The 44,589-nt window shown below is 46.4% G+C and carries 33 protein-coding genes; 6 read left to right on the forward strand and 27 right to left on the reverse strand.

The window, feature by feature from the left end; all coding sequences use genetic code 11:
• Nucleotides 1-135: 135 nt before the first annotated feature.
• The 19 genes from Q0P86_RS09760 to Q0P86_RS09850 all read right to left on the reverse strand — a co-directional run bounded on the left by Q0P86_RS09760 (nt 136) and on the right by Q0P86_RS09850 (nt 24,625).
• Nucleotides 136-288 (reverse strand): hypothetical protein, encoded by a 153-nt coding sequence (locus Q0P86_RS09760; protein WP_291023175.1) that lies wholly within the window; start codon nt 286-288, stop codon nt 136-138.
• Nucleotides 289-630: 342 nt separating this feature from the next.
• On the reverse strand, nt 631-3,291 hold the full coding sequence (gene secD / locus Q0P86_RS09765) for a protein translocase subunit SecD (RefSeq protein ID WP_295039098.1): 2,661 nt from the start codon (nt 3,289-3,291) through the stop codon (nt 631-633).
• A 392-nt stretch (nt 3,292-3,683) separates the two neighbouring features.
• A complete protein-coding gene (locus Q0P86_RS09770; protein WP_295039100.1) occupies nt 3,684-4,943 on the reverse strand; it encodes a glycoside hydrolase family 13 protein in 1,260 nt (419 codons plus the stop codon).
• A gap of 71 nt (nt 4,944-5,014) precedes the next feature.
• Nucleotides 5,015-6,988: a 4-alpha-glucanotransferase gene (locus tag Q0P86_RS09775; RefSeq protein WP_295039102.1), complete on the reverse strand. Its 1,974-nt coding sequence runs from the start codon at nt 6,986-6,988 to the stop codon at nt 5,015-5,017.
• A 381-nt stretch (nt 6,989-7,369) separates the two neighbouring features.
• Nucleotides 7,370-10,435 carry an efflux RND transporter permease subunit gene (locus Q0P86_RS09780; RefSeq protein WP_295039104.1) on the reverse strand — a complete coding sequence of 1,022 codons (3,066 nt, stop codon included), beginning with the start codon at nt 10,433-10,435 and terminating at the stop codon, nt 7,370-7,372.
• 7 nt (nt 10,436-10,442) lie between these two features.
• Nucleotides 10,443-11,534 carry an efflux RND transporter periplasmic adaptor subunit gene (locus Q0P86_RS09785; RefSeq protein ID WP_295039107.1) on the reverse strand — a complete coding sequence of 364 codons (1,092 nt, stop codon included), beginning with the start codon at nt 11,532-11,534 and terminating at the stop codon, nt 10,443-10,445.
• Nucleotides 11,535-11,888: 354 nt separating this feature from the next.
• Entirely contained in the window at nt 11,889-12,878 is a 990-nt protein-coding gene (locus Q0P86_RS09790; protein WP_295039152.1) for an FISUMP domain-containing protein, read from the reverse strand.
• 8 nt (nt 12,879-12,886) lie between these two features.
• Nucleotides 12,887-14,002, reverse strand: a complete 1,116-nt coding sequence (locus Q0P86_RS09795; RefSeq protein ID WP_295039109.1) for an FISUMP domain-containing protein — start codon at nt 14,000-14,002, stop codon at nt 12,887-12,889.
• Nucleotides 14,003-14,015: 13 nt separating this feature from the next.
• Complete coding sequence (locus Q0P86_RS09800) at nt 14,016-17,111, reverse strand: S8 family serine peptidase (RefSeq protein ID WP_295039112.1); 3,096 nt, start codon at nt 17,109-17,111, stop codon at nt 14,016-14,018.
• The gene (locus Q0P86_RS09805) at nt 17,104-17,550 is read right to left on the reverse strand and encodes a hypothetical protein (protein ID WP_295039114.1); all 447 of its coding nucleotides are present in this window, start codon (nt 17,548-17,550) and stop codon (nt 17,104-17,106) included. Before Q0P86_RS09805 ends, Q0P86_RS09800 begins: the two co-directional genes overlap by 8 nt.
• Nucleotides 17,551-17,561: 11 nt before the next feature.
• Nucleotides 17,562-18,521 carry an FISUMP domain-containing protein gene (locus Q0P86_RS09810; RefSeq protein ID WP_295039116.1) on the reverse strand — a complete coding sequence of 320 codons (960 nt, stop codon included), beginning with the start codon at nt 18,519-18,521 and terminating at the stop codon, nt 17,562-17,564.
• Nucleotides 18,522-18,523: 2 nt separating this feature from the next.
• Nucleotides 18,524-18,961: a hypothetical protein gene (locus Q0P86_RS09815; RefSeq protein WP_295039119.1), complete on the reverse strand. Its 438-nt coding sequence runs from the start codon at nt 18,959-18,961 to the stop codon at nt 18,524-18,526.
• Between the two features lie 116 nt (nt 18,962-19,077).
• Nucleotides 19,078-19,788 (reverse strand): hypothetical protein, encoded by a 711-nt coding sequence (locus tag Q0P86_RS09820; RefSeq protein WP_072977504.1) that lies wholly within the window; start codon nt 19,786-19,788, stop codon nt 19,078-19,080.
• Nucleotides 19,788-21,299, reverse strand: coding sequence for a hypothetical protein (locus Q0P86_RS09825; RefSeq protein ID WP_295039122.1), 1,512 nt, complete (start codon nt 21,297-21,299; stop codon nt 19,788-19,790). The genes Q0P86_RS09820 and Q0P86_RS09825 overlap by 1 nt, the downstream gene beginning before the upstream one ends.
• Before the next feature lie 95 nt (nt 21,300-21,394).
• Nucleotides 21,395-21,844 (reverse strand): 50S ribosomal protein L9, encoded by a 450-nt coding sequence (rplI, locus tag Q0P86_RS09830; RefSeq protein WP_072977508.1) that lies wholly within the window; start codon nt 21,842-21,844, stop codon nt 21,395-21,397.
• A 14-nt stretch (nt 21,845-21,858) separates the two neighbouring features.
• Complete coding sequence (rpsR, locus tag Q0P86_RS09835; RefSeq protein WP_072977510.1) at nt 21,859-22,110, reverse strand: 30S ribosomal protein S18; 252 nt, start codon at nt 22,108-22,110, stop codon at nt 21,859-21,861.
• Nucleotides 22,110-22,481: a 30S ribosomal protein S6 gene (gene rpsF / locus Q0P86_RS09840; RefSeq protein WP_072977512.1), complete on the reverse strand. Its 372-nt coding sequence runs from the start codon at nt 22,479-22,481 to the stop codon at nt 22,110-22,112. The genes rpsR and rpsF overlap by 1 nt, the downstream gene beginning before the upstream one ends.
• Before the next feature lie 137 nt (nt 22,482-22,618).
• Nucleotides 22,619-23,458, reverse strand: a complete 840-nt coding sequence (locus tag Q0P86_RS09845) for a hypothetical protein (RefSeq protein ID WP_295039125.1) — start codon at nt 23,456-23,458, stop codon at nt 22,619-22,621.
• Between the two features lie 225 nt (nt 23,459-23,683).
• Complete coding sequence (locus Q0P86_RS09850) at nt 23,684-24,625, reverse strand: aldolase catalytic domain-containing protein (RefSeq protein WP_290991477.1); 942 nt, start codon at nt 24,623-24,625, stop codon at nt 23,684-23,686.
• Nucleotides 24,626-25,273: 648 nt separating this feature from the next.
• On the opposite strand from Q0P86_RS09850, the gene Q0P86_RS09855 reads away from it, so the two are divergent.
• Both Q0P86_RS09855 and Q0P86_RS09860 read left to right on the forward strand, forming a co-directional pair.
• Nucleotides 25,274-26,434, forward strand: a complete 1,161-nt coding sequence (locus Q0P86_RS09855; protein WP_295039127.1) for a PLP-dependent aspartate aminotransferase family protein — start codon at nt 25,274-25,276, stop codon at nt 26,432-26,434.
• 1 nt (nt 26,435) lies between these two features.
• Nucleotides 26,436-27,347, forward strand: a complete 912-nt coding sequence (locus tag Q0P86_RS09860; protein WP_294112249.1) for a PLP-dependent cysteine synthase family protein — start codon at nt 26,436-26,438, stop codon at nt 27,345-27,347.
• Nucleotides 27,348-27,488: 141 nt separating this feature from the next.
• On the opposite strand, the gene Q0P86_RS09865 is transcribed toward Q0P86_RS09860, so the two are convergent.
• The 8 genes from Q0P86_RS09865 to Q0P86_RS09900 all read right to left on the reverse strand — a co-directional run bounded on the left by Q0P86_RS09865 (nt 27,489) and on the right by Q0P86_RS09900 (nt 37,628).
• On the reverse strand, nt 27,489-28,220 hold the full coding sequence (locus Q0P86_RS09865) for a hypothetical protein (protein WP_295039130.1): 732 nt from the start codon (nt 28,218-28,220) through the stop codon (nt 27,489-27,491).
• Between the two features lie 170 nt (nt 28,221-28,390).
• A complete protein-coding gene (locus Q0P86_RS09870; RefSeq protein WP_295039132.1) occupies nt 28,391-31,645 on the reverse strand; it encodes a type I restriction endonuclease subunit R in 3,255 nt (1,084 codons plus the stop codon).
• 2 nt (nt 31,646-31,647) lie between these two features.
• On the reverse strand, nt 31,648-32,058 hold the full coding sequence (locus Q0P86_RS09875) for a hypothetical protein (RefSeq protein ID WP_295039133.1): 411 nt from the start codon (nt 32,056-32,058) through the stop codon (nt 31,648-31,650).
• Complete coding sequence (locus tag Q0P86_RS09880; protein WP_295039135.1) at nt 32,051-32,569, reverse strand: hypothetical protein; 519 nt, start codon at nt 32,567-32,569, stop codon at nt 32,051-32,053. Before Q0P86_RS09880 ends, Q0P86_RS09875 begins: the two co-directional genes overlap by 8 nt.
• Nucleotides 32,556-33,275 (reverse strand): TIGR04255 family protein, encoded by a 720-nt coding sequence (locus Q0P86_RS09885; protein ID WP_295039136.1) that lies wholly within the window; start codon nt 33,273-33,275, stop codon nt 32,556-32,558. The genes Q0P86_RS09880 and Q0P86_RS09885 overlap by 14 nt, the downstream gene beginning before the upstream one ends.
• Before the next feature lie 136 nt (nt 33,276-33,411).
• Complete coding sequence (locus tag Q0P86_RS09890) at nt 33,412-34,638, reverse strand: restriction endonuclease subunit S (protein WP_295039138.1); 1,227 nt, start codon at nt 34,636-34,638, stop codon at nt 33,412-33,414.
• 179 nt (nt 34,639-34,817) lie between these two features.
• Nucleotides 34,818-36,557, reverse strand: a complete 1,740-nt coding sequence (locus tag Q0P86_RS09895; protein WP_295039140.1) for a class I SAM-dependent DNA methyltransferase — start codon at nt 36,555-36,557, stop codon at nt 34,818-34,820.
• A gap of 225 nt (nt 36,558-36,782) precedes the next feature.
• A complete protein-coding gene (locus tag Q0P86_RS09900; RefSeq protein WP_295039142.1) occupies nt 36,783-37,628 on the reverse strand; it encodes a metallophosphoesterase in 846 nt (281 codons plus the stop codon).
• Nucleotides 37,629-37,991: 363 nt separating this feature from the next.
• Between Q0P86_RS09900 and Q0P86_RS09905 the strand changes: the two genes are divergently transcribed.
• From Q0P86_RS09905 to Q0P86_RS09920, 4 genes are read left to right on the forward strand one after another with little or no spacing between them, the layout of a single operon-like run.
• On the forward strand, nt 37,992-39,395 hold the full coding sequence (locus tag Q0P86_RS09905) for a Wadjet anti-phage system protein JetA family protein (RefSeq protein ID WP_295039144.1): 1,404 nt from the start codon (nt 37,992-37,994) through the stop codon (nt 39,393-39,395).
• On the forward strand, nt 39,382-40,035 hold the full coding sequence (locus Q0P86_RS09910; protein WP_295039146.1) for a DUF4194 domain-containing protein: 654 nt from the start codon (nt 39,382-39,384) through the stop codon (nt 40,033-40,035). Before Q0P86_RS09905 ends, Q0P86_RS09910 begins: the two co-directional genes overlap by 14 nt.
• A 2-nt stretch (nt 40,036-40,037) precedes the next feature.
• The gene (locus Q0P86_RS09915; protein WP_295039148.1) at nt 40,038-43,280 is read left to right on the forward strand and encodes an SbcC/MukB-like Walker B domain-containing protein; all 3,243 of its coding nucleotides are present in this window, start codon (nt 40,038-40,040) and stop codon (nt 43,278-43,280) included.
• Nucleotides 43,277-44,515, forward strand: coding sequence for a Wadjet anti-phage system protein JetD domain-containing protein (locus tag Q0P86_RS09920; RefSeq protein ID WP_295039150.1), 1,239 nt, complete (start codon nt 43,277-43,279; stop codon nt 44,513-44,515). Before Q0P86_RS09915 ends, Q0P86_RS09920 begins: the two co-directional genes overlap by 4 nt.
• Nucleotides 44,516-44,589 lie beyond the last annotated feature (74 nt).

The following is a 44,589-nucleotide window of genomic DNA, read 5'->3' on the forward strand; positions in this document are numbered from 1 at the left end:
GAAAGTCGCTGCACTGAAAGTGCAGGGTTTTAACCATTTTTTGGACAATAAAATCGTTTAAATCCTTATCGCCGCAATCAAAATTTTTCACTTTGTTATTCGGATTCAACCGAACGAATGTCAAACTCTGCTCATCTATACATTGTCGAACCACGGATCCACCCCTCCATTTGCAGCTTCGCGGGCACGCTTTTCAGCCATGCCGATTTCATAAGCCTTTTTCATGAATTCGTAATCCTTCAAACGCTGTTCACGTTCTTCCGGTGTTTCCGGTTCAGGATTTTGCATACGCTCAAGAAACCGACGAGCATCTTCGCCGAAAAGTATAGGTGTTTCCCTTATAGGTCTAGCCATATAACATCCTTTGTTATATATCGTTCATATACCAACTTGGGGTGGGCATAGCCACTTTTCTGGACCCGGCAACACACCTAATGGGGGTGGTATTTTTAATATAGATTCTTGCAAAATCAAAAACAAGGGGTCGAGCTGTTCACCGTTCATTTAGCAACTTACAGTTGACAAAACTTTCATTTCCATGGGAATAAAAAAAGCCCCGGTTCTTCACCGAGGCAACTTTTTAATCATCGGTCACTTCGACAAGCTCAGTGACCTTGACAATAGTCTAAATTACACACCCTTCTTGAAGCGCTTGCTCCACCACAGAACAATCGGAGAGCAGATGCACACAGAAGAGTAGGTACCGATAAGGATACCGAAGCACTGGACCAAGCCGAAGTCGCGGATGGAAGAACCACCCATCACGGCGAGGATCACGCACACGAACAAGGTCGTGAGAGAGGTCACCATGGTACGGCTGAAGCACTGGTTCATAGACTTGTTGATGGTTTCGGCGAAGTTGCTGGAACCATACACGGCAGTGTTTTCACGAATACGGTCGAAGTTCACGATAGTGTCGTTCACAGAGTAACCGATCATTGTGAGGAGCGAGGCAATCAAGGCGCCGTCGAACGAAAGACCAAAGGCGGAGATGAAGCCGAGCGTAATCACGGTATCGTGTACCAGGCCGAGCACGGCAGCGACTCCGAAGCCGAGACCGAACTTGCCGAAGCGGAACCACACGTAAATCAGAATGCCGAGCCATGCGAGAATCACAGAAAGGATTGCGTTGAAGCGGAGTTCCTTACCGATGGTCGGACCCACATTGTCCTTAGCGACGATTTCGCACTTCTGACCGGCCTTTTCGAAGGCCTGAGCCATCTTGAGTTCGAACTGGGCGTCATCAGAGGCGCGCATGCTAATCTGGTAAGAGTTAGCAGAAGTACCACCGAGCGTACGAACCTTCGTGCCAGAAATACCGGCAGCAGACAAAGCCTTGCTCAAGTCCTTTTCATGCTTGTCGCTATCCTGGTACTGCACTGTATAAACCTGCCCACCAGTGAAGTCGATGCTGAAGTCGAAGCCCTTGACAGCGATGAAGGCGATGGATGCCACAATGAGGATCATGGAAACAAGACCGAAACGACGGCGGTTCGGAATGATCTGGAGGTTAGCTTCGTTGATAGCCTTGAAGCCAGAACCAATCGAAAGCGTGGTACGATCAGCCTTGGCAAGACGCCAGTCAAGAATAGAGCGAGTCACCGTGATTGCGCAGAACAAGGAGGTCAAGATACCGATCGTAAGAGTAAGACCGAAACCCTTCACAGAACCCGTACCAATCTTATAAAGGATAAGGCCGGTAAGCACGGTGGTCAAGTTGGAGTCCAAGATGGCACCGAAGGCGCGTTCGTAACCCTTGGCCACGGCAGCGCGGGCGGTCAGGCCGTTCTTGAGTTCTTCACGGATACGTTCGTAAATAATCACGTTGGCGTCGAGAGACATACCGACCACGAGGATGAAACCTGCGATACCCGGCAAGGTCAACGTAGCGTTAAACACAGACATCACGGCGGCGGTCACCAAGGTGTTGATCACCATACCGAAGCTTGCAATCAAACCACCGAGGCGGTAGTAGGCAACCATGAACACCAAGCAGAGGATAAGGCCAATAGCACCGGAACCGAAGCCCTGCACAATGTTTTCTTCACCGAGGGTTGCACCCACGCTGCGGCTTTCAATAATCTTCATCGGGGCCTTGAGGGCACCGGCGCGGAGCACCACGGAGAGGCGGTTAGCTTCGGCCATGTCGTCGAGACCCGTAATCTGGGCTTCGCCGTTCGGGATACGGTCGCGGATCACCGGAGCAGAAATCACCTGGTTGTCGAGCACGATAGCCATCTGCTTGCCGATGTTGGCGGCAGTCACGGCAGAGAACTTCTTGGGACCGATGCCACCGAACTTGAGGCTCACGGCCACTTCACCGGCGCTCACACCGTCAGACACGCGGTAGGGGCGAGCGTCAACCACATCGTCACCGGCCATTTCGGCGCGGCGCTTGAGCAAGTAAAGACGCTTGGCCTTGATCTTGGAATCACGCTGCACCGGTTCGAGACCGCTGCCGAAAGCGAAAGCGACATCGCGCGGAATCAGTTTCTGCACACCGTCAGTAGCAAGGAGTTTCTTGACCTTTTCGACATTTTCTTCGGCTATAAAGCCACCGTTACCAAAACTCAGGTAGTAAGCGGAAAGGGCAACGCCGACCTCAGATGCCGGTTGAGCCTTGACTGCGGCAGAATCCTTGGCGGAATCGGTAGCAGCGACTTCAGCGGCAGGAGCCTTACCGAGCAATTCGTCATCGGAAAGGGTCTTGGTAGCTTCCTTAGGAAGCGTATCCTTGGCGGAATCAGCCTTGGCGACCGTAGAATCCTTGGCGGTGGAATCCGTAGCGGCGGAATCAGCCACGATGTCGGTCGTCTGGCGGGTCAGGTACTGGTCAATGAGGCCAACCACCTGCGTAAACTTTTCGGCTTCGGCCAAGATCTTGAATTCGAGCTTAGCGGTCGAACCCACGAGAGCCTTTGCAGTGGAGTCATCCACGCCTGCCAGTTCAACCACGATTCGGTCGTCGCCGGACGGGGAAATCTGCGGTTCAGAAAGACCGTACTGGTCAACGCGGTTACGAATGATTTCGAGGGACTGTTCCTGAATGTCCTTGATATCGTCGCCCTTGACGTTCGACTTGTCGATTTCGAGCGTAATGGCCGTACCGCCGGCAAGGTCCAAGCCGAAGTTGATGGATTTTGCGCCCACCTTCGGATTTTCCTTGAGGAAGGTCTGCTTTTCTTCGCCCTTCTTGGTGTGAACCTGGATAGAAGGCCATACCGTGTAGGCAGACAAAACAATGACGAGGAGAATTATCAGTTCTCGCATGCCGAATTTTTTCTTGTTCATTTGTAATCCCTATAAGGCATTATTCACTAAGTTTTGCGCGCAAAGATAGAAATTTTAGTGGCCAGTGATTAGTGGTTGGTGGTTAGGAAAGGCGGGATAAACGGCTTTGGTAAAGTTTTGGGGTTAGATTGCCGGGATAAACGGCGTTTTTCAAAAAAAGGGGGAAGTCTCCCCCTGCTTGCAGCCTTGCCCTTCTGTCATTCTGGAGCGAAGCGACGGAATCCAGGGCAAGTCTTCCATCACCCCTTCGCCTAGGGGCTTTGCCCCTAACACCCCAACGGCTCCAGAAGTCAAGCTCGTCTCGCGGACAAATCACGGCCTTCGGCCTTTACTGTCCGCTCAACGACTTGTCTTCTTCCGCCTTTGATCGTTTCTATCGGCATCGGCCTTATTTATACAATGTTGAACTTGTATTCAGTGCCGTCTTGCAGCACGACGAGAGTCATCGTCTTTTTGCCGAGGGAACGTTCAATGGCAAAGCCGTTGTCGGCCACGCGAATTTCAAGAGAACCTTCGCGGAGCACCGCATTCTTATTGCGGAGCTCAATCATCTGCTTGATAAAATCGTACAGCGGTTCAGCCTGCAACTCGGCCAATTTGCTCCACGGGACGCTACGGCGGTTGTCAGGATCCTTGCCGCCCTTCATCGAAAGTTCTTCGCCGTAATAAATACACGGCGCCCCCGGCAAGAAAAACAGAATCGCATAAGCAAGTTCGATTCGCTTTTCGCTTGCGCAAGGTTGCGACATCAGGCGCGTGGTATCGTGGCTCCCGAGCAAGTTCATGGGAATGTCGCCGCGGCCTTCGGGGAATGCGTTCTGCAAGCGCTCGCCGAATTCCTTGATCGAAATCGGATTCTCGTCGAACAGGAACTGCATCGTCGCCTTGCGGAACACGTAATTCATCACGCCGTCGAACTGGTCGCCTTTTAGCCAGCGAATTGGGTCATCCCAAATCTCGCCCACAATGTAGGCTTCCGGATTCACCGCCTTCACGCGGCGGCGGAATTCTTGCCAAAAGCTATCGTCGTCAATTTCATTCGGAACATCCAAGCGCCAGCCGTCAATGCCGCGCTTCATCCAGTACTCGCCTACGCTAAAAAGGTATTCGCGCACATCGGGGCAGTCCGTATTGAATTTCGGGAGCGCCGGAAAATTCCACCAGCATTCGTAATTGGGCTTATCGGTATAGGCGTTCAGCGGCCAGCCCTTCACATGGAACCAGTCCACATACGGAGAATGCTCGCCCAGCTCCATCAGGCTATTGAACTGGAAGAATCCGCGAGAGCAATGGTTGAACACGCCATCCAAAATTACACGGAGCTTTAATTTGTGTGCCTTCTTGACCAAACGGTCAAAATCCTCAAGCGTGCCGAGCACCGGGTCAATCTCGAAGTAGTCCACCGTGTGGTAGCGATGGTTCGAATTGCTCTTGAAAATCGGGCACAAGTAAATGGCATTGACACCGAGGCCCGCAATGTATTCCAGCTTGTCCTCGATACCTGCGAGGTTTCCGCCGAACATATTTTCACGGCTAGGCTTACTCCCCCACGCGACAAACTTGCCTACGGCATGATAACGCTCCGATCGGCAGAACCGGTCGGGGAATATCTGGTAGAAGATTGCGTCTTTAACCCAAGCAGGAGCAAACATAACTAGAACTTTGAGCTTTGAACTTAGAGCTTAGACACAATCTCTAAGTTCTACCAACTAAGCTCTATCAACTAAATCTTCCACATGGGGCGGCGCTTGCGGACATCCACGAGCATGCGGATATCGGAGCTAAGCGATGTGTAATCCATCAGTTCGTCCACCGAGCAAGGCATACGATAGCACCAGTTAGTACCGCCCACCGTTCCTGGGACATTCACGCGTTCCGATTCCGGAGACCCCTTGGAAAGGCTTGCCGACAGCGCCAGGTAATCCTGCAACGGCAGAATACAGAACAAGCTATTGGCCGAATAGACATGCGTCAAGATCTGGCGCACGACAGACGGGGTAATTTCTTCGGGGGCCTTTCCCGGCAAATGGGCATGAGACCAATACAGGTCGCGGTCGAAATCCTTCTCGTACCAAAGTCCACGGAGCGTCGAGGAATCGTGACAGCTCGTAGCACACACGGACATACGCGGATATTCACCCATTTCGTAGTACGGAGAATACGGGGCATTCCAGTTGCGTGCCCAGCGTTCGATACGCAACGAAAGAATGTTCAACTTATGCAGCACTGAAGGAACGCAAGGAGGCACGGCTCCGAGATCTTCGGCGCAAACAAGCATATCGGTTTCCTGAGAAAGGACCGTCAAAAGCTTCGTCGCATTTGCGTCCCACAAGTCGTTCTGGGAATTTTCGTTTTCCTTAATCAGGTTACGCAGTTTTTCCTGTTCGTAATCAGGCAAAGTGAAGAGTACCGGTGCATTGTACCAGTACCAGTACGGGTAGAACGTATTTTCGTCGCCCGACGGAACAAATACGCGGTTCCAATAAACCTTCAGCAGTTTGTCCTTGACTTCCTGCGGCTCGTTCATTCCAAGTATTGCCTTTTCGGAAGAGTATTCCGGCTTCAGGATAAGGCGGTCTGGGTGACCTTCGAGCTGGGTAAAGCATACCGGAGCCAGACGGTCGGTATCGTTTCCCAAGAATTCACGAAGTTGGTCGTAGCCGTAATTCGGACGACGCAGATATTCAAGCGTTTCACGGATAAAGCCCGCGGAGCTGAGCTTTTCCCAAGTGAGCGGCACGCACGGGTTAAAGTAGCCCAAAATACCAGTGACCTCTTGCTGCGGAATCGACCAAATGCGGAAGAATCCGAGCACGTGATCAATGCGATAGGCGTGATAGAACTTGCTGGCCTGCGCGAGGCGGCTACGCCACCATGCAAAATCATCCTTCTCGATAACATCCCAATGGTAAGTCGGGAAACCCCAGTTCTGGCCGCTGTAGCTGAACATGTCAGGAGGAGCGCCTGCACGATCATCCAGAGAGAAGTACTTACGGTCCGCCCATACATCGGCGCTATCTTCGTTAATCAAAATGGGAATGTCGCCCTTCAGGCGGAGGCCCATCTTCGAAATCTCTTCAATCACGGCGCTGAACTGCTTTTCGGCTTCGAACTGCATCCAGGCCTGGAACAGGTTATCCTTCTCGAACTTTTTCCAAAGCTTTTCGATATCCTTGGCCGACGGATCGCGGAATTCGGGCCAATCTTTCCAGCTGGCTTCGCCGTTCATCGCCTTCAGAGTACAATAGACGCAATAAGGCTTTGACCACGGATTATCGTCAATCCAGCGCTGAAGCAGCTTGTCCTTTTTGAGTTCGCTATAACGATTATCAAAGATCTTGCGGAGAACAAAACGCTTCCAAGAAGAGATATGGTAATAGTCAATCTTTCCCAACTTGTCAAATTCGTACTTCGCCGTGCGAATCTCATCTTCGACATCTGCAGAGCCTTCGACCGTCTGTACATTGATGAACACCGGATTCAATGCAAAAGCACTACGGGCACTGTACGGGCTAGATTCCGCCCCAGTGTCATTTACCGGCAACAGCTGGATGATATTGAAATCGCAGAACTTTGCCCAACGGGCAAACGGAATCAAATCCAGGAACTCACCGATGCCGATACTCTGCTTGCTATAGAGGCTAAAGAGAGGAACGGCTACGCCACTTTGAAAATAAGAAATGTCACCATATCGCATGCTGCAAATTTAACAAAGTGCGTAAGCATCCGTAAACCGAAAAAAGTGAACTTCTTTCTGTTTTCTTTTTATATTTTGCTATAATTTTATTAAATTAAAATTATGAGCTACGAATGCAGACATTTGCGGAATACCTTCTGCAACAAACGCAAAAAAGAATGCGACCCGGGCGCCCCCGGATGCGTTCTGCGCGGACGATTCGTATTCCCCTTCAGCGAGTCCGCTAACGCACCTGTAAAAGGTGAAAAAAATTCCTCAAAAAAATAGTCACAAGGCGCAAGCGGTCTTCGTGAGCGACAAAGCCCCAAGCGTTAAGCTGGGACGGTCGCGAGAGCGAGCGCTTCGGGTACGAACGCGGCTGATTAGGCGCGAGCGGTCTTGTTAAGCCATCTTACTTGCGTCGGTGCTCTTCATTGCGTCAAGCCTGACCTTCCCCGCAAAGAAGCTGTAAGCGGCAGGCACAATAAAGAGAGTCATGAACGTTGCAAAAGTGAGTCCACCGGCGATGGCGATTCCCATCGCGATGCGGCTCGGGGAGCCGGTCAGAATGAGCGGCACCGCGCCCAATACCGTCGAAAGGCTCGTCATCAAAATTGGGCGGAAGCGGCGTTCCGCCGCCATCCGAGCCGCCTCTAGCTTGCTACAGCCGGTACTCGCCGCAATCTGGTTCGCAAATTCCACAATCAGAATACCGTTCTTCGTCACAAGCGCAATCAGCAGAATCAGCGCAATTTCACTGAAGATGTTGAGAGTCTGGCCGGTAACGAACAGACAAACGAGAGCCCCTGCCAAGGCCAGCGGAACCGTAAAAAATATCACAAAGGGTGCGCGGAAACTTTCGAACTGCCCTGCAAGTACCAGGAACACAAGCGCAAGCGCAAGCAGGAACACGATGTAAAGACCGCTGGAACTTTCCTCGAATTCTTTCGATGAGCCGGTTAGGGTGGTACTCACACTTGGATAATCCTTAAGCAGCCCCTTTGCAATGCGGCGCATTTCTTCTATGCCGTCCCCAATCGTCTTGCCGGGCACAAGGCCCGCCTGAATCGTTGCGGCCGAAAAGCGGTTGTAGCGCGGCAGCGACGGCGAAGCGGACTTTTCAACATACGTGATGAAATTTTCAAGACTCACAAGTTCACCCTTCGCATTCTTGACCGAGAGCATCGATATATTCTCGGGCATGCTACGGTACTGATAACCCACCGCTCCGATGATATCGTACTGACGTCCGTCCTTGTAGTATTCCCCGTAAGTCTGGTCGCTTATGGCTAACTGAACTGCCTGCGCGATATCGTTCACCGAAACGCCTTCCTCGTTCGCCTTGTCACGCAAAATCTCGATATGCAATTCGGGTTTCGTGAATCTCAAATTCGTATTCACCACGCTGAACACCGGGCTCTTGCTCGCCTCTTCCTCGAACTTGGGCACCAACGTACGCAAAATCTCGATACTCGGGGCCTGCAACACAAACTGCACCGGAAGCCCGCCGCGCTGCGTGCTGATGCTCTGCGGCTCAAATACCATCACGCGAAGATCGGGATATTCGTTACCGAGCACCTGAATTGCATGCGCAATCTCACTCTGCGGGCGGCGCGCATCCTTGTCCTTGTTAAGAGTAATGCGAATCATGGAACTACCTGCACTACGCGCACCCGACTGGACCTCCATGTACTCGCTCGTATCCATAATGGCAGTCATTTCTTCCACGAATGCGTCAGCCATACGCTTGGTGCGGGTCAACGATACTCCTTCGGGCATCGATGTGTTCACCATGATGGCACTGGAATCTTCGGTCGGCGCCATTTCGCTACTCATGTTGTTGAAGCAGTAATAAGCCGCAAACAATAGGGCCGCCACTACCGGGAACATCAAAAAACGGAACTTGAGGAAGAGTCCGAGCAAGAACGCATACCCCTTGTTCAGTCCTTCAAATAAGGGTTCTGTCACCTTGAAGAAAAATCCCTTTTTCTGGCGCTTTAGAAACTTGGAACAGAGCATCGGCGAAAGCGTGAGCGCACAGAGCGTCGAAAGAAACACCGTCCCAATCATCACCGCGACAAATTCGCGGAACAAGAGTCCCGTAGTGCCGCCCAAAGCAAGCACAGGCACAAACACAGCCATGAGCACCACGGATGTCGCAATCACCGCGAAAAAGATTTCGTTCGTCCCCGCGACCGCAGCCTGCTTGGGCGTCATGCCGTTTTCAATCCTATGGTAGATGTTTTCGACAATCACAATGGCATCATCAACAACAAGTCCTATTGCCAAGACCATCGCCAAAAGCGTCAATACGTTGATGCTAAATCCGCATAGGTAAAGAACAAAAAAGCTTCCGATTACCGAGACTGGCACCACCACCATCGGAATCAGTGTCGTGCGGCCTTCACGCAAGAAAGCAAAGATAATCGCAATAACCAAAATGAACGCGATAAAGATGGTCTCTACCACTTCCTTGATGGAGGCACGGATATTTACAGACGTATCACGACCGTACAGAAGCTGCACTCCCTCGGGAAGTTCGCGGCGGATATCTTCAACTCGCTTGTAGAACTCGTCGGCGATTTCCACATGGTTCGAGCCGGGTTGCGCCACTATTGCAACGGAAATCGTATTCTTGCCGTTGCGTTTGAAGCCCGTGCGCGTGTCCTTGGGTTCGTAGTGGATATCGGCCACATCGGATATGTGAATCACAGTGCCATCATCGGCAGTCTTCACAGCAATGTTCTTAAATTCAACAGGGTCAACCACACGTCCAAGAGTGCGGATGGAAAGGGTCGTTTCGCTCCCCTCGATAGTGCCCGAGGGCAGTTCAAGGTTGCCACGGCTAAGGGCTGCAGACAATTCGGCACCCGAAACCCCCAAAGCCTGCAAGCGAATGGGGTCTATCCAAAGGCGAACTGTCGGCTGTTTCTCGCCCCATAGCATTACTTCAGAAACACCGGAAATTGTCTGCAGGCGTTCCTTCACCTGGTTACGTGCAATTTCGGACACTTCCATAGCATCATGGGTGTCGCTCACGAGACTTGCTATCAGAATCGGGTCGGAATCACTATCGGACTTGTAAATTGTCGGTTCATCCACATCGTCAGGGAGCTTACGGCGCACACGGCTCACGCGGTCGCGAATTTCGTTGGCGGCCGCTTCCAGGTCCATGCCCGTTTCAAACTCGATACTGATGTAAGAGTACCCGTCACTACTAGTGGACGTGAGAGCCTTGATGCCTGACGCGCTATTGATGGAAGCTTCCAAGATTTCGGTAACTTCGGCTTCAACCACGGCGGCATTTGCGCCCGGATACGAAGTACGCACCTGAATAATCGGATAATCGACATTGGGGTATTCGCGGATGCCGAGGCCTGAGGCTCCAAAAGCGCCGAGAAGGAGGATTACGAGCGCCATTACGCTCATGAGCACCGGGCGACGTACGGAAAGGTTCGCGACACTCATCGGTTACCTACTCCACTTCGTAGTCGGTGTTGTGGCGAATTTCACGGATTCGCACAGCAGAACCTTCACGAATGCTGATAAGTCCCGAAGTAATCACGGTATCACCTTCATCGAGTCCTTCCGTCACATCAACGGCAATTGGCGTGCGGAGTCCGGTTCGCACATGCTTAATCTTGGCCTTGCCGCCGGTCGCCACAAACACGTAGGCGCCATCCTTATCTAGAGTAAATGCTTCTGCAGGAACCGGGATGCTTTTAGCATTTCCCACCGGCATGGTCATGTTCACCTTCGCGTAAGAGCCTGCCAGAAGTTCACCGTTTGCGTTATCAATTTCAACAAGGACCTGGCGCGTGCGGCTGCTTTCCGAAAGCGAAGCTTCCAAGGCCTTCACCTTGCCAGATTTTGCCACGTCACGCTCTTCGTCCTTAACGTCAACCGCGTCGCCCACCTTAAGCGTGGTGGCATAACGCTGCGGGAGAGCGAATTTCGCCTTCAACTTTTTCACTTCGCTGAGAGTTGCAATCGACGTGCCTGTCGTAAGCCAGGCGCCCACAGAAACATTCACAAAGCCGAGCTTGCCTGCAAACGGGGCACGCACTTCGGTCTTCGCGATTTGCGCCTTAATGAGTTCTACAGAAGCTTCTGCGGACTTGAGCGAAGCCTCCGCCGCTTCCATGTCCGCCTGAGTGGCACCGTCCTTCTCGTAGAGCCCCTTCGCGCGGTCGTACTTCTGCTGGGCCAGTTGCTGGTTCGACTCCGCCTGCTTGAGCTGCGCCTTCAGTTCGGAATCGTCAATTTTAGCGAGAAGCGCACCCTTCTGTACCGAGGCGCCGTCCTTTGCATAAAGGTTCATGAGCCTGCCCGAAGTAGCAGCCGTCAGCTGCACGCTGTTCAGCGGTTCGAGCGTCGCCATTGCAGAAAACGTCTTGCCCGATTCATGGGCTTCGGCAATGTAACCTTCTACCGCGATTTCACGAGCGGGCCTGCCACCTTTGCCACCAGGGCCACCCTTACCAGGCGCCCCTACACCGGGAGCGGAATCGTTACCGCCACAGGCCGTCAAATACAAGAAAATAAACAACAAAACAAAGAACTTCATATAATTTAGATGCTTTTCAAAACCTTTTGGTTGCTAAATATACCTATTTTACTTTATATATTCACATTTACCACTTTCATGTACAAGTTCAATTATGAAATAATGTGGTTCTACAACACTTTCATTATGTTGATAAGACCAGTACTAAGAAGAATTCCACGCACACTGAAAACCCTCTTTATCTATACGGAAATGAATTTCAACCGAATCACCCGACAACAATATTCCACCCAATTCCATTCCGTGCGATGGCGTTCACTTAGCAATAATACAGAAGGAACTGATGCAAAAACTACATTTGCACACAACAACAAAAAAAATACAAGAATGGATTGTTTAGTCATAACCAAGCTCCTACCATTCATCTCTTTCATAATCCTGAATACAACGAACACGGTTCTTTGTAAATCTAGGTTTCGAACTTTCATAAACACTCCCGCCAATAGTAGTAAAAACAACACTATTCGCATATTCATTCCAAGGCCCTTCAGACTCCCAATATTCCACCGTTCTACTGTTTAAGTCAAAAAAAAGTGGACTCAAATCCGGCTGCACACTATCAAACAAGTCAACTTCATTCGACCGTTTAGCCAACATGGTAGAACGATATCCACCCAAAGCAGCAAAAACAAATTCACTCCACTCATCACTATTTGGCAAATGCCACCCCGCAGGGCAAACACCTCGCACAATCCAGTACCAAAAGAAATTTGCTGTATCCGGCTCAGGATAATCACATATCACTCCATAACCACAGCCATTGCCATCTTCACTAAACAATCCTGCGCTATCCATAGCAGCACTCCAAATATACAGACGACCATTCTTTCCACAATTTTCAGGATCGTCATTCTGACACCAACTAGAAGAATCCAGTTCCGCCGTCGGCTGCAAGTAGGCATAGTTCAAATTCTGAATCATCCAGGTCCGATCAATACTTTCAACATACACCGTCTTATAAACCTGTCCATCGCGTTCATCAGTCATTTCGCCGTAAACAACCACCAAAACGGAAGATGAGGAGGACTCTGGGCACCAGAATGAAGAAGGTTCTGCCCAGCATTTACTTGACGAAGAACTAGCCCCAAACCCTTCACTAGAAGAAGACTGCTCCAACTGCGAAATTGAAGACGATGATTCCACGGGCAACATTTCCGCCGACGAGATATGCGCATCATCCGAAGACATTTCTGGCACAACATTATGTACAGAACTCGAAGATTCCTCTAATGCACTGCTTTCGGAGCCCGCAGAATACGGAGCCACGTCATGACTAGACGCGACATCGTTACCGCATCCCGCAAACAGAAGCAAAAAAAGGATTATAAAACACACAGGCTTCATCAAAACGATTATTCCTCATTCATTTCTTCGTCCTTTACACAACGGACAGAATATGCAATATTTTTTTTCCCAAATGTTCGAGGGTCATAATACCCCGTAAGAGCGCTTCTTTGAGGGAAATTAACAACCGACGCATTAAAATTATCATTCTCTTTAGAGAACCAAAATGACGCCGTGTAAGATTCAAACTCATCTCTTATGGGATTATATAGGCCTGCAGGCATGACATCAAAACCAGATCCTCCTTTCCAATATATCTCCCAAGAATCCGTACACCAATCGGAAGATAGTAAAAGGTCCGGATTCAATCTTCTGGATGTATAAAAAGATATTCTTGAATTATCTTGTTCAAAAGTATAAAGGCCACAAGGAACAGACTCATAAGCAAGCAAGAAAGGTACCCCAAATTCATCTGCCGTGGGAATATGCCAATTAGGAGGACATACACCTTGAACAAAATCCTCTTTGGGACATTTATACCATTCATTTTCATCTGAATAATATCCGCAGCCTTTGGTATCTTCACTAAACAAGCCTGCACTATCCATCACCGCAGACCAAAGGTAAAGCCTTCCATATTTCGCGCAACTATCAGGTTCGTTTATATAACACCAACTTGAAGAATCCAATTCTGCCGTTGGTTGTAAATAAGCATAATTCAAATTTTCAGCCATCCATGTAGCCCTGCCATCAATTGTTATCGTCTTATACGTTTGTCCATCGCGTTCATCGGTCATTTCACCATAAACAATCATCATACTAGATGACGATTCCTCGCACATCCTACACATAGCCTCATTATGATACATCAACATACAATAGGACTGCTGCATCGAAGAGGAACTTAATTCAATTTCTCCACTGGATGAAATAATCAAGGAAACTGATGAAGATTCCCCTGTTGACGAGGTGTGTTGCAAACTTGAGGACGATTCCTCTATAACAACCTCGGAACTTGAATAAGCAACAGGTTCGGCTGAATCCGAAGACACCACGAACGGATTAATTTCTGGACTGCTGGAATACGAAACATCGCCGGGGCTTGGCTTAGCCTCGTTCACGGACTCGTTGCCGCACCCTGCAAGCATGCACAATGCTACTATCAACAGAATTAACTTGTTCATGACAATCTCCTATCTAATGACCACCCGTAAATTCAAAAGGCATTTTCAATATAGGATATGGAATAGACTGGATTTGAGTTACACCAAAGCCCCAGCCCTGAATGCCATCATTATCACTATCAAGCACAACCTTCAGGTTCGTAGACTTTACCTTTAATTTCTTTCCAGCAAGCGAATCTGCCACATATTTTCCAAGCAACGATTCACTTGCATCATAAAGAGATATCGTATCCCCAGTCCCAACAAAGGTACTTTCGGCAAAAGTAACATAGTTGGCAGAGTTTCCATCAAATGGATATTCACACACATAACGACTTTGGGGCAAATAGTTATGCTCCGTTTGGCATTGAGATTTTTTGAGTTCAAAATCAGACACTAAAGAAGCGATTTGCGCGGTCTCCGTTTCATTATTCCCGTAGCTAATTCGTGTTCCGCGAACGACAACCTGCCAAGTTCCATTCTCAGGATTTTCCACATCGACAACTTCGACATTGTTCAAATGGTCAAAACATAATGAATCCAACAAATTCGAGGAATTACAATTGTTGTAGGCATCACGAACGTCCTGCATTCTTATTTTCTCAAGACCAGATGAAAAATCATCAATAAAATTCCCTCTTGTATCAATGAAATCCGTCGGCAGCGGGTCCAGTCTCCACGGATAATAATATCTTCCAGATGGACTGACAAGATACATATCCAAATCGTTTATTAATTTTGATTCTAAAAAATGCCGTCGGCCAACAACTTTTCTTTTCTCATCAGGAGCATCGTCCCAAACAAGGGTAGCCCTCATTTTTTCAGGACTTCCATTCACATAAACATTCCATCTTTTTTCCATTCCATTGGCAATTTCAAATTCCTTAAATCGGGAAAACTCCTTTGTCTTTGCTTTATAATTTTCAATGGTATTCAAAGTTGCTGCGGCATCAATCTTTCCCCAACCAGTCGCAAAGTCGGGGCCTTTACCATAGGGCGTAAAATAACCACTATTATTATGATGCGCAAACGTAATATCAGGATTCCATTCGAAATGGGCGTTCTCGGAATCCTCCATATCAATTGCAGAATGAATGATGAGTGACTTGACCGTAGAATTTCGCATAGACATTTTATCCAAGGGTTCGCCCGTGCACTTTTTGAATTTTTGATACATCAAGGCCGCCAAACCCGACACCTGGGGTGCCGACTCAGAAGTGCCACCATCACTTAAATACGCATACCCACAACTATCCCCCTGACATGAATATGGAGTAACAATTCCTTTTACAAGACTAAAATCAAGGCGTATAAAGTACGCCGCAAGGGTATCTGGCAACTGATTCAAACTCACACGAGTTGTTGCAAAATTCGTATCCACATTCCAAATCGTATTAATAAATTCAAACCAAGTTTCTTGCTTTTGCGGGTCATAAAACGAGGATTCATGAGTTCCAAAGAAGACACTTCCGTACATTATATCTAATATGGGTCCTTTAGCAATCTTCATCCGAATTTCAAGTTCATCCGTGGACAAAACATTTATCCGATTATCAAATTTCCATCCATTATAAAGAGCCGCAAAATTAGGTTCGTTAGCACCCAACAGAAATAAGCTATCATTAGTCACATTTGGGTTGTTGATTGCCCCTCGATATGAAGAATGAAGATTTGCAGAATCAAGGTTTAATCGATTACTGTTAAAATCTAGCACCATATATGGCACTGAATATCCCGCACGGAATAATTTTACATAATCAATTAAAATTTCAAATGGGTTCTCTTGATTAACGAGTATTTCACTTGTCGCTCCAGGAGCCATCACATCCGGCTTTATCCGACCATCCCAAGTGGGCCCCATGCCCGAAGTATAAAATCGTACACCTTCTTTACTGGTAATATTTCCAACAGTAATCGCATTCTTTGAATTCGCCAAAACAGAGTGGAACCCCTTTTGCACATCTTGAGTAATTTTTCCATCAAACCCACCACTATTAGAGGCTGCATATACAACCGTTTTCGTAAGCGAATCACCCTCTACACAACTAGAAGAATTCATTATATTACATCCTTTTTTCCAATTTTCAAAAATAGCCTTATCAATGTAGTGAGCATAAATTCCATAGACACCATTATTAAAAGTATCATCAATATGCGAATGATTGACAACATGCCCTATTTGCCAATAAGGATTCATTTCCCCTGAAAAAAAATGGACTTTCGGGGCTATTCCACGATAACTACGATTTTCTGATTTATCTCCATTTCCACCAATAATTCCAGCCACACCAGTTCCATGCCACTCAACATCTTCTTTTATTTCATTTATTACAGAGTCAAAAGTCATATATCCAAAGTATTCATCTTCTCTAATAAATCTTTTTTTCATAATTCCGCTAGAATCCATTTCCTGGAAATCCGGATGATTAAAATCAACACCTACATCATAAACTCCCACAACAATTCCCTCGCCCATATAATCTACGCCATTAAGCCATTTCGTTGTTGTGGAATCATTCATCGCAGATAAAAATGCAGCTGTGTTTTGAAAGTCAGATAAGTTTATCGCAACTCTTGCTCCATTATTCAAAGGCGAACCTTTTTTTCGAATCGAAATATAATAGACATCATATTTGTTCTCAATGCATTGAATTGAATCTATATGCATTTTAACAAGTACATCATTTCTTGCATACTCAATATTCTCGCCACCGCAAGTTTGTACAATTCCAATACAATTTGCAATATCCACATCTGGCCAACATCCCACAATCAAAGGCAGGGTATCATTCGTAGAATTTTCTGACACATCCAAAGACAAACGTGTCGTATCATTTACAGGTATCGCATTATAAAATCCATACAAAACACTATCCAAATACGCCTTGCGAACATCTGAATCCGATTTAAAAAGAATCAAGTCCTTGCCAAGATGTCTCCCCACTTCATATCTTACTATTCCGCTCTGGTCCAAAATTTCTCGTTCCTTGAAGGAAAGCGGAAAATCCTTGAATAACCAGAACCGCCCTGCAGGTACAATTCCCGAAGCATCTCCAGAATACCGTTCAACAACCATATTGACGCCTCTTTCGCTCCACAAAACGACATCCGCATTGACCACTTTAATCATCGTAAACCGGCATAAAGTAATTACGTTCAACCACATTCTCGTTATGCTGATAAGACCAATCCTGACTAGAATTCAATTCAACCAAATATTCATCTCTATATATTCGGAAATGAATCTCAACAGAATCCCCCAAATATAGCATTGCGTTCACTTTTAGTTTTACAATGGAAGTTTCGTCTAACGAAGTAATACTTGCAACAACAGGATAAAGCCATGTTGAGTAATCAACAGTTGCAGAAAGCAATTCTCCCTTTGCATAATAACGAATTTCGGGATTAAATATGATATCAGACGACGTATTTTTTAAGGTTAATCGATATTCTATCCAATTCCACTCTGTACGATAACGTTCACTCATCAGTTGAACTGATGGAATAGTGGCAAAAGCAATTTTTGTACAAAACAAAAAGAAGAATACAATATATTTACGTTTTTTCAAAACATACCTTTTTATTCAACGTTTTTTTCATCTTTTACACAACGAACTGCGTAATACTCTTTCTTAGATGCATTAATCAAATCTCTCACTTCAGATTCTAATACCACGCGATATCCATAATTATCAACAATTCCATATGCAAAATTTTCTTCCTCAGCAAGCCAAAAAACAGTTTCCTTTATTCGCAATTGTTCTTCACAAAACACATCATCACAAATCTCATTTTCTTCAAAAAAAACATCATCACAAGCCCAAAACATGTCTATAGAAGTTCGCGCAGGAATCAACTTACGATAATCACTGTATGTAGGAAGACGCCATCCTTCTGGACAAACTCCCCGAATATTTCCCTTACTATCGCATTTTACCCATTCATCTGCTGTTTCATAATAACCGCATCCCCTCGTTTTATCCGAAAAAATGGCTGCACTATCCATCATCGCGGACCATAGATAAAGTCGTCCATACTCGTCACATCCTGTTGACCAATTACCAAGGCACCGACTCGAAGAATCCAAGTCTGCGGTCGGTTGCAGATAAGCATAGTTCAAATTTTTTGCCATCCAAGTAACTTCACCACCTATAGTCACAGTTCTATATGTTTGCCCATCCCGTTCGTCAACCATTTCATCACAAACGATTGTAATTCTAGACGAGGAAGACGAGCTATATAAATAGCAGGCAGGTCCGGTACAACTTTGCGGCATCGAAGAAGAACTCCATTCCGTATTCTCACTGGATGAAGATTCCTCCGCCGACGAGGAGACTTGCAAACTTGAGGACGATTCCTCTAAAACAATTTCGGAACTTGAATAAGCAACAGGTTCAGCTGAATCCGAGGAATCAACGAACGGATCTATTTCTGGACTGCTGGAATATGAAACTCCACCGGGGCTAGGCTTAGCCTCGTTCACGGACTCGTTGCCGCATCCGGCAAGAAGAAGCAATATTGCAAAGAGCAAGTGCATCATTTCTACTTCACCTTGTTTATGCTCTGCAACTTTATCCCGCCAAACTCAATGTCATGATCCTGCTTGTAAATAACAAATATAGGCTCCTTATTATTGGAAGCAGACAAAGCAAGGGATCCTGCAAGAGTCAAAGACAACGGACTTGCATTAAATTCATCCTCTATCAAGAATAATTTCAAATAGGGGCTGTATGTTGCACTACCTGGATAAGTATAAGTTCTCAACTCACTCGTCATCAAAATACTACAAGTTGTATCCGTCCCTAGATTAAAGAACATTACGTTTTTTCCATTACTCACATCAAAGCCCAAACCGCAAACATAACCTATTTGCGTACACGAGCCCGCAGGCATACCTAGATCGTTTTGCGTATAACAAGTCTCTGTCGAAAAAACAGACGAGACGCAAATTGCGGCAATAAAGAGTATAATCTTTTTCATTTTAAACTTTTCCCTTCTTTTGAACAAATATCATTGCCGCTCCCTGCAATTTATCCCACCGGATTCAACCGAGGCGCAAGACCACCACTCCCTGAATTCCGAAATCTGAAATTTCTCTAGAATTTCACATTCATGATCAAACCGCTGCCGTCCTCGTAGAATTCAGGCACGAACTCCATGCGTTCGGTAAAGGACTTTGAAGAAGTGGCACGGTAGACGCGGATGGTATTCAGCATCGAGACCACGCGGTTCAGGAGAAGCGCTCCGACCGACACCTGGAAAACGATGCGGCTCACGCGGTAATGACGCAGGCGGCTCTTGTATTCGTCGATATGTTCGGTCGTCTCGGGATTGTCGCTGGAGCCCCAATCCCACTGGATGCTGGCATTGAGGTCTTCGTCGATTTTCTTGCCGGCGCGCAGCTGCGCCTGGTTGTAGTCCTCGTCCATGTCGGGTGAGGAATTTTGCCCCGCGACACCCCCACGGCTGCGGTAATCGCCAACCGTATTGAGCATGTCCACATCCCGGCTATTCGAAGTGAGCCCCGCATGACGCACCGCATAATTGTGCGCCGAGGTTATGTAGCGTTCACCGATGGCATACGAACCGATGGCGGTAAACCAGAGGGCAATGTCCGTCCACACGAAAGGCCGCACGAACTGCCGTTCGCCCAGGTAAAGTTCACCCATACCCGGCAACAGGGCCGAGGCGCCCATGCCCAGGTACCACTTTTTCTCGGAATTCTTGCTCACGCTTTCATCAACCGAAACCACCACCTGCGAAAAGGCGGTCGCCACGGCAAACAGGAGCACTACAAGGAACTTCATCAGAATCCCCAACTTGCCTGCACGTTCACGCCGAAGCCGTCCACAAAGGACACTCCGCTATCGAAATGCAAATGATCGTACCAAGACAGGTCTTCTTCGTAGAGTGTCTTGTTATGCGCGTTCGCCGTAAACAGGGCGTCCACGGCCGAAACGATATGGTTCAGAATCAGGCCTCCAAAGAACCACGCCTGCATGTCGGCATAATCGTTCGCCTTGCTGCGCAGCGAACGGTATTCCTTCTGGCGAGCGGACTTGCCCAGACCCACCGTCGCAGAATTCGGATCTTCCAGATCGAGTGCCGTCGCAACAGCAGGATCTTCGACATCGTCCCAACCCAGCACATACGCATTGTCGGCAATCAGCTGGTAGACTTCAGAAGCATTATCCATCTTAACCGTCTTCATTTCTTCGCCAAGGCTTTTCGGGTCCGCCACAAAATCATTCACGTAGTCCACGTCATTGTGATACAGCTTGTCGCGATCATAGCAGCCGTGGCGTGTCGCATCGCCGAAAATGCCTTCGCAGAACGACTCGCGGGAGCCCAGGTAACGACGACGGAATTCCGATTCGTAGTTCAGGCCATCGGCATTGTACAGGTCGCGCATTTCGCTTTCATAGCGACCGATGGAGTAATGTTTCTTTGCATAATTCTTGTACTTGTCCACCTGATTGTCGTACTTGTACACCGAGTAATAATACCAGCTCCCCCACAGGGCTGCTTCGAGCGCCAGGTAGACCACCCCACGGGCATACGTGAACGTGGACCCGCCCACATAAAGCTGGCCCGAACCCGGAATCACAAGCGAGAGGAACATCGCCTTGCGCGGACTCTTGTAACGGCCCCTCATCTCGTCGATGCCGTTCACCTTGGAGACCTTGACGGGGCCAAGCAACTCGCGGCGGCTCATGCTGCTGGAGGAGGGCACTTCTGCGACAACCGAGGAACTGGAAAGGGCGGCAAGCGAATCGCGCTTTTTGGCCTCTTCAATCGCCGCATTGATAGCGGCTTGCTTCTGGGCTGCATAATCTACGACCGCCGAATCGGCTGTCGAGGCCGAATCAACCACCGCAGAATCGGAAACCGCAGCCAGAGCCGTATCGGCACCGGCGACAGAGGAATCGGGTTCCGCGCCGCTCGACAGCCCTTCGGTAGACTCAGGGACATTTGCGCTGCTAGACGCGGGCACTTCGGCAGGTACAGCGACCTGAACGCTGCTGGAGCTTGCGACCTTCGCGCTACTTGAAACAGGCCCTTCGGCAGGCTCAGGGACCTTTGCACTACTGGAGCTAGCGGCTTTAGCGCTGCTGGAAACTGGCGCCGGTGCTGCAGGGGCGACCGCGGCACTTGAAACCGGAGCGGGGGCAACACTACTGGAAGACGCAACCGCGGCAGAGGACTGCTCGGCAGCCTCGGCTTCCGCCTCGAATTCCGCAAAAAGGTCACGCGGCTGAGCAAAGGACTGCACCGCCAAAAGACTTGCCACACAGGCTATAAAAGAAAACTTGCGCATACAACGATAAAATAGAAAAAACACTAAAAAAGAACCGCCCCCGAAGGAGCGGTCCGAAAGATTTCTAGTGATTTAGAAAGGGTTTAAGCAGAAACTTAAGCCTTCTCTGCAACCACCCAAACCTTGACCTGAGCTTCAACGTCGCTGAAGACCTTGATCGTCACGGTGTAAACACCGAGCTGCTTGATCGGTTCTTCGAGAGCAACCTGAGCACGGGTAACCTTAACGCCCTGCTTGGTGATGGCGTCAGCGATGTCGGCAGCGGTCACAGAACCGTACAGACGTTCGCCTTCCACAACGCGGCGTTCGAGGTTGACAGAAACCTGAGAAAGCTTGGCAGCCACGTCACCAGCGGCAGCGAGTTCCTTCTGGAACTGGGCTTCGACAGCAGCGCGGTTGTTTTCGATTTCGAGCTTGGCTTCCTTAGTTGCGCGAACAGCGAGCTTACGCGGGAAGAGGTAGTTACGGGCATAGCCGTCCTTAACCTTCACGACGTCAAGCATCTTGCCCAAGTGGGGAACGTTGGCCTTAAGAATAATTTCCATAGTCTAGTTCCTCCTTAGCGCAGACTGTCCGAAACGAACGGGAGAATAGCCATCTGACGGGCACGCTTGATAGCTTCGTTCAGCATACGCTGATACTTGGCGGAGGTGCCAGAAATGCGGCGAGGAATGATCTTACCACGTTCAGAGATGAAGCGACGAAGAGTCTTTTCGTCCTTGTAGTCAATGAACTTGATGTTGTTTTCCGTGAACCAGCAAGTCTTCTTGCGGCGGATACGCGGAGCCTGCTTCTTATCTTCAAAAGCCATTATTCAGCCTCCCCTTCTTCTGCGTCAACCGGGATGATTTCTTCGGTGGACTGGGTCTGAGTTTGGTCGTAAACAATTTCGCTCATCGGATAATCAGCGAGAGTCATCCAGCGGAGAACGTTTTCGTTCAGCTTGAGAGCGGCTTCCACAGAGGCGACCGTAGCGGCTTCAGCCTTGTAGTAGAAGATCACGTAAAAGCCATGCTGGCGCTTCTTGATGGAGTAGGCGAGCTTGCGCTTGCCCCAATCGTCGCGGCGGAGGATTTCGCCGTTGCCTTTGGTGATGTTGGCGGCGATAGTCTCGATTTCGGCCTTGATAGCGTCGTCAGAGATCATAGCGTCGATGATCACCATCGTTTCGTATTGTCTCATATAATGAGTCCCTTTGGTCTATCGCCCGGAAAACCGACATTGGCCCCGGGAGGGTTCCGATAAAAATCGGTGCACCAAATATAGAAAATCAGGAAAAAATGTCAAACTGCGGGAGGCAGTCCGCCCCAAAACAGCCCCTACGCCCCGAGCTGGAGTCCCAAGAAAAAGGTGTTCGACCACCCCTCGACACCCCCGTGGACATATCTTTGCCCACCCACTTCAAAAGAAATCCATGTAGAACGGAGCACACCTTTCGCCCAGGGCCACACTTCCAGCAGGTTGAAAGCCACCCCCGGCACAAGGCTCAACATCACGTCCTTCGAAAAATTGTACTCGATCTGGACTAGCCCCGTTACCGCGAACAGCCTAGACACGTTATAGCCGCCCCCTAGGCCAAGCCCGATAGAAAAACCGTCCATAGCGAACAGCTTTCCGCAGTTCGTCTCCGTTTTAGAGGAATCGCCTGTTTCTTCAAGATCTTCGTCATCCGTCTGCTGCCACCAGAAACGGGCACGCGTTTTTTTTGAATCCGCCTCTTCCCGGTCCACCACCTGCTTGCGGAATTCCGAAATGCTCGTATTTTCTAGACCCAGGAACGGAGCCGCAAAAAATGCAAAATCATCGTAGGCATTGTGGAAACGCACGTTAATCCGGTAGCGCTGGTACATCACCATCTTGTCGCGGTCAAGGTCGCCGCCAAAAAAGCGAACCTCGAAACTCCCACTCACCAAGTCCGAATAGAAATACTCCAGCTGGCCCTGCCACGTTCCCATGCAGTCACATTCGTCAATCGGGCTGAAGACACCTGCCGCAAGTCCGATCGAAAGCCCCGCCCCCATATAGGCGGACTGCGACGGGAGAGCAATTGACTCACGCTTTGGGACCGCCACCGAATCGCCGCTCGCCGAAGACTCCCCCGCGAGCGAATACGACGGGAGCAAAAGGACAAAGGCGATGAAAATAAAAAGATGCTGCACGAGAAACAAACTAGAAAAAAAAGAAGGGGGAAGTTTCCCCCTCGCTCGCACGACGCACGCTAGTCGCTCGCTACCCCTTCGCCTAGGGCTCCGCCCTAAAACCCGGATAGCGTTAGTCGTTGGCAATTCACCTTATTAATCGTGGCCCTTGATTTTCAAATCAAGGGTACGACTCGTCGCCTCGGTCATAGGAACAAGCTAGCTTGTTCCTGCGACACTCGCCTCTTAGTCGTTCATCATATGATTATAGAACTTGCGGTAGTTGTCGCGATCCTCGGTTTTGCGGACGGCGATAGCATCCTGCGGGTGGCGGTTCAGCATACCCGTAATCATCTGCGGGATGATGTAACCCCATTCGTACTTTTCCTTGAGCGGGAGGAAAAGTTCCTGGTAGGCATCGAGCACCGGACGCAGGTCGTACTTCGGGTTCTTGAGGAAACCGAGGAGCAACTCGGTGGTGCAGTTACCTGCGCCACGGCCCATGCCAGACACGGAACCGTCGAGGAAATCCACATGGTTAATAATTGCCTGGATCGTGTTGCTGAAGGCAAGCTGCTGGTTGTTGTGGCCATGGAAACCGAACTTCTTGTTCTTCACGATTCCCTTGTAACGAGTCAGTTCCTTGTCAATGTCTTCCTGGTAGAAGGCCCCGAAGCTGTCGACGAGGTAAAGCACGTCGGCCTTGCATTCTTCGTTCACCTGGTGCAGGGCTTCGTCGAGTTCCGGACCACGGTCACGGCTCACGGCCATGATGTTGAGGGTTGTTTCGTAACCCATGTCGTGGAAGGCATTCACCATCTCGATACCCTTGTCGATGTTCTTCACGTAGCTTGCCACGCGGAACATCTGGTACGGGCTTTCGCTGGCGGGCTTCACGGCGTCCATGTTCACGCGGCCCACGTCAGCCATCACGGCCATCTTGATGTTGGAATCGATGCCGTCTTTCACCTTCCACAGGAGATCGTCGTCGCAGAACTTCCACGGACCGTAATCCTTGGGGTCGAAGAGTTCCGGAGAATTCTTGTAACCCATTTCCATATAGTCCACGCCGGCGGCAGAAAGGAGTGTATAGAGGCGACGCACAAATTCAAGAGAGAAGTCGTGCTTGTTGACGAGACCGCCATCGCGGATGGTGCAGTCGAGGACCTTGATGCTTTCGTAGTACATAGTGGTTATGAAGTCGCTTCGCTTTGAGGCATGAGCGTCGCCGCTAGCGGCTTGTGGTTAAGGTTAATTGTTTCGCAGGCAAAGATAGGTTATGCAAAGGCATCAGTCAAGAAAAAAAGTTAACACATCTCAAAAAAACTAATTTTTAACGCAAATTTTGCGTAACTAGTTAAAAATTCAATCAAAAATAGGGTAAAATAAGGAACCTGGCACAGCAAGAATTGGTCGCTACGGCAAATTCTAGAGCTTTAGAGAACTAATTTCGGGTCAACCCGAGGCAATTTCGCCCACCACGTCAAAACCTACCACTCTATTTTTAACGCAAATTTCGCGTAAATAATTAAAACAACATATTATAGATAAAAACTATCTTTAATCAGAGAAAAATAGTATAACCAAATAACCCAATTTCGGTTGACAGCGAAAATTTTATTGGCTATATTATCCCTACATAAACGATAGAAATAAAAGCAAATGACTTTTAACATGATGAACATGAGTTGTTGCTGTTGGGGTCGATGTCGAACGGGCGACTAGTTTTTAGGCTTTTATCTAAAACAGATTCCCGCTCGGCTATGTCTCCGGAGCGGGATTTTTTTATTCGAATTTTAACAATAAATGGCGCATGGCGCTAAAGGACTTCAAAAAATGTCAACTTCCAAGTATATCGAAACGAAACTCATCCACGGCGGCATCGATGGTGACAAGGTCACGGGAGCTGTCAATGTTCCTATCTACCAGACCTCCACCTACAAGCAGGCGGGTCTCGGCGAAAATACCGGCTGGGAATATTCCCGCACGGGTAACCCCACGCGCGCAGCCCTCGAAGCGCTGATTGCCGATTTGGAAGGCGGTGTCGCGGGCTTTGCTTTTGGCAGCGGTATGGCGGCGACTTCTACGGTGCTTTCACTTTTCAAGCAGGACGACCGCATCATTATCTCTAGCAATGTCTACGGTGGAACCTTCCGCGTTTTGGACAAAGTATTCAAGAACCTCGGCATTGCCTATTCTATCGAAGATACCACCGACTTAGCGACGCTCGATACCAAGGTGACGCCCGATGTAAAGGCTTTCTTTATCGAAAGCCCGGCAAATCCGCTTCTGACCGTAACGGACTTGGCAGGGGTAGCCGCGATTGCGAAAAAGCATGGAATTCTGACCATTGTCGATAACACCTTCATGACTCCTTATTTGCAGCGCCCGCTGGAACTTGGCGCCGACATCGTGGTGCATTCCGCAACCAAGTATCTGGGCGGCCATAGCGACGTGGTGGCAGGCCTCGCCGTAACGAATAACAAGGAAATCGCGGAAAAGCTGGCATTCAATCAGAATGCCGTGGGCGCGGTGCTTGGCCCCTTCGATTCGTTCCTCCTGATTCGCGGCATCAAGACGCTTGGCGTGCGCCTCGATCGCCACACCGAAAATGCGGAACGCATTGCCCGCTACTTGGAACAGCACGAAGCCGTAAAGCACGTGTACTATCCGGGCCTTCCGAACGCTCAGGGCTACGAAATCAACAAGAAGCAGGCCAAGAACGGCGGCGCCATGATTTCGTTCGAACTTTACGAAAACTACGACATCAAGAAATTCTTCAAGGCGCTAAAGCTGATTTCGCTTGCCGAAAGTCTGGGCGGCGTCGAAAGCCTCATATGCCATCCGGCCACCATGACCCATGCCTCTATTCCGAAGGAAATCCGCGAGAAGGTGGGCATTACCGACGGACTCATTCGTTTGTCTGTAGGCATCGAAAAAGTCGATGACATCATCTTGGATTTGAACGCCGGCACCAACGCCGCGAAGGAAGCGTAATATGCATTACTACGAATCAATGCAATCTTTAATCGGGAAGACTCCGCTTGTAAAGCTTAACCATGTCGGACTCCCCGAAGGCGTAAACCTGTTTGCTAAACTCGAACTCTGGAACCCCTCGGGCAGCGTGAAGGACCGCACCGGCCTTTACATGGTAAACGACGCGATTGAAAAGGGGCTCCTGAAACCGGGCGGAACCATTGTGGAAGCCACCGCAGGCAACACCGGCCTCGGCATCGCCTTCGCGGCACTCAACCGCGGCATCCGCGTGATATTCGTGGTGCCCACCAAGTTCTCGCAAGAAAAGCAGACGCTCATGCGCGCCCTCGGCGCAGAACTCATCAACACCCCGCGTGAAGACGGAATGCTCGGCGCCGAAAAGAAGGCCGAAGAACTCCTGACGCAAATTCCGGGCTCTGTTTCGCTCAGGCAGTTCCGCAATATGGCAAACCCGCAGGCCCATTACGAAACCACCGGCCCCGAAATCTACGAAGATTTGGACGGACAAATCGACTACGTGGTGGCAGGCGCAGGCAGTGGCGGCACCTTCAGCGGAATCCTTAAAGCGCTCAAGGAAAAGAACCCGAACATCAAGGGCGTGCTCGCAGACCCCATCGGCTCTACTATGGGCGGCGGCGAACATGGCGACTACAACATCGAAGGAATCGGCAACGACTTTATCGCCGACACCATGGACATGTCGCTGGTGGACCAGGTCATCAAAATCAATGACGACGACGCCTTTGGCGGCGCCCGCGAACTCGCCAAGAAAGAAGGAATCTTCGCAGGTTCCTCTTCGGGTGCCGCGTTCACCGCAGCCAAGAAACTCATCGCCTCGGGCGCCCGCGGAAACATCGTGTTCGTAGCCCCCGACCGCGGCGACCGTTACTTCAGCAAAGGATTGTATGAGTAAAGAATACTAATTCAAGTTCCCTGAGCATGTCGAAGGGAACATGACTTTTGCCTTCTGTCTTCAAAACTCCTCCAGGTTAGGGGGAGTTTTTTTGCGTGAAATTGTTTTTGAAATTACCCGGACGAAAACTGTTGCGGAATGTCACTCTACAAGGCACTTTGACGCTAGCATCGTCATCACAAGAATAAACATATCCTCGCCTTTTTTTGCACTTGCGACAAACGATTTTAGCGAATACTCCCTTTCGAATGTATTCAGAATGCATTGGACCATCGATTTAGGCACTCCGTTCTGATTCATATATTTAATAAAGTTTTTCTTCATTTCTGGCGTTAACTTTTCAGGCACGCACTCAACAAAATAATCAATCCCCCATCTTTCGACATCCTCCGGATACCCTTCTTCCATAATGACCTGTTCAAACCGTTTTTTATCCTTGACCAAACGATCATAGACGCAACCGAGCACCTTTTCCCCATCCTTTTTACCATAAAAGGCCAACGATTCAAACGGAACACTTGAGATAAAATCTTTCTTTTTTACGGTCTTCATCCATTTTTCCACATACGCCCTCGCATCTTCCTCGGTTATCCGCGAAGCAGTCGTTTCGTATTCCTCGTCGCATTCAGCCACGGCCTTTGAGAGAAATTCCGTAAAATCGTAGTTTTCACGGCCTTTCCGCAAATCAGCATCAAGCTTTAGATACTCCTTTTCGCCATACGAACCCTGCAATTGACCAAGCACACATCCACACACCCACTCGTTTGCATTTGCAGAACAATCCTTTAAAAAAGCTTGCTGCGTCGCTTCCGAGAACGCGAACTCCCCCGTTTTACTCTTTTTAGCGACAAACGACGCCGTTCCACCAGCCACAGCATAGACAGCGGCGACAAGCAGCCCGATTAGCAACAATTTCACATTTCGCATAGCATAATCTCCAGAAAACGATCCTCAACCGTAAAGATACATTCTTCGGATGTCAAAAGATGACAATCGTGGAATTTTTCGTAAAAAAGCAGAAAAAAGACGGGGGTTGGGGGGCGCTACCCCACTTCGCCTCTTGCCCAGCCATAGCCCTGCACGGCCATATCAATGAAGTGGTTCAGGAGCAGGTTGCTTTTGACGTTGAATAAATCAATGTCATAGCAATCGGGTAGACGCGGAGGATCCTGTGCATCGAGAACTTCTTCGATCGTACTCTTGACTTTAGCGCGGGTCTGTTCGTCTTTGTACCAGTCCACCACGAGAATCTTCTGTCGGTTTTCCTGCAATTTCTGGAACAAGGCCTTGGAGGTTAGCAGGACTTCCTGTTCCTGCGCATTCGTCAGCCTTTTTCCCATCACGAGAAGGTCGAATATTTCAAGTTCTTCGTCACTCAAGCCCATTGTCGCCGAGCGAGAATCTTCTTTTTTCAATTCTTCAACGAGCTTTACCAACTGCTCGTAATAATCCTCGTTTTCGGTGCCGCCCGCATTGTAGCGGTTGATGATATTGCGGAACCGTTCCGAGAATTTGATGCGCGTGACATTGCGGTTTATCATTTGCCGTAAGGCCTTTTCGATAAACTCTTTCAAGTCGTTAATTTCGACGGCCTTGTATTTTGCCTGCTTGATTTCTTTACGCAGTCCTTCAGCATCAATTTTTGAAAGATCAATCAGTTTGGAACCACGCATATACGTTCCGGTAGCCGACACATCACGAATTTCGGTTGCGTCATCAATCTTCACGCTTTCCGACGAAACGCTACTATCCAGCAAATCGCCCATGCGTTTGCGGGCCTTTTCAATCTTTTCATCGTCAATAAGCCTGAAGAATAGTCCGTGCAAATAAACAAGCGGGCTGAACTTTGGGTTGTTCCAGTTGCGTTCGAAAATTTCCGGCTTGGATGCTTCGTAAAGATTCATCAGCGTGTTCAGAATGACCTTAAACTTGTTGACATCCTCATCAACAGAAATGATGGTGTCGTAAGCGTTGCGGAATTCATCCAGCTTATCGAACGTGGACGCTCCGTCCAGAATTTTCTCGATATTGATATTCCGTTCCAACAGGAATTTATCGGCTTCGTCAATGCAAGCGTCAATATAGCCGATCAATTCGTCAATGTCCTTGGCCGGGAATTCAGTGCCGTCATCGCCAATGGCGTATGCGGCCAACGCCTGCTTCATGAACTTAAATACGTTTACGTAATCGACGATGATACCGCACGGTTTTCCCGGATACACACGGTTTGCTCTGGCGATGGCCTGCATCAGCGTGTGGTTCTTCATCGGCTTGTCAAGGTAAAGCGTAGAAAGGTTCGGAACGTCGAAACCCGTTAGCCACATGGCGCACACAAACACAAGTTGCAAGTTATCTTCGGGATCCTTGTAGCGGTCCTCGATATCTTTGCCCTCAGGCGTAATCTCGTTCATTTTCTTGCGATGAGCCGTGATATCGAGCCCCTGCGCCTTGAATTTTTCGTTTTCGTCAGCTTCTTCCGAGACAATGACCGCCATCTCTACTTTATCCATGTAGTTCAATATGGCGGTCAGGCGGTTGTAATCTTCGCTGTCCTTGACAACGTTATTCCGTTCGATGGTCAGTGCGGTCTTTTCTTTTTTCCAGTAATGCTGAACCTTGTCAAACATCTTTACTGCGGTGAACTTGTCCACCGAAACGACCATACCCTTGCCGAGGAACCCACGACGCGGAAAGTGGTGTGCGATATCCCGGGCAATTTTATCCAGGCGGTCTTCGCGTTTGATGACCTCCAGAATGCGGGAACTAGTATTTTCAAGCAGTCTGGCTTCGGCATCGTTCAGATTTTCATCTTCGATAATCGTCACGACATCGTCATCGAGAAAGTTGTTTTGCAGGCCAACTTCAGGAACGCGGCGGCTATAGAACAGCGGTACCGTCGAGCCGTCTTCCACAGACTGCGCGAAGTTATATTCCGAAACATAGTCGCCAAACCACTGGTTCGTCAGGCGTTTGCTCCCCAATAGCGGAGTGCCGGTAAACGCAACGAAGTTCGCATTCGGCAACGCCGTGCGCATATTTTCGGCAAGAGTCTTGTACTGCGTGCGGTGCGCCTCATCCACCAACACGAAAATATCATCACGGGTAGAAAGGACAGGGTATTTTTTACCCTTGTCGTAACCGAACTTATGAATCAGCGTGAATATAAAGGGCTTATTCCCTTGCAGGTATTCACGAAGCTGTTCGCCGTTTTTGGGCTGGCATTCATCTTGCGGTCCGATGATTTCTGTCCGCAAGAAGTTCTTGTATATCTGCGTATCAAGGTCTTCGCGGTCGGTGATAATAAGGAACGTGAAGTTGCCACTGAACTTACGCTTGACCTTACGGGCAAACATCGCCATCGAGTAACTCTTGCCGCTCCCTTGCGTATGCCAGAATACGCCCAACTTGCCGTCCAGTTCCTTGCGGTTCTCTACGGTGCGGCACAAGTTGTTTACGCCCATGAACTGATGGTTCTTGGCGATAATCTTTATGGACCCGTTCTGGAACAGGATGAAGTTTTCGATGTAGTCAATAAGGGTTGCCTTGTCGAGCAAACTCCTGACCATGTATTGCGCGCTTACGCCCTCACCGCGGATATACTTGCGGTCAATCTTGTCGTCTTCGCTTTTCTTGAGCCATTCAAAGAAGTAGTCGTAGCTTGCGTTGAACGCACCCAGCTTGGTTTCAAAGCCGTTCGAAAGAACGCACACCTGGTTCAGGGCGAACAAGTTCGGGATTTCTTTCCGGTAATCCTGGAGGTTCTTGTTGTAGGCTTCTTCAATCTTGACGGTACTGTTTTTCAGTTCGATAAAGACTAGCGGCAATCCGTTGACAAACACCAGAACATCGGGGCGACGAAAATGATAGTGCCCCTGAATCCACATCTGCGAAACGGCAGTAAACGTGTTGTTCTCGGAGTTGGCAAAATCGATAAGCGAAACATCGCCAAAATCCGGCTTGCCGTCCTTGACAAACGGAACGCGCACACCGTCACGGATTTTCTTGTAGAGAGCGTAGTTTGTCGCCGTCATGTCGGTGCCGGAATAGTCGCGGACCAAATCCTGCGCAATTTCGTCTAGTTTGTTTGCGGGAATTTCGGGATTGAGCCTCGTGAGCGACTCGCGCAAAATGCCGGGCAAAACGCACTGCTTTTTGCTAGAACGTCCCGTGCCATCGGGCAACACATCCATCTTTTCCGGAGACGGATCGCAACGGACCACATCGTAACCGAACTCCGGCGATTCCAGCATCTGGAGAATCGCCTGTTCGATATCGTCTTCGGAAATAAAGGACTTCATTATCAAACCGGATTGTCTAAAACAAAACTTTGTTTTATAATGTTTTTGATGTCACCTCTTTTTAATTCCCCGCTACCATTCTGAGTTATTTCTGCGTGATAGGGATTATTATCAAGGGGTACTGCAGTGACATCGCATTTATTTTGCCTGACTATAGAAACAGGCATTTTGAGAAATTTGGAATAAGAAATGTTCTTTCCTAAATCCTTTTGAGTTTTGCAGAAAAAAGCGATTACATCGGAGTCGTTTCTGCCACCATCTCTATCTACAGAAACGCCTCCATGAGAATCTTTAAGAATGGCTGAAGTTATAGAGCCGTCTTCTTTGATGAAGGAAGGCTGATTAGGAACACCTCGAAATAGGTGTTCCCCGTCTTCAACATAACCTTTTAAAATATTTCCTTTTTCATCCAAAGACACCCGAAATTTTCTCCATCGCTTCTTTTATACTGATAGATTCTATTTCAAGGTTTTCACGACCTTCGGAGTAATAAGCAAAACGTCCGTTCGAATAAACTTCGATTTCAATGTAATTTTCACAAACAGTCTTTTCAAACTGAATCGTTTCTCTAGCAGTCGGGAAAACTTCCCATCCATTGAGGTCTATATTGCTACTTCTAAGGCTCTGCAAAAACAACTTCGCGTCATCTAAAGCAGTAGATGGAATAGGAGCAGCATCGTAGCCATTCCAATCTCTTTTCAACAAACCAAACTGATTGATTTTCTCTTGCAGCACCACAAACTTGCGATTCATCTGGTATTCAAATAAATCCAGCATTGTTGGCGGAGTTACCGATGCAGAATGATCCAACGAAACAACCGGCGATGCAGAAGCAGTAATCGCAGCCAACCCGAGCACAACCACGGTTGAAACGTTTGGTGTAGAATAAGTTGATATTTGAGTTCTATTTTCAGTTGTCACCATATACCGGCCCCATAGAATCAACGAATTCTTGCTTTAACGATTCAAAAAAGACCTTTTTTGCAAGCGTATGCAAATAGTTTATAGTTCCATCAACATTTTCAGGATTACCTTCGAAGAAGGAGTCAACATCAATGAATGACCCTAACTTTTCGGCTTGACCATTTTTCGACATTTTTGCATCATTCGAAAAAGAAAAACGCGTTCGGCAATTATTGTCTTTATAAACTAAAGAGAAATTGCAGCTAGTTTTTTGTAAATCCAAGCCGTTTTGCACAGTCGTAATCAAACTCTTTTCTATATCCTGACCTTCGAAAAAGTTGATTGTGCGGAATCCAATTCGTTCCGTTTTATTTCGAAGAGTTGCAGTATTATCAAGAACATTTCTAATCACGGGATAGAATTTTGCCCAACCCGGATAGTTGTCCACATTAACAACCAGCACACGAGGACCGACTTGAACCATCATATCCCCCATTTTTACACCAAAAATAGGGGAATAGCGGAAATTCAAATCGCTACTACGAGCTATGGATGGCAACTGCATTATAGGAAGTTGGAACAGCGATCCATTACCCTGCTGAACGAGTGCATTGGCTAGATTTAGTGCAACCAAATCAGAATACACTTCACTCGCTTCAAAGCGAAGTTCAAATGAAACCGAAACCAATTTCGGGTCATTTAGTTTCAAAGGTATTCTTGTTGCCATTTCATCTCCTAAGGCTCAAGTTTAAATTAGCATTTTATCCTTAAAAAGACAACGCAAATTTTTTGAAAGACGACATTTATAACATTTTTGCCAAAAATCAGAGAAGTTTGGCAGATTTGTTATAAACCCACGATGGTTATACCGCGAGTTTGCCGCTCATGAGGCGGGGCAAGAGCAGGTCGCGCTGTTTGATGAGGTTCTCTGTTTCCATGGCAAGTTTTTCTATTTGTGCATGGATAGGTGAAACCAGGTCTTCAAATTTTTTCATTATTTCAGAAGGTGGAAGCATTACATCGCCTTTCTTCAAGAAATATTCGAATTTGAAATTTATAATTCCCGTAGATTGAAGTTGGAAGCGATCAATAATTCTTGTTTCGTACAGAAATTGCATCCAATAATAAAAATAAACAGGAGATATCTTTTCTTTTTTCAATCTAACCAATTTGCAAAAACTAGCACATATAACTTGTCCGTTAAATCGATCCAGCATTTGCTGAGAAACCAATATCGTTCTTCCGACAGGCTGCTCTGCGGTTCCACCAGAAACTTCAAGAATTATATCACCGGGCTCTAATTTGCGTGCTTTGTAATTACTTTCCTTGTGAAAACGATTGGGACATGTGCCTAAATCGCCTCGTTCTACAAATGGGAAATCGGCACCTCTAATTACTTTTGCTTCTACAGGGAAATCTGAACTATATTCATCTTCTCCCCAGCCACCACCAATGTAATATTCAAACACATCTTGCATTTTAGCAAGGGTAAATGTTGAAGGGATTTTTCCCATATTGCTAGGCACGAATCGTGTAGTTTCGTGGCCGGGAAAGCGGAAGCGAACGAACCATTCCTTGTAAAGGTTCTCCGCCATCTGTTCCAAGATTTTGATTCGCTTATTGTTGTTTTCTATCAGGTTGTCGTAAGCGGAGAGAATGGAGGCGATTTGCTTTTGAGTTGGCAACGGAGGAAAAAACGCTTGAACATTATATAAAAGATTTGGCGTTACATGAGGGATCGCTGCTCCACGTTGCGAACCGAGAAGTTGAGATTGTTTGAGCTTTAATAAGTAATAAACAAATTCATAGTTTACGTCATCTTTTGGTTCTATGAGAAAACCATCCGTCACAAATATCGGTTCATTCCAAAAGGAAACATAACCTGCAGATGCTCCACTTCGAGAAACTACTATCGCTTTTCCCGTATGATTGTATTTATCAATATAGTAGGCCGGTTCGCGACCACCTAATATGACAGGATAAATGCCGGGATTAGAGTCTTTTTTTGTTATAGTTTGTCCCTTCTTTATAACAAAAAAACGATCTAATTTCACAATTTCCCAAGTAGTATTCATATTTAACTTTTCCAAGATTCTTCGATTTTCTCTATCGCAACGCTTCTCGCAATGACGTTTCTGGGGTGTTGCGGGGTGTCCCCGCAGAAGGGGTAGCGTAAGACACTTGGAGATTCCCGCCTTCGCGGGAATGACAGCGAAGGATGCGGGAATGACAAGTGGCTGTAGCGAGGGGAAGGCTTTCCCCTTTGTTCCTAAAATAACGCATTCAAATTCTCGGCGATTTCTTTTTCCAACTTCTTCGCTTCGGCGCTTAGTTTCGTGAAGTCGTCGTTCAACCCAAGCATGGTCTGCTTGAATTCAGCTTCGGTCATGCCATCGTCTTCAATCACCACGCCCACGTAGCGACCGGCATTCAGCGAGTAATCCTGATCCTTGATTCCGTCTTCGCCGTCGATTTTCGCGACCTTGCAGAGCCCGATTACGTCCTGGTATTTGCCGTTGGGGAAACGTTCGGCGAGCCAGTCGATTTGCGCCTGCCAGTAATCCTTGGTTTTGACTTCCTTGTCGTCGCTGTTTGTGGGGGCGTTCTTGAGGTTATCCCTGTATTCCTTGAGCAGGTCCTTGAACAATTGCGTATCGCCTTCGTAGAGTCGGCTGATGACGGCGAGGTTCTTTATCTGTTCATCGCTGAACTTGCGGTGTGCCCTGTCCACCTGCGTAAACACGTTGCGCGCGTCAATGAAGAGAATTTCGTCTTTCTTTTTGCTGTTTGCCTTTTGCTTGTCGAAGAACCAGAGCGTTGCCGGGAGCGTCACCGAGTTGAACATGTTCGAAGGCAGCGTCACCATCTGGCTGATAATTCCTTCTTCGACCATTTTCTTGCGGATTTCGTATTCGCTCTTGCCCGCATCGCTTGCGGAATTAGCCATGACGAGTGCAGCCTTGCCGTTTTCGTTCAGTGCGGTCGCAAAGTAGCCAATCCAAAGGTAGTTCGCATTGGGCACAGTTTCCTTTTTGTCGGTGCCCTTCTTTGCGGACTTTGTCGCGTTACGCGGCACGCCGTAAGTGCTGAAGCGTTCGTCTTTCTGGACTTTTTCGACGACGACTTCATCGACGTTGAACGGAGGATTTGCCATCACGTAATCAAATTGCCCTACCGCATTGTAGGGGTCGCTGTAGAAGGAGTTCGCCTCGGTGATTTCGCCACGCACGTTGTTCAACAGCAGGTTCATCTTCGCGAGCTTTACGGTGTCGGGTTCCTTTTCTACGCCGTAGCAGCGGAAATTCATCGCCGTGTCGTTTTCGGCGCTGGCATTGTGGCGGTGCATGTAGCGAGCCGCCTGCACGAACATACCGCCCGAACCGCAAGCGGGGTCCAGGAATTTCTTGTTGATGCCGTGGGGCTGCAACACGTTCACCATGTAGCGCACAACCGTTGCGGGGGTATAGAATGTTCCGCCGTCCTTGCCTTCGGCGAGTGCAAAGTTGCCCAGGAAGTATTCGTAGATTTCGCCGAACAAGTCGATGCTGATGTCTTCGGGAATGTCCTTGAACACGCGCACGATTTTCGAGAGCAGTTCCGGTTCTTCTTCGGGAACGAGTTGCGCGTAAACATCCTTGGGGAGTACCCCTTCCATCTTTTCGTTTTCGTCTTCGATGGCCTTCATCGCCTTCTTTACGAGGGTCGCCTTCTTGGCGTCATCCGGGGCGTCGTTGATGGCGTCGAAGTAGGCACATTCCGGCAGGTAGAAACCGCACTTTTCGATGGAGATGTCTTTCAGGGTGCGGGCACGGCGTGTGCCCTTGAGCTTTTCGAACTCGGCGTTGATTTCGTCTTTGTGCTGTTTGTACAAAATGTCGGCATAGCGCAAAAATATGAGGCCAAGAATCGGCTGTCCGTACTTGTTTGCGGCGAGGTGCGCACCCGCACGGAGCATATCGGCAGAATGCCAAAGACGGTCTTTCAAGTTCTTAAGTTCAACGTCGGTCATAATCGTTCCTGTGTATCTTTGCGCAATATAGATTTTTGCGAGGGAATGGGGCTGCAGACGGGAAAAGTTTTCAACGAAATACGGAAAAAATTATGGCATCGCAGATGGAGCGTTCCAAATCAGAGACATGCTCTTTATACCCATTTAACATTTCAAAATGTTAAAAGCAAGAAAAATGTTAATAGAACGCATGAAAATCGTAAATTTACGCAAAAAAAGCCTTTTTCACTCCATCTCCACCAAGAAATCTTCCCGTTTTAGCCCATATTCTGCGAAGGGGTTCTCGTCGGGGTAGCCCACGGGATTGCACAGCAGCAAGTGCCTTTTGCCAAGTTTGTCAATGTACTCTCGCTTGATGGCGGTATGCGTGTGGCCTGCTTGCCAAATACTCCCGTCATCCAGGTTCTCAAGATAATCCGCCCCGTGGAAATAGAAGAAGTTTGAGTAGGGGTCTTGCCGGTACCGTTCGGGCATTTTGAATTCCAGCGGAAGAAAGTGCGACATCATGATTTTCGGGCGTTGTGCAGTAAGTTCGCGAAATACAATGTCATAATGCCGCCAGAGTTTGTCGGCGTTGTTCTGCATGTATTTCCAGTGACGAGCGTCGAACCAGCGTGTCGCCCACAGGATTTTGTTCGCAATTTCGGACGCGGCAGGCGAATGCTTGTACTTAAAATCGCACATACCCATGCAACCCGCAACGCCTTCTGCGATGCGGTTTTCGAGCAACTGAATGTTCGGGATTTTTCCTGCTTCAGCAAGGAAGTACTTTATCTTGCTCTCGGATGTAGCAAATTCCTTGTCTGCTCCGAAGCGCCCCAGATGCTCAGTGATGATGTCGTGGTTCCCGAAACACACGTAAACCGCACTGTATTTTTCGGCAATGAACTTCAGGAACTCCACATAAGTAAAGTAATCGTTCGCGATATCGCCCGCGATGCAGCACGCATCCGCCGGCAAGAAGCGGCGTTCAAAGAAGTCTTCAAATTCCATACGCAGTATGTCGATTGTGCGAAACACTGGCGACACATAGAAATCGAGATGTAGATCGCTGATAAAATAGTAAGTCATACCCCAAATCTATACTCGCTGTTTTTGGGCGTCAAGCGTTTGAACTGCGAGCTGGATTTCCCAAAATTTCAATAAAATTCGGACATTTTATGAATATTCCGTATTTCGTTGAAAATTTTTTTCGGTTTTAAAATGCGGGTATTGGAAAACTTGCTGTGACATTTTACTGTGACTTTTTTTTGCAATGTCACAGTAAATTCTATATAAAATGGCGGAACAGCCTACCCATCCCTTCTTGTCAGCTACAAATACAAGCCCAACACCTGATTTCTTTCAAAAACTATTCAAAATACACTTATAACATCAAGATAAAGTTTTTTGTCACTAAATTGTCAAAAAAATTGGGTATATTTTATTGCGAATATGTTTAGCGTTTTCGATGTTGTTCCTAGCGACTTTTTTACGGTTCTTGGCAGCAAGAACCGAAATCAAGCCGTTTATTCAGAATTGCTACTAAAGATTTACAACTTATTTGACAATGAAATTTCATATAGGATTCTTCGAGACATCGTTCGTGATACAATAGCTGCATACTTATTGGAAAACCATATTGAAATTCAAGGTGATGACGCATCTGAATTAGGGTTAGAGTCCGATTGGAATATAAAGGCGAATTTTATTATTAGGCGTTTTGTTCAAGCTGGATGGTTAGAAGAAGAAACGGATGATACTACGCTTGAAAAGACAATAGTTATGCCTGATAACGGCATAGCATTGGCCCAATTTATTGAAAAACTGAAGCGTCCTACACGATTGGAATTTTCCGTTTCTATCAATACTATTTTTTACACATTAGAACATTGGGCCCAGGGGGAACAGAATCCCTACAAGTTGATTCTGACGCCAGTGTATGATGAAGCCAGCAAACTTTCCTCGGCACTGAAGAAACTTGCCACCTCTATCAAAAAAATCATTGAGGGCATGCTCCGAGAAGGCTCCTTGGTCAGTTTGACGGAGAATATCATCAAATATTGTGACGGTGACTTTATCAAAGAGTATTCGCGCCTTGTTCAGCAACAAAATATCCATTTGTATCGAGAAAAAATTTCTAGACGGTTAGAGGATTTTAAGGGAATTGGGTATTTTGGATCTCTTACACAAAGTGTTATGGATGAAGAAGGCTGTGCTAGAGTTGAAGCGGAAGATAAGGTTTTAAGGATGCTGGATAGTACAAGACGCTTTATCCATGACGATTACAATAAGATTATGAAACGTATTAAGGATCAAATTAATGCGTATATTAAAATTGCGATTGCACGAGAACGTATTCTTCGAAATAAGGGTAAGGATAACCGTGGAAATGTAGAAGAAACTATACGATATCTAGTCCATAATTTTGATGAAGATAAGTTGAATAAGATAGATGAAGAAATCCAGTATCTTTTCCATATTCATGATTATGAGTTTGTAGACAAAACGTCTCTGCAATATCCGCATAAAAATCAGAGTATTCAATCGAATATCGAAGCTGATGTTGTTGAAATGAGCGTTGAAGAACGAGAACGCCAGAAACGGCAATTGCAAAAGGAATCGTACAATCCATATTCCAAAGAGCTGATGAAAAAGTTCTTAGACTCTCGATCAACCAATGGAAAGTTTGATAGTTCTAACCTTACCATAAACGAGAAAAAAGATGTCCTTGCATCTATGGCTGCTGTGACGTACGCTCGCGAAAACGGATACCTGATAGAAATTGATGAAGATTTTGTCGAATCAGACGAATTTAAGATTCGGCATTGGAGGGCAAAAAAAGATGTCAACAATTAATGAGATGTGGGACGATCTCACTGCTTCTGAACAGTTGGTGTTTAAAAAGTGTTGCCGCCGACTTTTGAAAGAAACCTTCATTGTTCGAGACATAGACGATGATAATCGCAAGATGTTCTTCTTTGTTAAATCAAACGAAGGGCTTTTTTCGGATTATTTGAACTTGATGGGCTTTGATATTGTTGTGAAGGACAATGGAGTTGTGATGCTTCAGAATAAAAGTGTCGATGTTGTTGTTTCCAAGCAGAGATTCAATAAATTCCAAAGCATCATTCTCTGTTGCTTGTGGACCTTGTATATGGATAAGGTTCAATCAGGCTCCTTATCCAAGCAAATCACGGCGACTTTCCCAGAATTGAATGCTGAATTGGAAAAGTTTGAATTCAAGGGCGCTTTTGACGTTAAAAGTAATCTAAAAACTGCGTTACAACTTTTTGCAAGATACAACTTAATCTTTGTCAATTGGAATGCACCTGACAATGAACGCTTGATTGTTCTTTATCCGTCTATTCAATTTGCTTTAGATGAATCTGAATTTGCCACGTTTGTTACGAGTGTGCGAGAAAGAATGATGAATGCAGGCCCTCAAAGCGAGGATGTGACTGACGAAGACTTTGATGCGGAAGGCGAGGAGGCATAATAATGGAATACCGTAAAACCGCAAAGAAACTTCTGTTGATAAACTGGTCTTGCTTCCAAAATGTTTGTATCGAGTTGGGTAGCTCAACCCTATTTACTGGTGTTAACGGCACTGGAAAGACCACAATACTCGACGCAATGTCTTATTTGCTGTTTGCCAATACGCAGTTCAATCGTGCTGCAGACGATAAAGAAAGAACGGTAAATGCTTACATTCATGGTGACCGCAAGACAAACGGTTCCAACAGATACCTTCGAAAAGATGCGGTTGTCAGTTATATTGTAATGGAATTTAATTCCCCTACAGAAGGCGATTTTGTTGTTGGCGTGAACATTGAATCTCGTTCCGCGCAGGATTCTGCCGAATCTAAATGGTTTATTTTCCAGAATGCAAAGATTGATGATTTTAATTTCAGGTCTATTGAAAATGGAAAGTTAAGTGTTGCCAGCGGAAGAAATCTCACTAGAAAGGGTGTTCCAGTAAAAGCTTCAGAAATGCTGGGACGTGATAAAGCAAAACCTCAGATTGCGAGAGCTTTGGGGCTTCGCGTAAATGATGGCGAATTTAAAAAATATGTTGAAAAAATTTTAAAGATGATGGCTTTTAAGCCAGAAAAAAATGTTGAAAAGTTTGTGAAGGATTCTGTACTTGTGCAGAATGATGTGAATTCTTTACAATCTTTGAGAGAACAGAAAAATCATTATAGTGAAGCTGTTCAAATGTTGGAGAATAACCAAAAGCGTAAGGAACTTTTGGAAAAAATTGAAACAGCAACATTTGCTTACGAAAAACAGCTGAAATACATGAAAATTCGTAAGATGATGTATAGCTATCAGTTTCTTCAAAAAGATCAGCAGGAATTAAAACAATGCAAAATTCGTTCAAAAACGTTAGAACTTGAAAAGGGAACGCTTGAAAAGCAAAAAAAATCCGTTGACTCGGAGTTAGAGGTTGCTCGTAAAAATCTTACTAAAGTTGAGAATTCAAATAGAACACTTAGTGATTCGCTAAATGATAAAAATAATGAACTTAAGAAGTGTAAAGATGAAATTGAAAAATGCGAATCTGCTATTGCTAATTTGAAAAATCTCCAAATTGCGATAACGCAATTGATTCCTCAGATTGAAAATGATGTCCAGATATTTAGAGAATCTCAGGAAGTTCTTAAGAATCTGGCAGAGCCGGGAATCGATCCATTTGAAAAACAAACTCGCTTTATTGAATTTGGGGATCAAATCAAAGCTGCTTGTGATCAATATTCGGCTGATAAAGTTCGTTTAGAAGACAAGAAGAAAGAATGTATTAACGCCCTTTCTGATATTGAAAAAGATATCAAAGATTTGCAGTCTAAGAAAATCATTTTCCCGCGAGATGCCGAATATGCTAAAAAAACAATTCAAGATGAATTTGGAAGTCGTTCCATAAAGTCTGAGGTTCGTTTCTTTGCAGAATTGGTGGAAGAAATCAAGGATGAAAACTGGCATAGGGCTATAGAAACTTTCCTTGGTCGTAAACGTTATTACCTAATTGTTGATGACGAATATTGTGATGTCGCCTTAAGAATTTTGAAGGATAAAAAGCTCACTAACGCAAATGTCGTTTTGTCTGACAAAATTCCCGATAGCGATATTGAAAAGGAATCTGCCGCAGAAATTTTGGAAATCCAAAATAAGGCTGCACGTAAGTATGCCAATTATTTACTGAACGGAATACATCTTTGCAATACTATCGAAGAACTTCACGATCATCCGAAGGGTGGTTTGATGAAAGATGGCATGCTGGCCAAGAGTTACGCGGCATCAATGATGAAAATCAATGACGTTGTTCCTTGCTTGGGCAAAAATGTCGTTGAATTGCAGTTGCAGTTGAAACTGCGAGAAAGAGAACGAAAAGAAAAAGATTTGCAAAGACTTATCGACCAAATAAATGTATTTAGTGATTTGTTGCGCTTGTGTGACAATATTGAATGGGAACCAGAAGAATATGATTTTGAGTCTGTAGAAAAAGTCCCGCAGTTGAAAGGGCTACTTGGACAGATTGCAAATGAAATAGAAGATCTTAAGAAAAGTCCTGAGATGCTTCGCGCTATTCAAGAAATTCAGATGGCGACCGATAAGGTCAATAATCTACAAAATGAATTTTCACGTATTGATAGAGAATTAGGGAAGAATGAAACTTCTCAAAATGTAAATAATCAGTCCATTGCAACTTTGACTCAGAGTATTGAAAATCGGATGGCTGATTATCAAGGGTTGCTCCAGACAAATCTTGAACTTGAAAAGGAAATGCTTGATTTATATAATCAGATGACGAGACAGCAAAACAATGTAATCGTTATTGCTGAAAAGACGATAAAAAATGCAACGTCCGACTTGAAAGACAAAGAAAAATCTCTTGAAGACATTCAACTTGAATACAATAGACTTGCCGGAAAGGATTTGAACGAACGCGGCGTAGCCTATATTCCATTCTATCGTGAAGAGTATCGCGACATTGCCAATGCAAAACTTGATGAAGCGAAGAATAAATTGGAAGTTGCCTCTACAAAGCTTCGCAATGCATTCCTTCACGATTTTATTGCGGAACTGAAAGAAAATATTGAAAAGGCTAAGGAAGAAATTGATGTCATCAATAGGGAATTGAAGAAAATTCCTTTTGGCATTGACTTTTATCAATTTAAAATGGAAGAGAGATCGGATCGAAAGATTTTCTTCGATATTTGTAACAATCTTGAAAGTTATGTCAAAGATCCGGACTTTTTCAATCCACAGAAGGTTTCTCAAGAAAAGTTCAATGCTGATGTGCAGAAATTTTTGGATGATATTTTGCAGCAGGGTTCCGATGAAATGGAATACTCTGATTACAGAAATTATTTTGTTTACGACATGAGTATTCGTCGTAAAACTGGTGAAGAAATGAACCTTTCCCAGAAGCAAGGCTCTGCTAGTGGTGGCGAAAAACAAACTCCTTATTTCATCATTCTTGCCGCTAGTTTAATGCAGTTCTATCCAAAGGATAAGAATTGTGCTCGTTTGGCATTTATAGATGAAGCGTTCTCGGCTTTATCTAAGGAACGTATTGAACAGATGGTTCGGTTCTTAGAAGAAAATCACTTTCAGGTGTTCTACGCCGCTCCACCAGAAAAAATAGATAGCATTGGTAGCCATATTGATAATACGGTTGCTCTGTATTCTGATGGAAAATATACCATCGCCGAAGAAGGGTTGCGAAAGGCCGTAGTATGAATTTAAATAGTCGTCAAAAACTGATTCTAGAAAAACTTTTGCATAAATATGAAGGTAGCAAAACCTATAAGGGCGAAAACTTTGTTCGCCAGACGTTTTCTATAGCGCCGACAGATGTTTACCCCAAATATAACGATGATTTTGAAGATGTTAATTCAATTGAGGATTTTGAAAAAGAGTTAAAGAATCTTGAGTCTGAAAACCTGATTTCTACGGAAAGCAGAAATCAACATGTTGTAAAAATTTCAGCCAATACGACCGATGATTATTGGCCAAAAGTGCGCAATATTCTGGGTGTAAAAGAAAGAAAACTTCAACAACAAGAAGAGCTTAATTTTTTCAGAAGTTTTCTCTCAAAGAATTCTGTTATTGTCGATTTCTGCAAAACGCAAATCAGTCGTATCGAGGCGGATAAAAAGGCCGCATACCCTTTGGAAGAATCGGCTAATATCATAAATTTGCTTGATTACATCCTTTCGGATCATCCTGAAATACTAGAGCGAGAACTTTCTATCGAAGTTCTCCATGATTCCAAGAAATGGGAAAAAATCTATCGTACGAAAGTTTGCAAAATTCTTCAAGAAAGCGGGATTTTTCATGAAATCATAGATGGTTTGGAGGAAACCAAAGAAATTTATGACACGATTTTGGAAAATTTGAATGTTTATAAAAATCCTTCTTACATCTATTTCAAAGGAAGTGCAAAAATAAAATTTACTGATGGTCGAATATTAGATGTGATGCAAAATAAGGCTTTGGCCTTACCCTCAACAGAAGTTAGCGATATTGATGAAATTGATATTCTCAACAAAACTGTGATGACTATTGAAAACCTGACTTCTTTTAATCGAGTGCGAGGTACAGATGTATTCTTCTTGTATTTGAGTGGTTATCATAACAGCATCAAACAAGTGCTGCTGAAAAAAATATTTGATCAAAACCAATCAAAGAATATTTTGTATTATCATTTTGGCGATATTGATCCCGATGGCTTTTATATTCTTGAAAATCTCAGAAAAAAAACTGAGATAGATTTTAAGCCTTATTGTATGGATGTTAAAAGTTTGAAAAAATATCGGAATTATACCAAGTCTTTTGAATCTAACGACATCAAAAAAGCGGAATCTTTAATTGCAGTCGGAAAATATGTTGATATTGCAACATATATGCTAAATAACAAAATTAAACTAGAACAAGAAATTATTAGTTGGATGAGTTCTGATGTAGATGTTTGACAGAATAAACAATGCTTAATGATTATTCCGGTGCGGCGGAGCCGCCAGTCCGGAAAAATGGGAGCCACCATTCC

The sequence above is a fragment of the uncultured Fibrobacter sp. genome, assembly GCF_946062555.1.
Classification (GTDB): domain Bacteria; phylum Fibrobacterota; class Fibrobacteria; order Fibrobacterales; family Fibrobacteraceae; genus Fibrobacter.

Bases quoted from the DNA above. Each gene is read 5' to 3' on its own strand.
- Q0P86_RS09900 (WP_295039142.1), bottom strand. From the start codon at position 37,628: ATGACTTACTATTTTATCAGCGATCTACATCTCGATTTCTATGTGTCG.
- Q0P86_RS09885 (WP_295039136.1), bottom strand. From the start codon at position 33,275: ATGGCAACAAGAATACCTTTGAAACTAAATGACCCGAAATTGGTTTCG.
- Q0P86_RS09785 (WP_295039107.1), bottom strand. From the start codon at position 11,534: ATGAAGTTCTTTGTTTTGTTGTTTATTTTCTTGTATTTGACGGCCTGT.
- rpsR (WP_072977510.1), bottom strand. From the start codon at position 22,110: ATGGCTTTTGAAGATAAGAAGCAGGCTCCGCGTATCCGCCGCAAGAAG.
- Q0P86_RS09760 (WP_291023175.1), bottom strand. From the start codon at position 288: ATGCAAAATCCTGAACCGGAAACACCGGAAGAACGTGAACAGCGTTTG.
- Q0P86_RS09860 (WP_294112249.1), top strand. From the start codon at position 26,436: ATGCATTACTACGAATCAATGCAATCTTTAATCGGGAAGACTCCGCTT.
- Q0P86_RS09895 (WP_295039140.1), bottom strand. From the start codon at position 36,557: ATGACCGACGTTGAACTTAAGAACTTGAAAGACCGTCTTTGGCATTCT.
- Q0P86_RS09770 (WP_295039100.1), bottom strand. From the start codon at position 4,943: ATGTTTGCTCCTGCTTGGGTTAAAGACGCAATCTTCTACCAGATATTC.
- Q0P86_RS09780 (WP_295039104.1), bottom strand. From the start codon at position 10,435: ATGAGTGTCGCGAACCTTTCCGTACGTCGCCCGGTGCTCATGAGCGTA.
- Q0P86_RS09920 (WP_295039150.1), top strand. From the start codon at position 43,277: ATGAATTTAAATAGTCGTCAAAAACTGATTCTAGAAAAACTTTTGCAT.
- rplI (WP_072977508.1), bottom strand. From the start codon at position 21,844: ATGGAAATTATTCTTAAGGCCAACGTTCCCCACTTGGGCAAGATGCTT.
- Q0P86_RS09815 (WP_295039119.1), bottom strand. From the start codon at position 18,961: ATGAAAAAGATTATACTCTTTATTGCCGCAATTTGCGTCTCGTCTGTT.
- Q0P86_RS09910 (WP_295039146.1), top strand. From the start codon at position 39,382: ATGTCAACAATTAATGAGATGTGGGACGATCTCACTGCTTCTGAACAG.
- Q0P86_RS09810 (WP_295039116.1), bottom strand. From the start codon at position 18,521: ATGATGCACTTGCTCTTTGCAATATTGCTTCTTCTTGCCGGATGCGGC.
- Q0P86_RS09775 (WP_295039102.1), bottom strand. From the start codon at position 6,988: ATGCGATATGGTGACATTTCTTATTTTCAAAGTGGCGTAGCCGTTCCT.
- Q0P86_RS09825 (WP_295039122.1), bottom strand. From the start codon at position 21,299: ATGCGCAAGTTTTCTTTTATAGCCTGTGTGGCAAGTCTTTTGGCGGTG.
- Q0P86_RS09905 (WP_295039144.1), top strand. From the start codon at position 37,992: ATGTTTAGCGTTTTCGATGTTGTTCCTAGCGACTTTTTTACGGTTCTT.
- Q0P86_RS09880 (WP_295039135.1), bottom strand. From the start codon at position 32,569: ATGGTGACAACTGAAAATAGAACTCAAATATCAACTTATTCTACACCA.
- secD (WP_295039098.1), bottom strand. From the start codon at position 3,291: ATGAACAAGAAAAAATTCGGCATGCGAGAACTGATAATTCTCCTCGTC.
- Q0P86_RS09795 (WP_295039109.1), bottom strand. From the start codon at position 14,002: ATGAACAAGTTAATTCTGTTGATAGTAGCATTGTGCATGCTTGCAGGG.
- Q0P86_RS09870 (WP_295039132.1), bottom strand. From the start codon at position 31,645: ATGAAGTCCTTTATTTCCGAAGACGATATCGAACAGGCGATTCTCCAG.
- Q0P86_RS09855 (WP_295039127.1), top strand. From the start codon at position 25,274: ATGTCAACTTCCAAGTATATCGAAACGAAACTCATCCACGGCGGCATC.
- rpsF (WP_072977512.1), bottom strand. From the start codon at position 22,481: ATGAGACAATACGAAACGATGGTGATCATCGACGCTATGATCTCTGAC.
- Q0P86_RS09790 (WP_295039152.1), bottom strand. From the start codon at position 12,878: ATGAAGCCTGTGTGTTTTATAATCCTTTTTTTGCTTCTGTTTGCGGGA.
- Q0P86_RS09850 (WP_290991477.1), bottom strand. From the start codon at position 24,625: ATGTACTACGAAAGCATCAAGGTCCTCGACTGCACCATCCGCGATGGC.
- Q0P86_RS09820 (WP_072977504.1), bottom strand. From the start codon at position 19,788: ATGAAGTTCCTTGTAGTGCTCCTGTTTGCCGTGGCGACCGCCTTTTCG.
- Q0P86_RS09915 (WP_295039148.1), top strand. From the start codon at position 40,038: ATGGAATACCGTAAAACCGCAAAGAAACTTCTGTTGATAAACTGGTCT.
- Q0P86_RS09800 (WP_295039112.1), bottom strand. From the start codon at position 17,111: ATGATTAAAGTGGTCAATGCGGATGTCGTTTTGTGGAGCGAAAGAGGC.